The organism is Porphyrobacter sp. GA68, assembly GCF_022605525.1.
In the GTDB taxonomy this organism is placed as follows: domain Bacteria; phylum Pseudomonadota; class Alphaproteobacteria; order Sphingomonadales; family Sphingomonadaceae; genus Qipengyuania_B.
The window spans coordinates 333577-391247 of the sequence record NZ_JAKQYJ010000002.1 but is presented as its reverse complement, the minus strand read 5'-3'; the positions used below and the strand labels follow the sequence as shown (position 1 = coordinate 391247).

At 63.8% G+C, this 57671-nt stretch carries 48 protein-coding genes and 1 tRNA gene (2 of these 49 only partly in view); 27 read left to right on the top strand and 22 right to left on the bottom strand.

The features are described 5' to 3' along the window. Positions 1-1294 carry the 3' portion of a folylpolyglutamate synthase/dihydrofolate synthase family protein gene (locus LHJ54_RS09645; protein ID WP_228243677.1) on the top strand. 11 nt of this gene lie to the left of the window's left edge, so the window shows 1294 of its 1305 coding nt (coding positions 12-1305); the start codon falls outside the window, past its left edge; the stop codon is at positions 1292-1294. Here the strand turns inward: LHJ54_RS09645 and LHJ54_RS09640 are convergent. After that, a complete protein-coding gene (locus tag LHJ54_RS09640) occupies positions 1291-2640 on the bottom strand; it encodes an MFS transporter (protein ID WP_228243676.1) in 1350 nt (449 codons plus the stop codon). The genes LHJ54_RS09645 and LHJ54_RS09640 overlap by 4 nt on opposite strands. 75 nt (positions 2641-2715) lie before the next feature. Between LHJ54_RS09640 and LHJ54_RS09635 the strand changes: the two genes are divergently transcribed. The 3 genes from LHJ54_RS09635 to rsmD are packed head-to-tail and all read left to right on the top strand — an operon-like array spanning position 2716 to position 5201. Further along, entirely contained in the window at positions 2716-3873 is a 1158-nt protein-coding gene (locus LHJ54_RS09635) for an aromatic ring-hydroxylating dioxygenase subunit alpha (protein ID WP_228243675.1), read from the top strand. A gap of 18 nt (positions 3874-3891) precedes the next feature. Further along, positions 3892-4653 (top strand): pseudouridine synthase, encoded by a 762-nt coding sequence (locus LHJ54_RS09630; protein WP_228243674.1) that lies wholly within the window; start codon positions 3892-3894, stop codon positions 4651-4653. Further along, on the top strand, positions 4653-5201 hold the full coding sequence (gene rsmD, locus LHJ54_RS09625) for a 16S rRNA (guanine(966)-N(2))-methyltransferase RsmD (protein WP_228243673.1): 549 nt from the start codon (positions 4653-4655) through the stop codon (positions 5199-5201). The genes LHJ54_RS09630 and rsmD overlap by 1 nt, the downstream gene beginning before the upstream one ends. A gap of 44 nt (positions 5202-5245) precedes the next feature. Here rsmD and LHJ54_RS09620 read toward each other — a convergent pair whose 3' ends face one another. Further along, positions 5246-5962, bottom strand: a complete 717-nt coding sequence (locus tag LHJ54_RS09620; protein ID WP_228243672.1) for a hypothetical protein — start codon at positions 5960-5962, stop codon at positions 5246-5248. 121 nt (positions 5963-6083) lie between these two features. Here LHJ54_RS09620 and LHJ54_RS09615 point away from each other — a divergent pair, with 121 nt between their 5' ends. The 3 genes from LHJ54_RS09615 (at position 6084) to LHJ54_RS09605 (ending at position 10872) form a co-directional block, all read left to right on the top strand. Continuing rightward, complete coding sequence (locus tag LHJ54_RS09615; RefSeq protein ID WP_228243671.1) at positions 6084-8387, top strand: ATP-dependent helicase; 2304 nt, start codon at positions 6084-6086, stop codon at positions 8385-8387. A 113-nt stretch (positions 8388-8500) separates the two neighbouring features. Then, complete coding sequence (locus LHJ54_RS09610; RefSeq protein ID WP_228243670.1) at positions 8501-10066, top strand: winged helix-turn-helix domain-containing protein; 1566 nt, start codon at positions 8501-8503, stop codon at positions 10064-10066. Between the two features lie 191 nt (positions 10067-10257). Beyond that, positions 10258-10872 (top strand): PEPxxWA-CTERM sorting domain-containing protein, encoded by a 615-nt coding sequence (locus LHJ54_RS09605; RefSeq protein WP_228243669.1) that lies wholly within the window; start codon positions 10258-10260, stop codon positions 10870-10872. A gap of 50 nt (positions 10873-10922) precedes the next feature. On the opposite strand, the gene LHJ54_RS09600 is transcribed toward LHJ54_RS09605, so the two are convergent. From LHJ54_RS09600 to LHJ54_RS09590, 3 genes are all read right to left on the bottom strand, one after another. Beyond that, positions 10923-11765 (bottom strand): sterol desaturase family protein, encoded by an 843-nt coding sequence (locus tag LHJ54_RS09600; RefSeq protein WP_228243668.1) that lies wholly within the window; start codon positions 11763-11765, stop codon positions 10923-10925. A 56-nt stretch (positions 11766-11821) separates the two neighbouring features. Next, complete coding sequence (locus LHJ54_RS09595; RefSeq protein ID WP_228243667.1) at positions 11822-13156, bottom strand: DEAD/DEAH box helicase; 1335 nt, start codon at positions 13154-13156, stop codon at positions 11822-11824. A gap of 107 nt (positions 13157-13263) precedes the next feature. Then, positions 13264-13728, bottom strand: coding sequence for a hypothetical protein (locus LHJ54_RS09590; protein ID WP_228243665.1), 465 nt, complete (start codon positions 13726-13728; stop codon positions 13264-13266). A 130-nt stretch (positions 13729-13858) separates the two neighbouring features. On the opposite strand from LHJ54_RS09590, the gene LHJ54_RS09585 reads away from it, so the two are divergent. Both LHJ54_RS09585 and LHJ54_RS09580 read left to right on the top strand, forming a co-directional pair. Then, a complete protein-coding gene (locus LHJ54_RS09585) occupies positions 13859-15331 on the top strand; it encodes an FAD-binding oxidoreductase (RefSeq protein ID WP_228243664.1) in 1473 nt (490 codons plus the stop codon). 71 nt (positions 15332-15402) lie between these two features. After that, positions 15403-16182, top strand: a complete 780-nt coding sequence (locus tag LHJ54_RS09580) for a SapC family protein (protein ID WP_228243663.1) — start codon at positions 15403-15405, stop codon at positions 16180-16182. Positions 16183-16404: 222 nt separating this feature from the next. Here LHJ54_RS09580 and LHJ54_RS09575 read toward each other — a convergent pair whose 3' ends face one another. After that, positions 16405-17382, bottom strand: a complete 978-nt coding sequence (locus tag LHJ54_RS09575; RefSeq protein ID WP_228243662.1) for an N-formylglutamate amidohydrolase — start codon at positions 17380-17382, stop codon at positions 16405-16407. Positions 17383-17541: 159 nt separating this feature from the next. Between LHJ54_RS09575 and cpdR the strand changes: the two genes are divergently transcribed. The 4 genes from cpdR (at position 17542) to LHJ54_RS09555 (ending at position 21059) form a co-directional block, all read left to right on the top strand. Further along, on the top strand, positions 17542-17931 hold the full coding sequence (gene cpdR / locus LHJ54_RS09570) for a cell cycle two-component system response regulator CpdR (RefSeq protein WP_228243661.1): 390 nt from the start codon (positions 17542-17544) through the stop codon (positions 17929-17931). Between the two features lie 84 nt (positions 17932-18015). Further along, positions 18016-18090, top strand: a tRNA-Val gene (locus tag LHJ54_RS09565). A gap of 109 nt (positions 18091-18199) precedes the next feature. Next, the gene (locus LHJ54_RS09560) at positions 18200-19423 is read left to right on the top strand and encodes an NADP-dependent isocitrate dehydrogenase (RefSeq protein ID WP_228243660.1); all 1224 of its coding nucleotides are present in this window, start codon (positions 18200-18202) and stop codon (positions 19421-19423) included. A 4-nt stretch (positions 19424-19427) separates the two neighbouring features. Then, on the top strand, positions 19428-21059 hold the full coding sequence (locus LHJ54_RS09555; RefSeq protein WP_228243659.1) for a bifunctional GNAT family N-acetyltransferase/carbon-nitrogen hydrolase family protein: 1632 nt from the start codon (positions 19428-19430) through the stop codon (positions 21057-21059). A gap of 26 nt (positions 21060-21085) precedes the next feature. Here the strand turns inward: LHJ54_RS09555 and putP are convergent, their stop codons facing one another. Continuing rightward, positions 21086-22558 (bottom strand): sodium/proline symporter PutP, encoded by a 1473-nt coding sequence (gene putP / locus LHJ54_RS09550; protein WP_228243657.1) that lies wholly within the window; start codon positions 22556-22558, stop codon positions 21086-21088. An 83-nt stretch (positions 22559-22641) separates the two neighbouring features. Between putP and LHJ54_RS09545 the strand changes: the two genes are divergently transcribed. Together LHJ54_RS09545 and LHJ54_RS09540 are read left to right on the top strand one after the other, a co-directional pair. Then, complete coding sequence (locus LHJ54_RS09545; protein ID WP_228243656.1) at positions 22642-24402, top strand: cation:proton antiporter; 1761 nt, start codon at positions 22642-22644, stop codon at positions 24400-24402. Between the two features lie 62 nt (positions 24403-24464). Further along, positions 24465-24656, top strand: a complete 192-nt coding sequence (locus LHJ54_RS09540; RefSeq protein ID WP_228243655.1) for a hypothetical protein — start codon at positions 24465-24467, stop codon at positions 24654-24656. Positions 24657-24696: 40 nt separating this feature from the next. Here the strand turns inward: LHJ54_RS09540 and alaS are convergent, their stop codons facing one another. The 6 genes from alaS to dapA form a co-directional block, all read right to left on the bottom strand. Next, positions 24697-27372: an alanine--tRNA ligase gene (gene alaS, locus LHJ54_RS09535; protein ID WP_228243653.1), complete on the bottom strand. Its 2676-nt coding sequence runs from the start codon at positions 27370-27372 to the stop codon at positions 24697-24699. Between the two features lie 163 nt (positions 27373-27535). Next, a complete protein-coding gene (recA, locus tag LHJ54_RS09530; protein WP_228243652.1) occupies positions 27536-28606 on the bottom strand; it encodes a recombinase RecA in 1071 nt (356 codons plus the stop codon). A 139-nt stretch (positions 28607-28745) separates the two neighbouring features. Then, positions 28746-31223: a PAS domain-containing sensor histidine kinase gene (locus LHJ54_RS09525; RefSeq protein WP_228243651.1), complete on the bottom strand. Its 2478-nt coding sequence runs from the start codon at positions 31221-31223 to the stop codon at positions 28746-28748. Continuing rightward, positions 31216-31785 carry a DUF2062 domain-containing protein gene (locus LHJ54_RS09520; protein ID WP_228243650.1) on the bottom strand — a complete coding sequence of 190 codons (570 nt, stop codon included), beginning with the start codon at positions 31783-31785 and terminating at the stop codon, positions 31216-31218. The genes LHJ54_RS09525 and LHJ54_RS09520 overlap by 8 nt, the downstream gene beginning before the upstream one ends. Positions 31786-31857: 72 nt before the next feature. Beyond that, positions 31858-32340, bottom strand: coding sequence for an SsrA-binding protein SmpB (smpB, locus tag LHJ54_RS09515; RefSeq protein WP_228243649.1), 483 nt, complete (start codon positions 32338-32340; stop codon positions 31858-31860). A gap of 164 nt (positions 32341-32504) precedes the next feature. Further along, positions 32505-33392 carry a 4-hydroxy-tetrahydrodipicolinate synthase gene (gene dapA, locus LHJ54_RS09510; RefSeq protein WP_228243648.1) on the bottom strand — a complete coding sequence of 296 codons (888 nt, stop codon included), beginning with the start codon at positions 33390-33392 and terminating at the stop codon, positions 32505-32507. A 96-nt stretch (positions 33393-33488) separates the two neighbouring features. Here dapA and LHJ54_RS09505 point away from each other — a divergent pair, with 96 nt between their 5' ends. Next, entirely contained in the window at positions 33489-35489 is a 2001-nt protein-coding gene (locus tag LHJ54_RS09505) for a lytic transglycosylase domain-containing protein (RefSeq protein WP_228243647.1), read from the top strand. 560 nt (positions 35490-36049) lie between these two features. On the opposite strand, the gene LHJ54_RS09500 is transcribed toward LHJ54_RS09505, so the two are convergent. Further along, complete coding sequence (locus LHJ54_RS09500; RefSeq protein ID WP_228243646.1) at positions 36050-36724, bottom strand: outer membrane protein; 675 nt, start codon at positions 36722-36724, stop codon at positions 36050-36052. A gap of 228 nt (positions 36725-36952) precedes the next feature. Here LHJ54_RS09500 and rlmN point away from each other — a divergent pair, with 228 nt between their 5' ends. The 6 genes from rlmN to LHJ54_RS09470 all read left to right on the top strand — a co-directional run bounded on the left by rlmN (position 36953) and on the right by LHJ54_RS09470 (position 42712). Beyond that, positions 36953-38188, top strand: coding sequence for a 23S rRNA (adenine(2503)-C(2))-methyltransferase RlmN (gene rlmN / locus LHJ54_RS09495; RefSeq protein WP_228243645.1), 1236 nt, complete (start codon positions 36953-36955; stop codon positions 38186-38188). Between the two features lie 121 nt (positions 38189-38309). After that, a complete protein-coding gene (locus LHJ54_RS09490; RefSeq protein WP_228243644.1) occupies positions 38310-38711 on the top strand; it encodes a hypothetical protein in 402 nt (133 codons plus the stop codon). After that, positions 38712-39485 (top strand): SDR family oxidoreductase, encoded by a 774-nt coding sequence (locus LHJ54_RS09485; RefSeq protein ID WP_228243643.1) that lies wholly within the window; start codon positions 38712-38714, stop codon positions 39483-39485. Positions 39486-39527: 42 nt separating this feature from the next. Beyond that, the gene (locus tag LHJ54_RS09480; protein WP_228243642.1) at positions 39528-40772 is read left to right on the top strand and encodes a cyclopropane-fatty-acyl-phospholipid synthase family protein; all 1245 of its coding nucleotides are present in this window, start codon (positions 39528-39530) and stop codon (positions 40770-40772) included. Between the two features lie 66 nt (positions 40773-40838). Beyond that, the gene (locus tag LHJ54_RS09475; RefSeq protein WP_228243641.1) at positions 40839-42080 is read left to right on the top strand and encodes an argininosuccinate synthase; all 1242 of its coding nucleotides are present in this window, start codon (positions 40839-40841) and stop codon (positions 42078-42080) included. Between the two features lie 143 nt (positions 42081-42223). Continuing rightward, positions 42224-42712, top strand: coding sequence for a septal ring lytic transglycosylase RlpA family protein (locus LHJ54_RS09470; RefSeq protein ID WP_228243640.1), 489 nt, complete (start codon positions 42224-42226; stop codon positions 42710-42712). 21 nt (positions 42713-42733) lie between these two features. Here the strand turns inward: LHJ54_RS09470 and LHJ54_RS09465 are convergent, their stop codons facing one another. From LHJ54_RS09465 to uvrA, 3 genes are all read right to left on the bottom strand, one after another. Continuing rightward, complete coding sequence (locus tag LHJ54_RS09465) at positions 42734-43648, bottom strand: hypothetical protein (RefSeq protein ID WP_228243639.1); 915 nt, start codon at positions 43646-43648, stop codon at positions 42734-42736. A gap of 72 nt (positions 43649-43720) precedes the next feature. Further along, positions 43721-46108 (bottom strand): hypothetical protein, encoded by a 2388-nt coding sequence (locus LHJ54_RS09460; RefSeq protein WP_228243638.1) that lies wholly within the window; start codon positions 46106-46108, stop codon positions 43721-43723. Next, positions 46105-49086, bottom strand: a complete 2982-nt coding sequence (gene uvrA / locus LHJ54_RS09455; protein ID WP_228243637.1) for an excinuclease ABC subunit UvrA — start codon at positions 49084-49086, stop codon at positions 46105-46107. The genes LHJ54_RS09460 and uvrA overlap by 4 nt, the downstream gene beginning before the upstream one ends. A gap of 210 nt (positions 49087-49296) precedes the next feature. Between uvrA and LHJ54_RS09450 the strand changes: the two genes are divergently transcribed. The 5 genes from LHJ54_RS09450 to LHJ54_RS09430 all read left to right on the top strand — a co-directional run bounded on the left by LHJ54_RS09450 (position 49297) and on the right by LHJ54_RS09430 (position 54380). Further along, the gene (locus LHJ54_RS09450) at positions 49297-49893 is read left to right on the top strand and encodes a hypothetical protein (RefSeq protein WP_228243636.1); all 597 of its coding nucleotides are present in this window, start codon (positions 49297-49299) and stop codon (positions 49891-49893) included. A gap of 182 nt (positions 49894-50075) precedes the next feature. Beyond that, positions 50076-50642, top strand: coding sequence for an Hsp20/alpha crystallin family protein (locus LHJ54_RS09445; protein ID WP_228243635.1), 567 nt, complete (start codon positions 50076-50078; stop codon positions 50640-50642). A 122-nt stretch (positions 50643-50764) separates the two neighbouring features. Then, positions 50765-51439, top strand: coding sequence for an HdeD family acid-resistance protein (locus LHJ54_RS09440; protein ID WP_228243634.1), 675 nt, complete (start codon positions 50765-50767; stop codon positions 51437-51439). Positions 51440-51458: 19 nt separating this feature from the next. Continuing rightward, positions 51459-51995 carry an RNA 2',3'-cyclic phosphodiesterase gene (gene thpR, locus LHJ54_RS09435; protein ID WP_228243633.1) on the top strand — a complete coding sequence of 179 codons (537 nt, stop codon included), beginning with the start codon at positions 51459-51461 and terminating at the stop codon, positions 51993-51995. 129 nt (positions 51996-52124) lie between these two features. Continuing rightward, a complete protein-coding gene (locus tag LHJ54_RS09430; RefSeq protein ID WP_228243632.1) occupies positions 52125-54380 on the top strand; it encodes a M3 family metallopeptidase in 2256 nt (751 codons plus the stop codon). Positions 54381-54447: 67 nt separating this feature from the next. Here the strand turns inward: LHJ54_RS09430 and LHJ54_RS09425 are convergent, their stop codons facing one another. The 5 genes in view from LHJ54_RS09425 to LHJ54_RS09405 are tightly spaced (at most 33 nt apart) and all read right to left on the bottom strand, a layout consistent with a single transcriptional unit that may run on beyond the window. Beyond that, a complete protein-coding gene (locus LHJ54_RS09425; RefSeq protein WP_228243631.1) occupies positions 54448-54783 on the bottom strand; it encodes a GCN5-related N-acetyltransferase in 336 nt (111 codons plus the stop codon). Positions 54784-54816: 33 nt separating this feature from the next. Continuing rightward, positions 54817-55563, bottom strand: coding sequence for an ABC transporter ATP-binding protein (locus LHJ54_RS09420; RefSeq protein ID WP_228243630.1), 747 nt, complete (start codon positions 55561-55563; stop codon positions 54817-54819). After that, entirely contained in the window at positions 55560-56540 is a 981-nt protein-coding gene (locus LHJ54_RS09415) for an iron ABC transporter permease (protein WP_228243629.1), read from the bottom strand. The genes LHJ54_RS09420 and LHJ54_RS09415 overlap by 4 nt, the downstream gene beginning before the upstream one ends. Beyond that, entirely contained in the window at positions 56537-57370 is an 834-nt protein-coding gene (locus LHJ54_RS09410) for an ABC transporter substrate-binding protein (RefSeq protein WP_228243628.1), read from the bottom strand. Before LHJ54_RS09410 ends, LHJ54_RS09415 begins: the two co-directional genes overlap by 4 nt. Next, positions 57367-57671: the 3' portion of a TonB-dependent siderophore receptor gene (locus LHJ54_RS09405; protein WP_228243627.1), read on the bottom strand. The gene runs 1573 nt beyond the window's last position; the window shows 305 of its 1878 coding nt (coding positions 1574-1878); its start codon lies beyond the right edge, outside the window; the stop codon is at positions 57367-57369. Before LHJ54_RS09405 ends, LHJ54_RS09410 begins: the two co-directional genes overlap by 4 nt.

Below are 57671 nucleotides of genomic sequence, written 5' to 3'. Positions count from 1 at the left end.
CGGCCGCTCCGACAATCCGTTGGTGCAGCGGCAGCTGAACCGCCTCTCGCGGCTCAGCCTTCCGCAAGGCCGGCTGGGGCTGGAAACTGTAACAAGGCTGCTTGCCCGGCTGGGCGATCCGCAGGATCGGTTGCCGCCCGTTTTCCACGTCGCCGGGACCAACGGAAAAGGGTCCACCTGCGCGTTCCTGCGCGCGATGCTGGAGGCGGACGGCAAGCGGGTTCACGCCACGATTAGTCCGCATCTCGTCCGCTACAACGAACGGATCCGCCTGGCGGGCGAGCTGATCGGCGACGATCATCTTGCGTCGCTGCTGGAGGAGGTTTTGGATGCAGCGGCGGGACTGACGCCCAGCTTTTTTGAAGTGACGATAGCGGCCGCGTTCCTGGCGTTCACCCGCGAACCGGCGGATGCCTGCGTGGTGGAGGTGGGTCTTGGCGGTCGGCTGGATGCCACAAACGTCATCGGCAGACCGGCCGTTTGCGGTATCGCCGCATTGGGTCTGGATCACGAACGGTTTCTGCTGACACCCGAAGCGGGCACGCCGACCGATCCCATGGCCCGGATCGCGTTCGAGAAAGCCGGCATCGCCAAACCCGGTGTGCCGCTGGTGACGCTTTCTTACGGCGAGGCGGAGATGGACACCATCAGCGCAGTCGCAGCCCGGGTGGGTGCACGATGGCTGCCCCAAGGTCACGATTGGGACATGATCGGCCTGCCAGATTTTTGCGCCTACCGCGACGGCACTCATGGCGGCGGCGTTGATGTGCTGCACCTTCCGTTCCCGCGCCTTCCTGGCCCGCATCAAATCGACAATGCCGGTCTGGCGATGGCAATGCTGCGTCATCAGGATGCGGTCGAAATCTCAGTTGACGCGCTGGACACCGGATTGCTGACAGCCACCTGGCCTGCGCGGCTGCAGCGGCTACGCCCTGGACCGCTGGCCGGTGATCGCCAGGTGTGGCTGGACGGCGGGCACAATCTGTCCGCCGGAAAAGCTCTGGCGGCACACTTTGGCAATCGCCCCCTGCACCTCGTCATCGGCATGATCGAGGGCAAGGATCCCGCCGCGTTGACGGGTCCGCTCGGCGATGCGTTGGCCAGCATTGTTGCCGTGCCGGTGCCCGGTCATCCGTCTCATCCTGCGCATGCCTTCGGTCCGAACGCACGTCCGACGAGGGATGTTGCTTCAGCCCTCGCCATGCTGCCCGCTGACGGGTTGCCGGTGCTGATCGCCGGTTCGCTCTACCTGGCGGGCGAGGTGCTGCGCCTCAACGACGAGGTGCCGGGCTAGACCGGCGGATCGTCGCGCGCGTCGCCCGGCCCGACTTCGCCGGCCGTACCCATCGCGGCATCGACGAGACCCGTGCGCATCATCCACCAGAACAGGACAATGCCGGGCAATGCCAACAGCGTGGTCAGCAGATAGAAGTTTACATAGCCGAAACTCTCGATGAGACTCCCTGCCGTTGTTCCGGTCAGAACGCGGCCCACGATGCTCGCCCCGGCGCTGATCAGAGCATATTGCGCGGCAGTGAAGCGCAGATCGCACAACGCGGAAAAATACGCGACCACCACCACTCCGCCGTAACCGCTGGCGAAGTTTTCAAAACCGATCGCGGCTGCCATGCCGATGTTCGACTTGCCCGCCGCAGCCAGCAGCGCAAAGCTGAGGTTGGAAACGGCCATCAGAACCAGTGCGATCAGAACGGAACGTTTGAGGCCAAGTTTGGCATACAGGATTCCGCCGATAAACACGCCGATAATCAGCGCCCAGAACCCGACTCCGATATCGTAAATGGCGATTTCGTCATTGGTGTAGCCCAGATCGTCGAACAGCAGCCGGAAGGTGAGGTTCGCCAGCGTGTCGCCGATCTTGTGGACCAGGATGAATAACAGGACGAGCCAGGCGCCGTGGCGCTGAAAGAACTCGGCAAAAGGGCCGGTAATCGACCGCCAGGTGTCGCCCAGGCTCTGCTTGGTCGCGACGACCTTGCGCCGGGCCGGTTCCCCCAGGATGAGGGCCGTGAGCATCGCGGGCAGCGCGAACACGGCGCACGCCATGTATGCCACTTCCCAACCTGCCCGCGCTGCGACCACGAGCGCCAGTGCGCCCGCGCCAGCAGCCCCGATCCGCCAGCCATACTGGCTCATCCCCGAACCGGTGCCGAGTTGATAGGGTTTCAGTGTCTCGATTCGGTAGGCGTCTATGATGATGTCGAAAGTCGCACCCGCAAAGCCCAGCATCACCGCAGCAGTCGCAGTCCAGACAATGTCCTGCTGCGGCTGAACCAGCGCGAGGTTGAAGACCGCGGCAATCACCAGCACGCCCACAACAAGCATCCAGGAGACCCGCTGACCCAGCCGGCCGAGAACCGGAATGCGGACACCATCGACGATCCAGGCCCACAGGAACTTGAGGTTATAGACCAGGAAGGCCAGCGTGAAGGCGGTCACGGTGGACTTGTCGATGCCCTGTTGCGCCAGCCTGGTGGTCAACGTCGCAGCCAGCAGTGCAAACGGAAATCCCGACGAAACGCCGAGGAAGAAGGCTCCGAGGGACTCCTTCTCCAGATAGGGACGTATGGAGTCCCACAAGGTACGCCTTGGCACGGCGTCAGCCACCACAACTTCACTCATCCCCGACCCATCCCCTTTGAACTTCCCGTGCGATCTGCGACACTAGCGCCGGGAGCAGGAAATAGGAACGGCCAGATGAACGCCATCGATATCGCGGCCCGCCGCCAGCCAACAGCCGGGCAACTCGCCCTCGCCCGCCGGATTGCGCAGCCTCTGCCGCCGGAGGAGCGGTCGATCAGGCATGTGCCCGCCAGTGCCTATACCTGCCCGGCGCGGTACGCGGCGGAGAGGGCGGCAATCTTTGACCGGATGCCGCAGATCCTGTGTCCCTCCGCGCTGCTGCCATCCGCAGGCATGGCGGTGGCCCATGATGCCACCGGCCGGCCGTTGCTGGTGACACGCGACAAGAACGGCATCGCGCGGGTGTTTCTGAACGTCTGCCGTCATCGCGGAACAAGGCTGGTCGAGGGATCGGAGCCGCAATGCGCCGCGCGGCTGGTGTGCCCCTATCATGCGTGGACCTATGCGCTCAGCGGCGATCTGCTCGCCCTTCCCCGGCCCGACACCTTTCCCGAACTGGACAAGCAGGCCATGGGGCTGACCGAACTGCCCAGCATGGAGGCGGGCGGAGTAATCTGGTTCGCGCCGGAAGCGCCCGCCGACTTCAGCGATTGCGACGCTCTCGCCGCCGATCTTTTCGCCATGGGACTGGACACCCATGTGCTGTTCCGGCGGCGAATGCATCAGGTCAAGGCAAACTGGAAGCTGGTGATGGACGCCTTTCTGGAAAGCTACCATGTTACCCGCTTGCACGCCCAGACCATTGGCCGCTTCTTCAAGGACGGCGTGACGGCTGGCGACCTGATCGGGCCGCACCAGCGTTCGGCGGTGGGCCGCGCCGAGGAGATGGAGAGCATCGACCTTTGCGACATGACCGCGCTGCGCCGGGCGGTGACGTTCGCCTACCAGTTGCTGCCCGGTGCGCTCATCATCCCGTCCCCGGACTACTTCAACATCATGGTACTCTTCCCCCAGGCGCACGACCTCACCCTGGTCGAGGATTTCATGCTCATCCCGGAAGAGCCGCAGACGGACAAGGCAAGAGAGCATTGGGAGCGGAGTTGGCGCCTGCTGGACGAAGGAGTGTTCGCTGCCGAGGATTTCCGGGCAGCGGAACTGGGGCAGCAGGGACTGCAAAGCGGCGCGGTGTCGCAACTGACGCTCGGCACCCTCGAAACAGGCATAGCCCGTTATCATGAGGCGGTGGAGCACGCCTTGCGCCTGGGCGGCTGACCCCTTACCGCACGGCCCATGTCCGCTGAACCACGCCCGCAAGGGGATCGCATCGCCAAGTTGCTCGCCCGGGCCGGCGTCGCCAGCCGGCGCGAGGTCGAACGGATGATCGCGGAAGGGCGGGTGACGCTGAACGGGGCAAAGGTGACGACACCCGCTACCTTTCTCGAAACACTTGGCGGTGTGAATGTCGACGGAAAGCCCGTTGCCGCGCCTGACAAGGCAAGGCTTTTCCGGTTCCACAAGCCGGCGGGGCTGCTCACGGCGGAGCGGGATTTCAGCGGCCGGCCGACGATCTACACCGCTCTGCGCAATGCCCTGCCGCCGGGAACGCCGCGGGTGATGCCGGTCGGCCGCCTGGACCTGAACACCGAAGGTTTGCTGTTGCTGACGAATGACGGCGCGCTGAAGCGGGCGATGGAACTGCCGTCTTCTGCCGTGCCGCGCACATACCGCGCCCGCACGTTTGGCGATGTCAGCCAGGCCCAGCTGGAGGATCTGATCGAGGGGGTGACGATTGACGGGGTCCATTACGGCCCGATCAACGCCAATCTGGAGCGCCGGACAGGTCGCAACCAATGGGTCGAGCTGACTCTTACCGAAGGCAAGAACCGGGAGGTGCGGCGTGTGCTGGAACATTTCGGCCTGGAAGTGAGCCGCCTGATCCGCACCGCGTACGGGCCGTTTGTACTTGGCGATCTGGCGCGTGGGCAGGTGCGCGAGGTGGCGCGGGGCGAACTGTTCGACTTTCAGCGCAGCCTGCCCGCCAAGGCGCGCTGATGCGGGTTATCGCCGGCGAGTGGCGCGGACGGCGACTGGCGGCACCGCGGGGCGACATAACAAGGCCGACAGCCGACCGCGTTCGCGAAACGCTTTTCAACATGCTGGTGAGCCGGCTGGGCACCTTCGAGCAGCTGCGCGTGGCGGACCTGTTCGCAGGTTCGGGTGCCCTGGGGCTGGAAGCGTTGTCGCGCGGTGCCGCGCACTGCCTGTTCGTCGAGCAGGATCGCGGGGCTCTTGCAGTGCTGCGTCAGAACCTTGCGGCGCTGAACGCTGGCGAACGGGCCACCGTGCGCGCTGGATCCGTTCTGGATCTGGGGCCAGCACGCGAGGGTCTGGATTTGCTCCTTCTGGACCCGCCTTACGGTTCGGGAGCGGGTCAGGTTGCGTTGCACCGCCTCCTCCGCCTTCGCTGGATCGGCCCGGCCACTCTGGCAGTGCTGGAAACAGCTGCTGACGATACCGTCCAGATTCCCGGCTTCAGGACCGACGGCCAACGCATTGTTGGGAAGGCGCGGCTTACGTTTCTGCTGCCTGAAAAAGAATAGCGGGCCTTGCATGGCCCGCTATTCTCCTTTGCATATGTTAGTGCTTAGCGGCGCGGCGCGGTCGCGCGGTTCTCCGGGAAGGTATCCAACGGCCGGTTGACATTCGCACCGCGTCGACCCGCTTCCCACGGATTGATGCAGCTGTCGGTGCGGGTGCGGTCGCAGACCGGCACTTCGCCGGTGGTCGACGGACGATTGTCAGCGATCGGCTGCACTACCGTTGCGCTCTGGAACCGGATGTTTCCGGATGTGGCGGCACCGGTGGCAGAGTTGTTCATGGTCGTACCAGAAGCAGTGCTGCCAGTCATAGTGCTGCCGGTGGTCCTCCCAGTTGCGGTAGTGGTAGACGCCGGATTCGCCATGGTGTTGCCCATGGTTGTGCCGGCGTTACCGGCCGTGCCTTGCTGCATGGTTCCGGCGGCACCGGCATTGGCGGCGTTTACCTGTTCCATGATGCTCGTCCAGGCGGCGGCGCGCTGCGTGGCATCCATATTGTACATCCGCATCCGCTGATCATCGTCAAGCAGAAACCAGGCCTGACGCTGTTGTGCATTCAGGGTCATGAAATAGCGCTGCTGTTCCGCAGGCATCCGGTCGTATGTGGCACGGTCCTCCGCGCTGAGAGCATCGTACGCTCGCTGCTGTTCGGCGGTCATCGCGCTGCCGGGCTGGCTTGTCCCGCCTTGCATCTGGGCACTACCCGCAGCCGGGAGAGTGGCAAGAGCAAGCGTGGCAACCCCCGCAATCATCAGACTCTTCATTGGACTTCTCCTTGAAAGCAATGTCTCGCGGTCCTTACGGCCTGCCGCCGCTTCGGTTCCGAGACTGCGGCGAGATGCCCTTGCGCCTCCATGACCCGTTCTCTAGATGTTCGCGGCAACCATGCCTCAGTCCTCAACCTCCGACCGCGTTCCGGCCCATGTCGAGCCGCTTTACATGCGTCGTCTGAACCCGTCGCAGCGCGAAGCGGTGCTTACCACACAAGGACCGGTGCTGATGCTGGCAGGCGCAGGGACCGGCAAGACGGCGGCCCTGACCGCGCGGCTTGCGCACCTGATCGCCGCACGCTTGGCATGGCCGGGCGAAATCCTCTGCGTGACCTTCACCAACAAGGCCGCGCGGGAGATGCGCGAGAGGGTGAGCGAACACATGGGCCAATCAGTGGAAGGCATGCCATGGCTCGGCACGTTCCACTCCATCTGCGCAAAGATGCTGCGGCGGCATGCAGAACTGGTCGGACTGCAAAGCAACTTCACCATCCTTGATACGGATGATCAACTGCGCTTGCTCAAGCAGCTTATCATCGACAACGATCTGGATGAGAAGCGCTGGCCTGCCCGGCAGCTCGCCGGACTGATCGACAGGTGGAAAAACCGGGGCATGAACCCCGACGATCTCGATGCCGTGGAGAACGAAGCCTTTGCGAACGGCCGGGGTCAGCAGTTCTATTCCCTGTATCAGGAACGGCTGAAAGCGCTGAATGTCTGCGACTTCGGCGACCTTATCCTTCACATGGTCAACATCCTGCGCGGCAACCCTGACGTCCTTGAACAGTACCACCGCCGCTTCAAATACATCATGGTTGACGAATATCAGGACACCAACCAGGTGCAGTATGCCTGGCTGCGACTGCTGGCACAGGCGCGGCAGAACATCTGCGTGGTCGGCGACGACGATCAGTCCATCTATTCGTGGCGCGGGGCGGAAGTTGCCAACATCCTGCGGTTCGAGAAGGACTTTCCCGGCGCCACGGTCATCCGCCTCGAACAGAATTACCGCTCCACCCCGCAGATCCTCGCGGCCGCGTCCGGCCTGATTGGCGCGAACAGCGAACGGCTCGGCAAGACCCTGTGGACGGAATTGCCGGCCGGGGAAAAGCTACGCGTCATCAGTGTGTGGGACGCGCCCGAGGAAGCGCGCCGGGTCGGCGAGGAGATCGAACGGCTGGAACGCGGCGGCGCTTCGCTGGATCAGATTGCCATCTTGGTACGCGCGCAATATCAGACCCGCGAGTTCGAAGATCGCTTCATCCAGATCGGCCTGAACTACCGGATCATCGGCGGCTTCCGGTTCTACGAACGGGCGGAGATACGCGATGCCCTCGCCTACCTGCGCGTCATTGCCCAGCCAGCCGACGATCTGGCGTTCGAACGCATCTATAACCAGCCCAAGCGAGGCCTGGGCGCCAAGACGCTGGAAGCCATGCGCCGTCACGCGCGCCGCAGCGGAATGCCTCTGGCCGCCGCGGCCCTGCAGCTTGCCGACAGCGACGAGTTACCGACCCGCGCCGCCAATACACTGGGCGGCCTGCTGACCCAGTTCGTAAAATGGCGGGAGGATGCTGCGATCCTGTCTCCGGCCGACCTGCTGCGCAACGTCATCAGCGAAAGCGGCTACGAAGACATGCTCCAAAAGGAGCGGAATGCAGAGAGTGCCGGCCGGCTGGAGAACCTTACGGAACTCGCCCGCGCCTTGGAAGACTACGACACGCTCGGAAGCTTCCTGGAGCATGTCAGCCTGGTGATGGACAACGATGCGCGGGACGATGGGGAGAAGATCACCATCATGACCATGCACGCTGCCAAGGGGCTGGAATTCGATCACGTGTTCCTGCCCGGATGGGAAGACAGCGTGTTCCCTTCACAGCGGGCGCTGGATGAAGGCGGGGTTGCCAGTCTCGAGGAGGAGCGCCGCCTCGCCTATGTCGCAATCACGCGTGCCCGGAAGCGTTGCACCATCCTCAACGCAGCGAACCGGCGCATTTATGGCAGCTGGACCAGTTCCATCCCCAGCCGGTTCATCGATGATTTGCCCGGTGAGCATGTCGAGCAGGAAAGCACCATGACCGGCGGTGCATCACTGTGGCGGGCCAATTGGTCAGAACAGGAAGACCCATTCGCTCACGTGGCGCAGTCACGTCCAGACCGGAGCGCGGGCCGCGGGCCGGGATGGCAGCGGGCCATTGCCACTGGTTACGACGCCCGCCAGCTTGCCGTGCCGGAAAGTCGCCGCAGTGCCGCCAGCTTCGCTGCCAAGCCTCGCGGCGACATCGCCATCGGAGCGCGCGTGTTCCACGACAAGTTCGGTTACGGCGAAGTGATTGATCAGGAGGGCAACAAGCTGGAAATCGATTTCGAGACGAGCGGAACCAAGCGGGTCATAGACAGCTTCGTAAAGCTAGCCTGAGCCCACTCGGCGAGGTTCGCGGCAGAGTAGACGAGGGTCACGGCTGAGCGCCGATAACTGGATTTCCGCGACTTCTTGAGGTATCTTCCTGCGCAATCGGAGGAGATTGCGCGATGCATGGCACCGACCGGGTATCAACCAGCGCCGCCAATCTGGTCCGTCGCCCTGCCCTTGCCATTGCTGACATCCACGCCGATCCCGCCACCCGGTGCATAAGTGGACCAGGCGGCGCTATCACCGTTCCGCCACGCGTGATGCACCTCTTGCTTGTCCTGTTGGATGCTCAAGGTGCGGTTGTTACCCGTGACGAGTTGACGCAGGCGATCTGGAACGGGCGGTTCGTGGCGGAAGATTCCCTGAACGGTGCCGTCGCCGAACTGCGCCGAGCCCTGCACCGCGCCGGAGCGGAACGCATCAAGGTCGTCACGGTCCCGAAAAGCGGTTACCGGATCGCCTGCCCGGCTCCTGCCAAGCCGGGCGAAGACACGCACCTTCTGGCTGACCGGTCCCGGCGGGCTATCCCCCGCCGATGGTTCATGGCAGGAGGAGCTGCCGCGTTTGCGGGTTTGGCCACCATGTCCGCGTGGCGGGTGACGAGTACGCCATCGCATGCCGACCGTTTTGTCGGGCGGGGCTTGCTCGCACTGCGGCAAGGCTTGCCCGATCCGCAGCAGCAGGGAGTTGCCGATTTTCAGCGTGCGGTGAAGCTCGATCCAGATCACGCTCGGGCGTGGGGCCTCTTGGCACTGTCGCTGCGGGCGGCCGCCGAATACAGCCCGCCCGCACAGGTGGCCGGAAGGCGCGCCGAGGCTGAACTCGCGGCGCGGCGGGCTCTCGCAATCGATCGGCAGGAGCCGCACGCCATGACTGCGCTGGCGCTGCTGATGCCATCCTTTGGCAACTGGCTTCAACAGGAACGCCGTCTGCGCCAAGTGCTGGAGGTCGACCCTCAGAACCGTTTCGCCACCGCCGCCCTTGCCACACTGCTCATGTCAACCGGACAGGTGCGGGCGTGCCTCAAGCGCCTTGACTTTCTGGAGCGTCTGGACCCGCTATCTCCTGATCTTCAGTTCCGCCGCGTCTATACCCTGTGGAGCAGCGGGCGTCTTGCCGATGCCGATGCCACTGCCGACCGGGCGATGCAGTCATGGCCGAACCACCCTGCCGTATGGTTTGCACGGTTCTGGACCTTCGCGTTTACCGACCGCGCGGACAGGGCGCTGGTGATGTTGCACAGGTCGCCGGGCCGACCGCCTATGCCGGCCCAGGCCATGCACCTGCTGAATGTGTCGCTGGAGGCGTTATCCGACCCTGCCGGAGGGTCGAAGTCGCAGGCAGTGGCCGCGAACAAGAGGGCTGCGGCTGTCGGTCCTGGTCAGGCGATTACTGCCATCATGGTTCTCAGCGCTCTGGGTGAGGCGGCCGAAGCGTACGAAGTGGCCCGCGGGTTTCTGGTGCAGCGCGGGCCCGTGCTGGTGAACCAGCGGCACACCCACGCGCAACCCTCCGTCACCGATCAGCATCACCGCATGACCATGATGCTGTGGATCCCAGCAACGCAGAACCTGCGGTTGGAGCCGCGCTTTGGCGAGCTTTGCACGGACATGGGTCTCGTACGCTACTGGAAGGAGGCGGGCACCGGCCCTGATTTCAGAGGCGGTTCCCTCACCACAATATGATTGGCGAAGCGCCGCGAAGTCCTTTCTTTCACGACAAAGAAGCTGCACAAATCGTTGGAACGAGGTAATTTTCCGCGAATTCAGGAAAAATGCAGCTTATCTTCATGGGCTGCAGCCCGAGGAGCGCTCAACCTGCAACTCCGAAGTCGGCCCCGCCATGAAAGGGGCGATTCATGAAAAGGAGAAAGGATGTGAAACGCTCTCTCACTTCGCTGGCGGCATGCGCCATGCTCTTGACCGCGTCCGCCGCTCAGGCGGCGACGGTCGTGTTCCAAGGATCGCGCCAGAACGTCGATGCTCCTGGTCCAGCGGCGGCGCGATGCGGTTCGCGCGCCACCACCAATGTGGTCAACAACCCGCCGTCCGCGACGTCTTCAGGTATATCGAACCTGGGCAGTTTTACGCCTACATTGTCGCATTGTATCCAGCTGCCGCTGTCCGTAACCGGACCAAGCCTGTTCGACCTCGGCGAGTTCACCTTCGATTTTGGCGGAGGAGATACGCTGATCGGCACTTACAGCGGGGAATTGAATCTGCTGTCGCAGGGGCTGTTTTCCGTTTCTCAAAGCCATCTCGTGACCGGTGGTACAGGGTTCTTCGCCGGAGCTACAGGCAGCTTCGCAAGCTCCGGAACCCTTAGTTTCCTGGGCGGCCGACCGACCGTTTCTCAGGCGTTCCAGGGCACCCTCAACATTCCCGCGGTTCCGGAACCTTCTACCTGGGCGATGCTGGTGGCCGGCTTTGGCGCGATTGGCGCAGCGATGCGAGGCAGACGGCGGTTGCCGGCAACCGCCAAGTACGCGTGAGAGGATTTGCGCGGCGGCTCGAGTAATAGCGGACGCCGCGCTCCTCCCCGCTAGCCGCGCGCTTGAGGACAGGTGGGCGTAGCGGGGGCGGCGCGGTCTTCGCTGTTGCCGAGGCGATAGCGTCGCTCCCATGGCCGTGCGAGTTCGCCCAGGAAGCCTCTCGTCCCTTCGGCAATGCCGGTTTCGCAAGCGACGTGCGGGGTGGGATCGACGTAAGTGCCGAACAGCCGGTCCCACAACGTCACCGTGTTGCCAAAGTTCGCGCCCATCAGCGCTTCGTCCCGGATGTGATGCAGACGATGCGCGGCAGGCGAAATCAGCCACCGGCCGAAGATGCCCAGCGTCCACGGCACGTCCGCGTGGACAAAGAACCCCCAGAAGTTGCGCACCAGGGCTGCGGTGGCGATGGCCCAGGCGGGGAAGCCCATCACAAACAGCAGGCAGGCGTCGATGACTACGCTGAGCAGCTTGCTGACCGGGTGTTTTCTGAGGGTCGTCAGCCAGTGATAGTGGGTATCCGCATGATGAGTTGCGTGAAACCGCCACAGCAGCGGATGGTGTTCCATGCGGTGCCGCCAGTACACGACGAAATCTGCGACCAGAATGGTGAGCACCACCACGACCACAGGGTGCCAGCCGTTCCAGAAGGCAGTCACGGCCGCAGAGGCGGAAAGCGTTTTCTGCACGAACTCGCCGGGCCAGAAGAACAGCGGGGCGAGGATTATCCCGTTGAACAATGCCAGCGCGAGGTTGGTGGCGAATTCCGCTCGCACGCGCTGTATGGCTGCGACGAACGCGGCGCCTTTCGTCGCCAGGGCCAGCAGACCGAAGCCTACGCCCATCACGCTCAGCAGCAGAAGAGTTCCCTTGGCCGGCTCGACGAACACTTCCATCCGGGAAGCGATAGCGAGCAATCCTTACCCGCAGGTAAAACCCCGCCTATCCTCTACTACAGTGCCGACTGACTCAGGAATTGCGGGACTGGACCGAACCACTCGCCAGGAGAAGAACTGCTGTCGTCCGGAACGACCTTGGCGTCAGCCTTGCGTGTTGCAGAGGACGTCCGCTTCCGGGAAGATGCTGCCGCTTGTCGGGGCGCGCTGCTTGGCCGCTCCTGCGCAGGGGAGCGAACCTCGGCAGGAATGCTTACTCGCTCCGCCTTGCTTGGCTCCGGCAATTCATATTGCGGGATGTCGAGGCCGGTCAGCTTTTCGACATTGGCAATCGCCTCTGCGTCCTCTTTGGTCACGAAGGTAAAGGCCCTGCCCTTCGCTCCGGCGCGCCCGGTCCGCCCGATCCGGTGGACATAATCGTCCGGATGCCAAGGCGTGTCGAAGTTGAAGACATGGCTGACGCCCTTGATGTCCAGACCGCGTGCCGCAACGTCCGACGCGACCAGAATGTTGATGTCGCCCGCCTTGAAGCGATCGAGTTCGCGAATCCGGCTGGACTGATCCATGTCGCCATGGATTTCGCCCGTGGCGAACCCGTGACGGGCGAGGCTTTGACTGAGTTCGCGCACAGTCGTCTTGCGATTGGCAAAGATGATGGCCGTCTTGACATCGTCGTTGCGTAACAGCCAGCGCAGCCGTTCCCGCTTCTCCCGCGCGCCCACCTGAACCTTGTACTGAGTGATGTCCTTGTTGGTGGACGCCGCCCGGCTCACTTCAATCCGCTTCGGATTGTCGAGGAACTTCTGGCCCAGCTTTTCAATGGGCGGCGGCATGGTTGCAGAAAACAGCACGGTCTGCCGGTTCTTGGGCAGCTTTTCGCAGATGAACTCGATATCGGGTATGAAACCCATGTCGAGCATCCGGTCAGCTTCGTCGATGACCAGCATCTCGCATCCGGTCAATAGGATCTTGCCCCGCTCGAACAGGTCCATCAGTCGGCCAGGGGTGGCAATCAGCACGTCCACACCTTCGTCCAGCGCCTTTACCTGATCGCCCATCTGCACACCGCCAATAAGCAGCGTCATCTTCAGATCGTGATTGACCCCGTACTTCTCGAAGTTCTCGGCCACCTGCGCGGCGAGTTCGCGTGTCGGCTCGAGGATGAGAGATCGCGGCATCCTGGCGCGTCTGCGTCCGTGATGCAGGATGTCGATCATCGGCAACACGAAACTGGCGGTCTTGCCTGTGCCGGTCTGGGCTATGCCGATGATGTCTTTCATCATGAGCATGGCGGGAATGGCCTGCGCCTGGATCGGCGTAGGCTCTGAATAGCCCGCATCATTCACTGCCTTGAGCAGTTCAGGCGACAAGCCGAGATTGGCAAAGGTCATGGAGCGGGATATGGTTCCGGAACAACAGTGCGGCAATGGCGGCACCAGTGGGGTCGCGCTACGCCGGAACCTGCGACAAAGTCAAGCCGGGTGGAGATGGCTTCACCCTATGGAGCCGGTTCCGCCACCAGCCGGTTGATCCTGCCCACGGAACAGCGGACGCCCGACCGGGAATGCAGCACATCGCGCGCGGGACACAGCATGCCATCGCCGTTCTGTTCGACATAGAAGCCGGAATAGAACGCTTCCGTCTGACAGCTCTTGTCGAACCGCAAGGTCAGCAGCTGTCGGTTGCGCATGTACAGGCGCAGACGATCGCCACGCTCTGCCGCCACGCCGGCAATGGCACCGACCGGGATGCAGCCTTGCAGAGGCCGTTCCACGATGCGGAACGGAACGGACGGGTTGGCCCCCGCCAGCGAGGCTGGTCGTGCCGTTCCACTGCTTGGACCGATCCGAATGATCACCCTCTGTTCGATGCGAACCTGCTGCGATGCGCGCACTTCCGGCGCCGCAGGGTAAGTGGGCAGGAAAAGCAGGGTCGGGGCAAGAAGAAGCGCAAGGATGCTCATTGCTTGAAACTCGCCCTCCTTCTGGACCGCGCGCATTGCGGCCGGTGCGCCTGCCGGTCCATATACAGCTGCCTTGAACACCGGCTTAATCCGGTTTGGCTAAGCTGGGCTGCTACCCTATGTCTCAGGGATGATCATGTCACATTCGGGTCAGGCACGGCAATCGGGTCCTGGTGCGCTTCTGGAAAAGCTGACCGCTGCACTTGGCGCGAAATGGGTGACGTCGGACGTCGCGGGGATGGACGGGTGGCTGACTGACTGGCGAGGTCGCTATACCGGGCGGCCGCTGGCGATGGTGTCTCCCGCGAACACGATGGAGGTTGCTGCCGTGGTCGGCTTGTGTGCCGACAATGGCGTGCCGATCGTTACGCAGGGCGGCAACAGCGGCATGGTAGGCGGAGCAACGCCCGATGACAGCGGCACGCAGCTGCTGCTTTCCACCAGGCGATTGACTGATCTTGCCATCAAGCCCGAGGCGGCCACCGCAACGTGCGGAGCCGGCGTAATCCTCCAGAACCTGCACGAGGCGGCCGCAGGGCACGACCTGCGATTTCCGCTGACGTTGGGCGGGAAAGGGTCGGCGACGATCGGTGGCCTGGTCAGCACCAACGCAGGGGGCACGCAAGTGCTTCGCCATGGCACCATGCGGCGTCTGACACTCGGCCTCGAAGTCGTGCTGCCCGACCGGCGTGTGCTTGCCGCGGATCAAGGCCTGCACAAGGATAACCGAGGCTTCGATCTCAAACAGCTGTTTATTGGTTCCGAGGGGACGCTGGGCATCATCACACAGGTGCAGGTAAGGCTTGTTCCAGCCATTGCGGAACGCGTGGTAGTCTGGGCCGGCGTCCGCAGTCTTGCCGATGCCCGGAACCTGCTTCTGCTATGTCAGAGTACACTGAACGAAAGGTTGGAAGGGTTCGAGGTCCTGCCGCAGGCCTGCCTCGACAACGTACTGGACTTCCTCCCCGCCGCGCGGGCGCCTTTGCCAGCGCAGCATCCCTGGCACGCGCTGCTGGAATTCGCCGGCGGCGAGCGGACCGCCGACGGATTGCGAGCCCAGGTGGAACAGTGCCTGGCGCAGGCGCTTGCGCAAGGTCTCTGCCAGGATGCGGTAATCGCTGCCAGCGACGCGCAGGCCGATGCACTGTGGCTGCTGCGCGAATCCATCGCGCCTGCGGAAAAGGCGCGCGGCCCCGCCGTGCAACACGATATAGCCGTGCCCCCCGACGCGATGCCGGCCGTCGTTGAGCAGCTTGGACGGGAGGTTGTGGATCGTTTTCCGCTCCACGATGTGCGCGCCTTCGGTCATCTTGGCGACGGCAACATTCATTTCCATGTGGTGGCGCCTCGGGACGCCCCTGCCGACTGGGCCAAGGGGCTGGCGCGGGATATAAGCGCGTTTGTGTATGACCGTATCACGCAGTTCGGCGGCACAATCTCCGCCGAACACGGCATCGGACAGGACAAGCTGGCGACGCTGGCGCGCACGCATGATCCCGTCGCGCTTGATCTGATGAGAGCCGTCAAGCGCGCCTTGGATCCGGCCGGACTGCTCAATCCGGGCAAACTCGTCCCGCTTGCGCGTGACCATTCTGTTTCGTAAGGCGCGCGCGCAATCCATGGCGTCTCGCGCCGCTTCCGCAATCGCTTAGTCCTTTTTACCGGAGAGTTCTTATGGCCAGTGTGCCGCAACCAGCCCTGCCCCTGTTCTACAAGGATTTGATGCCGCTCAATTCCAACGATCATGCCACCTGGCGGGTGAAAGGGTCGGACACGGCGCAGTGGCTCGTCGGGCAACACGCCATTCCGCTCACCGTCGACGAGATGGTGCAGGCGCAGCGGCACTTCCCCGTCGTTTTCTCCTCGGGCGATAATCCTGTTCCGCTGGCTTTGATGGGTATGAACGAAGGCGTTAATGTTTTCGTCAACGAACAGGGCAAAGTCGAAGAACCGATTTATATTCCAGCCTACATCCGCCGCTATCCCTTCATCCTCGCCAAGCTGCGGCAGGACAGCGAGGATCTGTCGCTGTGCTTCGATCCGACTGCCGACAACATCGGCGACTTCGACGAGGGTGAAGAGCTGTTCACTGATGGCAACCCGTCGGAAGGAACGCAGCGGGTGCTTCAGTTCTGCGAGCAGTTCGAACAGGCCGGGCACCGGACGCGGTTGTTCATGGAAGAATTGCAGAAGCACAATCTCCTGATGGACGGAGAAGTTGCCATCACCCAACCGGATCAAGGTGACAAGCCATTCATCTACCGCGGTTTCCAGATGATCGATCAGGACAAGCTGCGCGAATTGCGGGGTGACCAGCTGCGTGCCTGGAATCAAAACGGCATGCTGCCGCTGGTGTTCGCTCAGATCTTCTCGCTCGATCTGATGCGCGTGATCTTCGCCAGGCAGGCGCAGCTTGGACTGGTGCCGCAGGCTAACATGGCGCAGCCCAACTGAATGTAGTTCAACTGATTTGAATTGCTGTCGCTCCATCCCGTGCCGGCGCGGAAAAAAAGGTTAACAAAATACCCGAGCGGCGCTTGAACGTCGATCGCACGACCTTACATAGAGATTACCGGGCAGCGCTTCCCCCCTCATTGCCTGCCCGGCTGGTGCGGCTAACGCCGCGCCTCCTCCCTGAACCTTGACCACCTCGTGCTTTCGGCACGGGGTGGTTTTTTATTCCGCCGCCTGCACTTGACTGCGGCCAAGCCATTCCACCTCCGCCGCCAAGGCGGAGATTACGGCCGCAAGTTCTCTTGCTACGGCGGAATGGCGCGCACCCAGGTTTGTCATCGATGCGTCGAGGTAAAGCGAGCGGCAGACCTCCAGTTGCAGGGCATGAATGTTCCGACGGGGCTGGCCGTGCCGGTCGAGAACATAGCCACCCGCATACGGCAGGTTGTGCGCGACCCGCCGGAACTTTTCCAGTTGCTGCAGGGCAAAGCTGGAGATCGCGGCTGCGCAGGAAGCCCCGAACCGATCGCCCAGCACGTAACCGGCGGGTGCCAGTTGACCGGATTGCTGTCCGAGCGGCGGCATGGAATGCAGATCAATCAGCAGCGCCGCGCCCCAGCCCGTGTGCATGTCGGCGAGCAGGCGCCCGAGCACGGAGTGATAGGGCGTATGGATCTGCGCGATCCGCATTGCGAGTTCCTCCGCGCTCAACCGCGTGGTCCAGATTTCGCCAGTCCGCGCCAACCTCCTCGGCACCAGTCCCAGCCCGCTTCGTGCCCGATGATTGCGGGCGGAATGAAGGGGCGCTTTCTTCCCCCGCTCAACCATTTCCCAATCCACGTCGTCCGGCGACCGGTTGAGATCGATCATGGCCCGCGGCGCTTCTGCGAGCAGCAGCGTGGCACCGGTGGCCTCAGCGACTTCCTGTGCAACGCTGTCAATCAGACGGTCTTCCAGCATCAACGCGTCGGTCGCCGGGCGCCGCATCTGCTGAAGGATGGCGGCGGGATACTGCCGGCCTGCGTGAGGCACGGAAATCAGTACGGGAACACTGGCGGTTACCGGCCGCAGCAGAGTGAACGCCGCTCCGCCATCTTGCGGAACAACGCCTCCCTGCTCGCAGACGAACCCGCGCAAGGCTCGCAGGGGCCGCTGTGCCGATGCAGCGAGGTCGGTATCGCGCGCCATCTTCGATGTCATGCATAAGCGCGCCACCTGGCTTGTCAAAGCAGATGCGGTGGCCGGAGAGGGGCCGTGCCTGCGCAGCGGACTGCCTCAACTGTGCACAGGATGCATGATTAGCTATTTGTTAGCCATGCCGGGAAGGGTTTGTTAATGGGTTCGCAATAGGAGCAGAGCATGTCCGCACCGACACCCTTCCGGATCCTCCTTGCCGAAGACGACGAGGCCATGCGCGCCTATCTGGAGCGAGCCCTGCAGAATGCCGGGTATGAAGTGGTCACGGTTGACCGCGGTACGGCAGCAGTCCCCCTGCTGGAAGAGTCCCGCTTCGATCTCCTCCTGTCCGACATCGTCATGCCGGAAATGGACGGCATCGAACTGGCGCAGCATTGCAACAAGATCAGCCCTACAACCAAGGTGATGTTCATCACCGGTTTCGCCGCGGTGACGCTCAAGGCAAGCCGGGAGCAGCCGCATGCCAAGGTTCTGTCGAAACCCTTCCATTTGCGGGATCTTGTGCTTGAAGTGCAACGTACTCTGGAAGGCGACGCGCGCCTCTGGCTTTAGGTTGCGCTTTATCTCTTGCGCCAGTCAAAACGCGCAAGTAAACGCACCCACCCGGCACTCAAGCCGCCGGTGACAGTTCGATGTGGGCGTATAGCTCAGTGGTAGAGCACTGTGTTGACATCGCAGGGGTCGGAAGTTCAATCCTTCCTACGCCCACCATCGAACCCCTGCCTTCCATCCGGTAACGCTGAGATCCCGCCGCACGCCTTGCCTGGCGGCGGTCAGATGCTATGGCCCGCCGCAACCCGTACCAGCAAGCAGGATGGCAATGAACAAGATCAAGGTGGCAAACCCCGTCGTCGAACTAGACGGCGATGAAATGACCCGCATTATCTGGCAGTGGATCCGTGAACGGCTTATCCTGCCCTATCTCGACATCGACTTGAAGTACTACGACCTGTCGATCGAGAAGCGTGACGAAACCGAAGATCGCATCACGGTTGAAGCAGCCAATGCCATCAAGAAACATGGTGTCGGGGTAAAATGCGCCACCATCACCCCCGACGAAGCCCGGGTGGAGGAGTTCGGCCTCAGCAAGATGTGGAAGTCTCCCAACGGGACGATCCGCAACATCCTGGGAGGCGTGGTTTTCAGGGAACCGATCGTCATCGACAATGTGCCGCGTCTGGTTCCGGGCTGGACCGATCCCATCGTGGTCGGTCGCCATGCGTTCGGGGACCAGTACCGCGCTACCGACACCCTGATCCCCGGCCCCGGCAAGCTGCGGCTCGTCTTCGAAGGAGAGGATGGCGAGAACATCGACCTCGACGTCTTTGATTTCCCCAGCCCCGGCGTTGCCATGGCAATGTACAATCTGGACGACTCCATTCGTGACTTCGCGCGTGCCAGCTTCAACTACGGGTACAATCTTGGCTGGCCGGTGTATCTCTCCACCAAGAATACCATCCTCAAGGCCTATGACGGTCGTTTCAAGGATCTCTTCCAGGAGGTATTCGACACCGAAGGCTTCGCCGAAAAGTTCGCCGAGAAGAAAATCCACTTCGAACACCGGCTGATCGACGACATGGTTGCAAGCGCCCTTAAGTGGAGCGGCAAGTTTGTGTGGGCGTGCAAGAACTACGACGGCGACGTGCAGTCCGACATCGTTGCGCAGGGCTTCGGCTCGCTCGGCCTGATGACATCCGTTCTGATGAGCCCGGATGGCAAGACGGTTGAAGCGGAGGCCGCTCATGGCACGGTAACGCGCCACTATCGGCAACATCAGGAGGGCAAGGCAACCTCCACCAATCCTATCGCCAGCATTTTCGCCTGGACCCGCGGGCTGATGTACCGTGGACGGTTCGACGGAACCCCTGACGTTGTCCGGTTCGCCGAAACGCTTGAACGGGTCTGCATCCGGTCGGTGGAGCAAGGCAAGATGACCAAGGATCTGGCTCTGCTCATCGGCCCGGACCAGAACTGGCTGACCACGGAACAGTTCTTCGAAGTCATCGTGGAAGGGCTTGAGGCGGAGATGCAGGGCTGGGGCTGATCTTGTGACCGAAACCCGCAGCAAGGCCCGGTTGGAAGTCCGGCAGGCCCGCGCCAAGGATGCACGGGAGATTGCCGGATTGATCCTCCGGGCCTACCCCGACCTGCCTGCCTATACGCTGGGGCAAATCCGCGGACAGCTAAATAACTTTCCCGAAGGCTGTTTTATCGCCAAGCTGGACGGCCAGGTTGTGGGTTACTGCGCGTCCATGCGCCTGTCCAAACGGGTGGCATTCTCGGACGCCAGCTGGGACGAGGTCACCGGCAGCGGGTTTGGCAGCAGGCACAACCCTAAGGGCGAGTGGCTTTACGGCTACGAGATGTGTGTCGATCCGCAGGTGCGCGGGACCCGCATTGGCCGCCGGCTGTACGAGGAGCGACGGGCGCTCGCAGAACGGCTCGATCTTGACGGCATCGTGTTTGGCGGACGAATGCCGGGCCTGCGCAAGAACTGGCGCAAGGTCGGAGGACCGGACGAGTACCTCGACATGGTTCTTAACAGCAAGCTGCACGATCCGGTGCTGCGCTTTCAGCTGGCCAACGGCTTCGAGCCGGAGGGGATCATCGCCGGCTATCTTCCGGAAGACCGCGAATCCAGAACCTTTGCCGTGCGTATGGTATGGCGCAACCCCTATGTCGAAAGCGATCAGCCGAAAAAGCACCGCGTTCCGCGCGATGTGGAGAGCGTCCGCATAGCCACCTGTCAGTTGCAGGCCCGCGCCGTCAGCGGGTTCGACGAATTTATGCGGCACATCGAATATTTCGTAGATGTCGCAAGCGATTACCAGGCGGACTTCATAGTCTTTCCGGAAATGTTCACGCTGATGCTCCTGTCAGCCGAGGAAAAGGAGCTTTCTCCGCTGGAGGCGATCGAGACGCTGTCCCGCTACACCCCGCGCATCCGGGCAAAGCTGTCGGAAATGGCGTTGTCTTACAACATCAACATCATCGGCGGATCTCACCCGACCCGAATGGATGACGGTGACATTCATAACGTCGCGTATGTGTGCCTGCGCGACGGATCGATCCACTCGCAAGAGAAGATCCATCCCACGCCCAACGAAGCGTACTGGTGGAACATCAAAGGCGGCGATTCCATCGACGCCATCCAGACGGACTGCGGTCCGATCGGAGTTCTCATCTGCTACGACAGCGAGTTCCCCGAACTCGCCCGGCGCCTGGTGGATGAGGGCGCGCGGATCATATTCGTTCCGTTCTGCACCGACAGCCGGCAAGGTTACATGCGCGTACGTTATTGCGCGCAGGCCCGCTGCATCGAGAACCAGTGCTTTACCGTCATGAGCGGCAATGTCGGGAACCTGCCCAACGTCGCCAACATGGACATCCAGTACGCCCAAAGCTGCATTCTGACGCCGTGCGACTTTCCATTCGCCCGGGACGGCATTGCAGCAGAAGCAAGCGAGAACGTCGAAACGCTGACCATCAGCGACGTGAACCTTGCCGACCTCGCATGGGCGCGAGCCGAGGGAACGGTCCAGAACCTCGCCGACCGGCGGTTCGACCTTTATCGCATCCGCTGGGACAAGCGGGTGGGCCAGGTGCCGGAGCGCATCGGCGAGGAACGCGACAGCCCTGCGTCGCGCCCTGCCGGACCTCACACGCCCGGCGGCGGATAGGATCTGCCGATACGCACCGGCGCAGGTCAGGCTTGGCTGACGGGTCGGCTCCGGCCCGTGGCGAGGCTGACCAGCACGACCGCAGCGGCGGACGCGGCGAACCCGGGAATAATCTCATAGACGCCTGCGCCTCCAAGGAAGCTGGCGTTCCAACCCAGCGCGATCCATCCGCCGACGACGGCGGCGCCGGTCACAAGCCCGGCCAAAGCGCCTGCACCAGTGGTGCCCCGCCAAGTAAGCGCCAAGAGGATCATGGGGCCGAACGCAGCGCCGAAGCCCGCCCAGGCGTTCGCCACCAGCCCAAGAACCTGGCTGTCCGGATCGCCGGCGACGAGTATCGCCGCCAGCGCAACCAGCAGCACGCCGCCGCGGCTGACCATCACCAACTCCCGCTCCGACGCCCCCCGACGCAGGAACAGGCGGTAGAAATCCTCTGTGAGAGAACTCGAGGATACCAGCAGCTGTGAGCTAACCGTGCTCATGATTGCGGCGAGAAGCGCCGCCAGCAGGAACCCGGTGACGAACGGATGGAAAAGCGTATCGGCCAGGAAAATGAAGATTGTTTCCGGGTCAGCGAGCGTCAGACCGTTTCGTTCCACATAGGCCCGCCCCGTCAGCCCCACGCCTATGGCGCCCGCAAGGCAGACCGCCATCCAGCTCATCCCGATCCAGCGAGCGGTAGCCACATCACGCAGCGACCGTATGGCCATGAACCGGACGATTATGTGCGGCTGTCCGAAATATCCCAACCCCCAGCTGACCGCCGACAGCCACCCGATCAGCGTCAGCCCCTCGGTGAAACTGAGGAAACTCGGCCCAAGCTCGACCACCGATGCACCACTCCGCCCACCTTCACCGAACATGACCACCAGGGGCATCAGCACCAGCGCCAGCAGCATGATCATGCCCTGAACAAAGTCGGTGAGACTGACAGCCAGGAACCCGCCGATCATCGTGTAAGCGACCACCACCGTGGCCGTGATCACGATGCCGGCCATGTAGGGCGACACCGCCCATCCGGCGAACAGGCCGGCGAAGCTGGTCGCAAACAGCTTGCCCCCGCCGACAAGGCCGGCAGCGGTATAGACGGTGAAGAACAGCACGATTACCAGAGCGCTCACCAGTCGCAGCGCCAGCGCCTTTTCGGGAAACCGGTTGGCGAGAAATTGCGGGATGGTAAGCGCATCCCCAAGTTCCTGGGTCTGCGTTCGCAGGCGGGGTGCAACGACGATCCAGTTGATCAGTGCGCCGACGAACAGGCCGATGCCGATCCACGCCTCTACCAGCCCGGCCGCGTACAGTGCCCCGGGCAGGCCCAGCAGCAGCCATCCGCTCATGTCCGATGCGCCCGCCGACAGGGCAGCCACTGCCGGCGGCAGGTTGCGACCGGCCAGCAGATACCCCGCGCTGTCTGCCGTGCCGCGGCGCTGCGCGAAGACGCCGATGGCAATCATCAGCGCGAAGTAGAGGCCAAGCGTTATCACGGTTCCCGTCTGCATGCGCTGAGGTCATAGCCTACTACCCCTGCATGTCACGCGCGCCGGGTGACTTTTGCTCACCCCGCCTCTACCCCTCGACGGCTATGGCTGACGGACTCACCGATACTCCCCTCCTGTCAGAAGCCCTCGTCATCCTTGGGGCAGCGGGAATTGTAATCCCGCTGTTCAACCGGTTCCGCATCTCGCCGGTAATCGGCTTCATTCTGATCGGCGTGGCGGTGGGGCCATTCGGCCTGGGCAAGCTGGTTAGCGAACAGCCGTGGCTGTCCCACATCACCATCAGCGATCGCGAGGCGCTCGAGCCATTCGCGGAACTCGGTATCATTCTTCTGCTGTTTGCCATCGGGCTGGAGCTGTCTTTCAGAAGGTTGTGGCAGATGCGGCGGCTCGTCTTCGGTCTGGGGGCGCTGGAACTGATCATCATCGGCTCCGCCCTGGCGGTTTTCCTGGCGATGCTGGGACAGTACTGGACCGGAGCGCTCGCGCTGGGACTGGCGCTTGCGCTTTCGTCCACAGCCATCGTCCTGCCAATTTCCGGAACTTCGAGCCCGGTTGGCCGGGCAGCCTTGTCGATGCTTCTGTTCGAGGATCTGGCGATCGTCCCCATTATCTTCATGCTCGGCGCGTTGGCCCCGAATGCGCAGGCCGCAGGATGGGGCGGGTTGCTGGACACTCTGTGGCAGGGTGCACTCGTTGTCGTGGCCCTGCTCGTTGTGGGTCGATTGGCGCTGCCTCGCCTCTTCGCGCAGGCCGCGCGCACCAAGAGTCCGGAGCTGTTCCTGGCCGCCAGCCTGCTGGTCGTCATCGGAGCCAGCCTGGCAACGGGTGCGGTAGGACTGTCTCCGATCGTGGGGGCGCTCCTGGCGGGGGTGCTGATCGCGGAAACCGAGTATCAGGGCGAAGTCGAGACAATCACGGAGCCATTCAAGGGTCTGGCGCTCGGCATCTTCCTCATCACTGTCGGTATGGCCATAGATCTCGCGGTTGTCTGGGACTATGCAGGCGCGATTTTCTTGGCCGTGATCGTCGTGCTGACCTTCAAGGCGCTTGTCACCGGCCTGCTACTCCGCGCGATGGGCGCCCGCCGGTCCACCGCGGCGGAGACGGGCATCCTGATGGCAAGCCCGTCCGAAACCACGCTGATCGTGCTTTCCGCCGCCAGCGCCGCACTGCTCATTCAGCCGGGAACTGCGCAATTCTGGCAGATAGTCACCGCCATTGGTCTCACGGTCACTCCCCTGCTGGCGAAGCTGGGGCGACTGGTTGGCCGGCAAGTCGATCCGATGTTGCCTGCTCCGGTCCCGACGGACACCCGACCTCCGGTCATCATCATCGGCATGGGCCGTGTCGGCCAACTCGTTGCGCAGATGCTGACCAGACACGGTCAGCCCTACGTCGCCATCGAGTCCGACAGCGATGTCGCGGCAGCGGCGAAGGGCGCGGGGTTCAGCGTGATGTTCGGAAATGCCGCCCGCCGCGGAGCGCTAGGCAAGCTGGGCGTGGAAAATGCGCCAGCTGTGATCCTGACAATGGACGAACCTGTTCTCGCGCAGCAACTGACCGCCAAGCTGCGCCGCGCCCATCCCGCACTCACGATCATCGCACGTGCCCGCGACGCGGCCCACGCTGCGCAACTGTATCGCAGCGGAGCGAGTCATGCCGTGCCCGAGACTCTGGAAAGCTCGTTGCAACTGTCAGAGGCGATACTCGTCGATCTCGGCTTCCCGATGGGCCCGGTCATCGCCTCGATCCATGAAAAGCGGGATGAGCTGCGCAAGATGATCCAGCAAGAGGGGGACCTTCCCTTTCCTCCCCTGCTCAAGAGCAGAGGGGTCGCCAAGTGAAGACGCAGCAGTAACGCGCAACAAAAGTGGCTCCCACTGGTTTAACCGGAAAGGAGAGCATCATGGCCGACAACAACGATCCGACCAAGCCGACCTCGAACGAGGAGAAGTTTAAGCCGCAGAACGTGAGCGACACTCTTGCTGGCGGAGGCCCGCCATCGCGCGCTCCGGATCGGCCAGCTGACACCAAGGGCATCGACGTGCAAAAGGGAAGCCACGGAGACAATGGCCGTCGATCAAGAGGGCCGCGCTGAATCGGACCCGGCGTCGCCGGAGGGCGGCGCCGGTCACCATTCAGGCACTAACGGCCTCACCCAGAATGTCGCGGATACGCTGAATCGCCTTCGCTGCGTCAGAGCCGGAAGGACCGCCCCCCTGCGCCAGGTCTGATCGCCCACCTCCCCCTGTGCCACCCAGCATGGCGACGCCTTCCCGGACCAGCGTGACAGCGTCAAACTGCCCCACCAGATCATCCGTGACCGCCGCTCCCAGAGTGGCACGGCCGTCGTTCACAGCCACGATTACCGCTACGCCGGAGCCAAGGCGCTGCTTCTCCTGATCGAGCAGAGGGCGCAGTTCCTTGGGGTTGAGACCGTCGTAAATACGGCCGGCAAACCGAACGCCGCCAACCGTCTCGTCAGCAGGTACATCTCCTTTGCTACTCCCTTCAGAGTTGTCCTGCATTGCCAAAATCCGCCGCGCGGCCGCCAGCTCGCGTTCAAGCCTGCGCTTCTCCTCCATCAGAGCCGAAACCCTGGACGCAACCTCCTCCGGCGTCGTGCGCAAAGTGCCCGCAACTTCCTTGAGCGTCTCTTCCTTGCCCACCAGCCACTTGCGCGCGCTGTCGCCGGTCAGCGCCTCGATCCGGCGCACACCCGACGCCACCGCGCTTTCGGAAACGATGCGCAGCAGGGCGATATCGCCCGTGGCGTTTACATGGGTGCCGCCGCATAGTTCGACGGAAAAGTTGCGGCCGCCCTCCCCTACTCCACCCATCGACAGAACGCGCACCTCGTCGCCGTATTTCTCGCCGAACAACGCCAAAGCGCCTGCTTCCACCGCGTCGCTGGGCGACATTACCCGGGTGGTCACCGTATGATTGGCGCGTATTTCCCGGTTTACCTTGGCCTCTACCGCCGCCAGATCGTCTGGCGTAAGCGGCTTGGGATGCGAAAAGTCGAAACGCAGCCGGTCTTCTGCCACCAGCGAACCTTTCTGCGTCACATGCTCCCCCAGCCTCAGGCGCAGCGCGGCGTGCAGCAGATGGGTTGCTGAATGGTTTGCCTTCACACGCTCGCGCCGATCGGCGTCGACCTCAAGATGCACGACATCACCAACTCGCAGTGTACCTTCTTCGACGCGACCATGATGTGCGTGAAGTTTCCCCAGCGGTTTGGCTGTATCTGTGACGGTCATGTGCATGCCGCCATCCGTTCGGATGCTGCCGCTATCGCCAACCTGCCCTCCGCTTTCGGCGTAGAAAGGCGTCTGGTTCACGATCAGCCGGATTTCATCGCCCACCGAAGCTTCGTCAACTTCCTTGGCGTTCCTGACGATCGCCTGTACCCGCGCTTCGCCTGAGGTCGCGGCGTAGCCGATGAACTCTGTGGCCCCCTCCCGCTCGGCGATGTCGAACCAGACTTCCTGCGCGGCGGTTTCGCCTGAGCCCTTCCATGCCGCGCGCGCCGCAGCCTTCTGCTGCGCCATGGCGGCATCAAAGCCACTTCGATCGACACCGAGGCCCCGCGCACGCAGAGCATCCTCTGTCAGATCATAGGGGAATCCGAACGTGTCGTAGAGACGGAACGCCGTTTCGCCGCTCAGTTCATCCCCTGGCCTCAGCCGCGCGACTTCTTCGTCCAGCAGGCGCAAACCCTTGTCGAGCGTGCGGCGGAACTGGATCTCCTCGCGCTCCAGCACTTCGGTGATCAGCGGCTGCCCGCGCGTCAGCTCGGGAAAGGCCTGCCCCATCTCGGCGACCAGGCTGGGGACCAGTCGATGCATCAGCGGCTCGGCTGCGCCGAGCAGATGGGCGTGACGCATTGCGCGCCGCATGATGCGGCGCAGCACGTATCCGCGACCTTCGTTTGCGGGCATGACCCCGTCCGCCAGCAGGAAACTGGCCGACCGCAGGTGATCAGCGATGACCCGGTGACTTGCCCTCGCGTCGCCTTCGGCCTTGCGGCCCGTGAGACTTTCCGACGCAGCAATCAGGGATCGAAACAAATCGATGTCGTAATTGTCGTGCACCCCCTGCATGACGGCGGCGATACGTTCGAGGCCCATGCCGGTGTCGATGGACGGGGCGGGCAAGGCGGAGCGTGATCCATCCGCCAACTGGTCGAACTGCATGAAAACCAGGTTCCAGATCTCGACGAACCTGTCCCCGTCCTCCTCCGGACTGCCCGGCGGGCCGCCAGCGATGTGATCTCCGTGATCGTAAAAGATCTCAGAGCAGGGTCCGCATGGCCCCGTGTCGCCCATGGACCAGAAGTTATCGGTCGAAGCGATGCGGATGATGCGGTGGTCAGGCAGGCCCGCAATCTTGCGCCAGAGGCCGTGAGCCTCGTCGTCGGTATGATAGACCGTGACGGTGAGCCGGTCAGCCGGAAGTTGCCACTCCTTCGTCAAAAGTGTCCAGGCGTGCAGGACCGCCTGCTCTTTGAAGTAGTCGCCGAAGCTGAAATTGCCCAGCATCTCGAAAAAGGTGTGGTGCCTCGCGGTATAGCCGACGTTGTCGAGATCGTTGTGCTTGCCCCCCGCCCGAACGCACTTCTGGCTGCTGGTGGCGCGCGGGGCCGGCGCGGTCTCCCGTCCGGTAAAGACGTTCTTGAAGGGGACCATCCCGGCGTTCACGAACATGAGCGTCGGGTCGCTGAACGGCACCAGCGGTGCAGAAGCCACCTCGAGATGATCCGCCTTGGCGAAATAGTCTAGAAAGGAGCGGCGGATATCGTTGGTGGAAGTCATCGGCTCGAATTAGGCGTTGAGCCGGCAGGCGGCAAGGCAGTTCAGGAAAGCCAAGGGCCGCCATGAAGCAACCGGGCACGCCAACGGAGCAGAGTCACGTTGTGATCTGCCCCGCTGCACTTGCCAAGGACAAGTTTTGCTGTGTCAGAACGGAAGGCGGCGTCTACTCGGCGCCGTCATCCGCGTCAGAGCCAATCATCATTTCCTCTGCAACTTCTTCCTGCTTGCCCCGCACGGCCTGTTCGATCCGGTCGGCCATTTCGGGATTGTCTTTCAGGAATTGTTTGGCGTTTTCCCGGCCCTGACCGATGCGAGTGCTGTCATAGCTGAACCAGGAGCCGGACTTCTCGACGATGCCTGCCTTGACGCCAAGGTCGAGGATCTCTCCCAGCTTGGAAATGCCCTCTCCGTACATGATATCAAACTCGACCTGCTTGAACGGAGGCGCAACCTTGTTCTTCACCACCTTCACACGGGTCGTGTTGCCGACGATGTCGTCGCGATCCTTGATCTGGCCCGTCCGCCGGATGTCCAGGCGCACCGAGGCATAGAATTTCAGCGCGTTGCCGCCAGTTGTCGTCTCGGGATTGCCGTACATCACACCGATCTTCATCCGCACCTGATTGATGAAGATCACCATGGTCTTGGACCGGCTGATGGACCCGGTCAGCTTGCGCAACGCCTGACTCATCAGGCGGGCCTGCAAGCCGACATGGCTGTCCCCCATCTCGCCTTCGATCTCCGCCCGCGGGACCAGCGCCGCAACTGAGTCGACCACCAATACATCAATCGCATTCGAACGCACCAGCGTGTCGGTAATCTCCAGCGCCTGTTCGCCGGTGTCGGGTTGGGAGACGATTAGCTCGTCGATGTCCACACCAAGCTTCTTGGCATAGGCCGGGTCGAGCGCATGCTCCGCATCGACAAAGGCAGCCGTCCCGCCCAGCTTCTGCGCCTCTGCGATAGCGTGCAGCGCAAGCGTCGTTTTGCCGGAGCTTTCCGGACCATAGATTTCAATGATCCGGCCACGCGGCAGACCGCCAATCCCAAGAGCGATGTCGAGGCCGAGCGAACCGGTCGAAACCGCCTCGATCTGCATTGCCTCGCGGCTGCCCAGCTTCATCGCCGAACCTTTGCCGAACGCGCGGTCAATCTGCGCGAGAGCCGCGTCCAGTGCCTTCTGCCGGTCCAAATTCCCGTCCTTACCGTCTACCACTTTCAAGTTCGCCGCCATGACATGGCCTCCATCGATTGAACAGCGGTAAACGTCGCCGCTGTCATGGATAGCTAGATAGAGGGTTCAAAGCGGTAGAACAAGAGGTGAACGTGGTAAAAATCCTACCTTCCAACATGCTTACAAACTTGTTGAGATATCACGCGTTTTCGCGCTCTTCTGCCGCAAGTACCTCCGCCACCTTGTCATTGATCTGCTGCACCGAAAAAGGCTTGGGTATGAAGTGCATGTCCTTGATGTCGATGTCCCGGCGCAGCTGCTCCTCGGCATAGCCGGACATGAAGAGAATGGGGATGTTCGGCTTGGTCTTGCGGATGGCGCGCGCCATCGCCGGCCCATCCATTCCCGGCATCACCACGTCTGTCAGAACCAGATCGAAGTCGCCGCCATTGGCGATGGCGGCAAGTCCCTCCTCGCCATCGCTGCACGCCGTTACCAGATAGCCTGCCCGCGCCAGCGCCCGTTCGGCAACCGCACGCACCATGTCCTCGTCCTCGACCAGCAAGAGCCGGGCACCGCCTGACCACGCCGTCGCACCGCGCGACTTCACGCGCTGCACCGCAGCCTGCGCCGTTTCAGGTCCGTCGTAAACGGGCAGATAGATGGTGAAGCAGGCACCCACCGGCTTGCCGTCGGGAGCAGGAATGTTGTCGCAGAAGATCCATCCGTTCGACTGCTTCACAATGCCATAGACGGTGGAAAGCCCCAGCCCGGTGCCCTTGCCCTGCTCCTTGGTGGTAAAGAACGGCTCAAAAATCTTGTTCAGCAGATGCGGCGGTATGCCCCCGCCGGTATCGCACACGATCAGCGCGGTATAGTCGTGCACCGGCATCGCATCCACGTTCATCCGCTGAACATCAGCCGCTCTGATCCGCCGGGTCGAAAGCGTCAGCTTGCCCGATCCGTCGCCGCGCGCCTGCATGGCATCCCGGGCGTTGACCGCCAGGTTGACGATCACCTGTTCGAGCTGCTGCGGATCCGCCCGCACGGCGCCGAGATTGCGATCGTGGCTGACGCTGAATTCGATGCGGTCGCCCATCAACCGGGTCAGCAGCTGGCTTACTTCGCTGACCACGTCGGGAAGCTGCAGCACCACAGGCCGGAGCGTCTGCTGGCGGGAGAATGCCAGCAGCTGCCGCGTCAGGGAAGCCGCCCGATTTGAGTTCGCCTTGATCTGCTGAATGTCGTCATAGTCGCTGTCGCCCGGCACATGGCGCAACTGCATCAGATCGCAGTAACCGATTATCGCCGTGAGCACGTTGTTGAAGTCATGGGCGACGCCGCCCGCCAGCTGGCCAACCGCCTGCATCTTGGTTGCCTGCGCGACCTGGCGGCGAAGGCGCTTCTCTTCTGTCGAGTCGCTCAGCGACAGCAGCACGGCGGCTTCGCCAATACCCCGCACCCCCGCAAGGCCGACAGATACGGGTTCATCAGGCTCACTGGCAAACCTGACTGGAATATCGCCGCTGGCCGCTGGCCCCTTGGCGTGCCGGCGCACTGCGTCGGCGAGTGGTCCCTTGTCCTCGGCAATGACAAGGTCGGACGGGTATTGCGGCAGCCGCTTGCCACCCAGCCCCGTGGCCCTCAGGAAAGCCTTGTTGGCGAACAGGAACCGTCCATCATTGTCGGTGGTCGCAATGCCGAGCGACAATGCCGACAGCAGAGTTTCGAGCTGAGGCATCGCACTCTGGCTAGAGCTGTCGAAACCGCCTCCTACGCTGACGCTGCTGTCTATCAGAAGCATCAGAGAAGGCGCTTTGTCCGCGTCGCTCGTATGCCGCGCCTCCGGTGCATCAAGCGGGATGTGGACCAGCGTCTGCGGAGTGCCTTCCTGACCCTCGGCCGCGAAGAACAGCCGATCCTCCTCGTCCACCCGCAGAAGATTAACGAATTCCTGACCGGAGGTCGGCTGCTTTGCATTCCCCAGCGCGCGTTCAGAGAGGCCCGGCGTGCCGGCAAGCACCAGACCATCGGGGCCGACCAGCGCCAGTTCGATACCGGCGCGCGACAGGACGGCACCAAACGGGCCGGATACCTCGGCTGCCACTCCATCACCCAAGCGCCGAGGCACCACTTCAGCGAAGCGCCAGACAAGGTAGTTCTCGCCCCTCCCCACGCGTTCCACGCTGATGTCCCAGAAGCGCTCTCCGTCATCGTCGGCTATTCTTGGCGCGGCGCACTTGCCATCGCGCCATGCGGTGCGCGCCAGGGTCAGCAGATGGCTCTGCGCCTCCGCGCTGACGGGGATGTTCGGGGGCGAGTTCTGCTCTCCGAACCAGTCGATGTAGCGCCGGTTCGCACAGGTCAGCCGATTTGCCCTGTCGGTCACGGCCACAGCCTGAGACGGGTGCTCGATTGCGGCCACGGTAACAGACCAGTCGGGCAGCGCAGGGAGGGTAGAGTCGGTCTCCTCTGCCCGGCGAGCGATAATTAATCCGAGTATCACCACCACGAGCAATGCGCTGCCGTAAGCCGATGCTGTCAGCGTATCCTCTCCGACCAGCCAGACCAGCGCCACGCTGCAGACCACCGCAAGCGCCAGACCCGCAAGGAGCGGCAATGGTGGAAGCAGACCGGGCCGCGGAGCTTGGCTAGTATCTAGACGGTCGTCAGGCATCGCCCTGCTCGCGCAGACGACGATCCAGCTCCATCTCCAGCCTCTGCAGCTGCCGATGGCGACGGCGAAGCACCATCCGCTGCCAGACGACGCCCGCTATGAGGTAGCCAATGGTGGAGGCGACAACGGCCAGTGTGAGGAAGCCGAAAGCGACAACACCCGCGGTTTCCAGCAACCAGGCTGACCAACCTTCGGTAGCAACAACCGCCGCCTGATTGTGGCGCAGGATGAACTCGCCAATGAATTTCGCAATACCGATCCAAAAGGCGAGCGTGAAAGGATTGGTGATGAAGGTCGCCAGGGCGGCAAGCGGTACGTTGGCGCGGGTGGGCAGCGCGAGGAATGCGGCAAGAAAGATCTGACCGACGGGTACAATGAAGGCGCAAAATAGCCCAAGCGCTATACCGCGCGGCACCGAACGACGGGTGAAGCGCCACAGTTCCGGGCTCAGGAACCTGTGGGCTATGGGTGCAAGCCAACGGTTCTGCGCCATCTCCTCACGCTTGGGCATCGTCGGTTTGGCCCAGGCGGGCAACCGGTCGGCCAATCTACGTTTTCGCATCACACCGCCCGCCCTAGCGGCGCCAACTGATCATGGCGTGAACCACGCGCCCGGTAAGTCACTCCCACGCCGTTATCCCCGTTCGCGCATGATGCGTGCCTTGTCGCGCTGCCACTCGCGATCCTTGACGTATTCCCGCTTGTCTTGCGCCTGCCGCCCTTTGGCCAGCGCCAATTCAACCTTCGCCCGACCTTGGCGATTGAAGTAGATCGACAATGGCACCAGCGTCATGCCCTTCCGCTCAGTCGCGCCGAGCAGCCGGGCTATCTCCCGCTCGTGCAGCAGCAGCTTGCGCGGGCGGCGCGGTTCGTGATTGAAGCGGTTGCCGTGGCTGAATTCGGGGATGTTGGCGTTGACGAGATAGACCTCACCATCGTGCACCTCGGCATAGCTTTCGGCTATAGATGCTTCGCCTGCGCGCAGCGCCTTCACCTCTGTTCCCTGGAGCGCGATGCCGGCCTCGTACTTGTCCTCGATGGAATAGTCGAACCGCGCGCGCCGGTTCTCGGCCACGGTCTTGAGCTTGTCGAACGGAGAAGGTTTAGGCCGCGCCATGACGAGCGCATTTAAGAGCTAGCGCCGCCAAAGCCAATGCCGCTCAGCGGCCGGTCACGCATCGTCACTCTTTTTTGGAAGGCGCGCCTGCGCCAACTGCATAGCCCGCAATGTCGGATGCGGCTAAAAAGCCATCGATTTAGCCGGAGGCGTGAAGCCAGATCTTAACGCGAGATCAATCCGGCATGCTGCAGTGCCGCGTCTACGGCTCGCATTGCGTGTTCGCTGGCGCGGCACAGGGGCAGCCGAACCTCATCGGTCAGCCACTCATGAACCCGCGTCAACGCATATTTGACTGGCGCCGGGCTGGCATCTTCGAACATGGCGTAATGCAGCGGGTAGAGGCGGTCGTTCAATTCCCGCGCACGCACGAGGTCGTTCTCCGCACAAGCATTCTGGAACTCGGCACAAAGGCCAGGTGCGACATTGGCGGTGACGGAAATGCATCCGACGCCTCCGGCTGCGTTGAACGGCAGTGCCAGTTCGTCGTCACCGGACAGCTGGCAAAACTGTTTCGAGATCCCCATGCGGTGATCCGTGACGCGGGACAGATCCCCGCTGGCATCCTTGATGCCGACGATCTGATCCGGAAAACGCCTGGCCAGTTCGCACACCGTTTCAGGTTCGATGTCGGTCACGGTGCGGCCGGGCACATTGTACAGGATGATGGGCAAGTCGCAGTTGTCGGCCAGAAAGCTGAAGTGAGCGAGCAGTCCGGCCTGGCTGGGCCGATTATAATACGGCGCGACGCACAACGCGGCCGCCGCTCCCGCTTTCTTGGAAAAGTTCATATGCAGCAGGGCGTTTCGTGTATCGTTCGAACCGCAGCCCGCGATAACCGGAACACGCCCGGCCGCCTGTTCGATGCACAGTTCGATGACCCGGTGATGCTCGGCGTTGGAAAGCGTCGAAGCCTCTCCCGTCGTGCCACACGGGACAAGCGCACTACTGCCCTGATCGATTTGCCAATCCACCAGCCTCCGGAACGCCGGCTCGTCCAGGGATCCGTTCCTGAACGGCGTCACCAAGGCCGGAATTGAGCCTGAGAACATTGACGTTTTCCTTGCTGAGCGTTTGACCGACTAAAAGTTAATGTTTATCTTTCAAGCCGGATTTATTCAGGGCGTGATAAGGAGCAAGGGGTCAGAATGTCCAGCATGGATAATCGCAAACCGATGCAGCGCTTTCGCTATAGCACCCTTCTCGCCGCGACCATGCTGGCTGGCTCTCCGACAATTGCGGCCGAGCAGCCTACCTCGTCGCCACTTGCCGCCACAGCGGAAGAGTGGGACCGGGCGCGGGCCAATCTGATTGCGCAGGCACCTGGACCGATGCGCGGCGCCATTGCTCGCTGGGAGCAGCTGATCGCTGCCGAAAACCTGAACTTCGACGACTACGCAGGCTTCATGATGGCCTACCCCGGCTTTCCGCAGGAGAGCCGGTTGCAGGCTCGCGCGGAAACGGCGTTGGGAAGGCAGGCGGTGGCACCAAGCACACTGGCGGCTTTCTTTGACCGTAACCCTCCGCTCAGCAACACCGCCCACGGGCGCTATGCACTGGCCTTGGCGCAGCTCGGCAGGCCCGAAGCGGCCGCGGCGGCGCGCACCGCCTGGCTCGGCGGACGGCTTGACGCACAGACCGAGGCGGCGCTGCTCAACCTCCATGGTTCGAGGTTCACACCAGCCGACCATGTCCAGCGCATGGATGTATTGCTGTGGCAGGGCGATGCGGCCGGAGCGCGTCGGCAGCTCGCCCTTGTGCCGGCCGAGGCGCAACCGGCGATGGTCGCGCGGCTTACGATGCTGGAAGGACGCGACGCGGGGGTGAGTGGCGGTGGCGCGCAAGCCGCTGCTGCTCGCGATCCCGGCTACATCTATAATCTGGCAAGGTATTACCGCACCAGCGGGCAGACGGCTGCTGCGGCACAGCTTCTGGCCAACCGCGCGAACTTCGCACGACCCGCTCACGACCCGGAAGCCTTCATTGGCGAGGCTCTGCGCATTGCGCGCAGCGCGGATGCAGGTTCGGCAATTCGGATTGCCGGAAATGTCGACGATCTCTTTGCGCCAGGAACGGATATCAGCCTCGCATCCTTCCGGTTGCGCGACGATTACACTTCGCTGATGTGGCTTGGCGGGACACAGGCCTTGTGGAACATGGGCGATGGCGCCTCAGCCGCGCCGCTCTTCGCGCGCTACGGTTCGGCCGCTCAGACGCCGCAAACCCGGTCAAAAGGGTTTTACTGGGCAGGCCGTGCCGCCAGTCGCGCAGGGCAGCGCGATCAGGCGAGGCAGTATTACGAATTGGCCGCCACCTATCCCGACCGCTTTTACGGCATGCTTGCGCTGCGCGAGCTTGGTCAGGGCTTGCCGGCGTTATCACAATCCGCCACCGGCCAACCAACGGCGCAGCAGCGAGCAATCTTTCGTGACAAGCCTTTGACGAAAGCCGTTGCAGAGGTTGCCCGTGACGCTCCTTGGAGCACCGGCATCCAGTTCTATCGCGCCATCGCGGCGCAGGCTGAAACGGTGGAGGACCACCTGCTTGTGGCCGAGCTTGCGCGGGAAATCGGGCGGCGCGATCTGGCCGTCATTCTGGCGGACTCGGCCGCCTCGAAGGGGCTGGAACAGTTCACGGCACAAGGTTTTCCGAAGCTTGAAACTCCGGCCGGCACCAACTGGACCATTGTTCACGCGATCACCCGGCAGGAGAGCCAGTTTGCCGATAACGCCATCAGCCATGCCGGCGCGCGCGGCCTGATGCAGCTGATGCCCGGCACCGCCCGTGAGCAGGCAGGGAAGCTCGGCATGACCTATCTGTCCGCAGATCTCATCAACTCGGCAGACTATAACATCCGGCTGGGAAGCGGTTATTTCTCCAGGATGCTGGACTACTACGGTGGCTCTTATCCTTTGGCAGTGGCCGCATACAATGCGGGTCCCGGAAACGTGAACAAGTGGCTGCGTGCAAACGGCGACCCGCGCACCGGCGGCGTCGACTGGGTCGACTGGATCGAGCGGATCCCGTTTTCCGAAACCAGAAACTATGTCCATCGCGTGCTGGAAAACGCGGCAGTGTATGAACACCTCTATCCTGATCGGGCAAAGAGCAGTGGCCGCCCGCGCATGGCTGGCGACTTCCTGCGCTAACGACGCGGGATGAGACTGCGGCGTGGATTTGCGGGCCTATGCGCCGCGGCTGCCCTGTGCGCGGGATCGGCAGGCGCCAAGCAGAGTCTTGGCATCTTCGATGGATGGGGTGCGTTTCGTGATCCTGCTGCCGGGCAATGCTATGCGATAGCCATGGCAGAGGCAGACCCTCGCGCTCGTGAACGGCAGCCTTATATGACTGTGACGCCAACTGCTTCATCGCACGGCGAGGGGCAATTGCACTGGAGTTTGGGTCGAACCGCTGCAGCCTCTTCCGCCATAAGAGCGCAAATTGGCCAGCGGTACTTCCGCCTTGTAGCCGGCGGTCACAATGCTTGGGTTCTGGACGTCCGCGACGAAGCGGCAATGCGCGCCGCGATGCGTAACACAAACCGGCTAACGGTGCTTTACCGCGATCGGGAAGGTCGCGCGTTCTCCGACAGGTATAATCTCAGCGGCGCACCGACAGCCATGGACGCTGCGTCTCTCGCTTGCAGTAACAAATCATAACATCGGCGGCGCGGCCGAAGCCCCGCCGCCGCTGCTATCTGCCTCTTTCGTTAGAAGCGGACCCCAAGGCCCAGCACGACCTGGTGGCGGTCCAGATCGATGTCGAACCGGTCGCTGGTCGCCTGATTGGCGAAGTTCAATTCCGCACGCGAGTAGTTCGAGTACCGGTACTCGATCTTCGCGAAGCTCTGCGGGCTCATGGCGTATTCGATACCCGCCCCCAGCCGGTAGCCATCGGTCTTCAGATTGGTGGCGAGTGCGAAATCGCCGCTGTCCACACGCACGTCATAGCGGGCGTTGGTGTAACCACCCTTCGCATAGACCAGCAGATCAGGCTGAGCGAGGAAGCCAACACGAGCGCCAAGGTACAGGTCGCGTCCGGCATCCACATTGCCGAGACCGGCGTTCTCAAGCCGACCGTCCTGTACATCGGTGTCGGCCGTAGACCCGGTCAATTCAGCTTCGGCACCGACAACCACGCCACCCAGCGCGAAGTCATAGCCGATCGCTCCGCCATAAACGACGCCTTCAAAGGACTGATCGTTGTCCGAGTTGAAATCGTCATCAATGCTGCTCCCAGCCTTGTTGATGTCGTAACCGACGATCGCCTCAACCCGGGGACCGGTGAAAGTGGGGTTGACGACCTGCGCGCTGGCCGGTGCGGCGAGAGCGAGGAAGGCGACCGAACCAGCCAGGCTGGCGGCGAGGTAATTGAAGGTCTTCATAAATACTCCATGTCTTTGCTTACGGACGATCATCCGCATGACCTCTCCAACCTCTCTGGCAGGTGAACAGTTTCATTAACCTCACACTACAAGATTATTGCGTCATTTTTGCTACATATTGCGCGATCTGATTGCCGCAATGGTCGAGGGCTAAGTTCGGCGGGAACGCAAAGGTCTGCGATCGACAAGCTGGCAAATTGCAAGATTTTGCCTATATGCGGCCGCTCAATGTCTGACACTGCCCTCATGTCGCCCCCCGGTCTTGTTGATCCGGTACCAGTTGCCCGCGTGGTCACACCGCGCGCGGACGCGCGTGTCGATCTGACGGGCCTTGCCCGTCCCGCAGTGCAGGAACTGCTCGAGCAGGCCGGTTTGGACCCGCGGCAGGCGAAGCTACGGTCCCGGCAGATATTCCACTGGATCTATCATCGCGGCGTGACTGACTTCGCGCAGATGACTGACATAGCCAAGACGATGCGCCCATGGCTGACGGACCGTTTCGTGATCGGCCGGCCGGACGTGGTGGAGGCGCAGCATTCGGTCGATGGCACCCGCAAGTGGCTCTTGCGGACGGCAGACGGGCACGACTTCGAGATGGTCTTTATCCCCGATGCCGACCGGGGCACGCTGTGCGTGTCGAGCCAGGTGGGCTGCACCCTGAATTGTCGGTTTTGTCACACCGGTACCATGCGCTTGGTCCGCAACCTCACGCCAGGCGAAATCGTAGGCCAGGTCATGCTGGCGCGCGATGCTCTGGGTGAATGGCCTCGCGGCAGCATGGCGGGACTGGAAGATGTGGAGGATGCCGGGCACTACACGTCGGACGGGCGCCTGCTCACGAACATCGTGATGATGGGCATGGGCGAACCACTTTATAACTTCGAGAATGTTCGCGACGCCCTTCGCGTGGTTATGGATGGAGATGGCTTGGCGCTGTCAAAGCGGCGGATCACCCTGTCGACCAGCGGGGTCGTACCCATGATGCAGCGCTGCGGTGAAGAGATCGGCGTAAACCTCGCGGTGTCGCTGCACGCGGTGACCAAGGAGATACGCGACGAGATTGTTCCGCTGAACCGCAAGTACGGCATTGAGGAACTGCTCGCTGCCTGCGCCGCCTATCCCGGCGCCTCCAACGCGCGGCGGATTACCTTCGAGTACGTCATGCTCCGCGACAAGAATGACAGCGACGCCGATGCGCGTGAACTGGTCCGGCTGTTGAAGGCTTACGACCTTCCAGCGAAGGTGAACCTGATCCCGTTCAATCCGTGGCCGGGTGCGCCATACGAATGCTCTACCCCCGACCGGGTCCGGCGGTTTTCCGAAATCGTCTTCGCCGCTGGCATCAGCGCGCCGGTCCGCACGCCGCGCGGGCGGGATATTGATGCTGCCTGCGGGCAGTTGAGGACGGCGGCCGAGAAAAAGAGCCGGGCGGAGCGCGACCGGGAGATCGAGAGCGCGGCATGAACACTGGCGACGCGCCAGATGAGCCCTCGGGGCGGGCATACTTCCCCAGACCATCTTCTTGGCCTGTGCCTGCCCGCGTGATACTTGATCCAGATGTTCTCTTCGTCGGCTAGGCAGTGACATGCAGGACCAGGCAGCATCCGCATACGATGGCCTGCACTATACCTATTGCCGCCCTTTTCGGATTGCCGGCCATTCTTGCGAGGGGCTGGTCCGGTCGGGTATTGCCGACAACCGGAGCGAACTGCTGATTAAAGAAGTGGCGGTGGCAATGGGCCAGACGCCCGAAACTCGGGTCGAGGGCATACGCAACCGCAACCTCGCTGCCATCCCGCCCGATCGACGACGGCTGAAGGTCGAAGCGGGCTACGTTGACTGGATCAACATCGGCATCGCCACCCATCGCGACGGCAAACTCGTGCACCAAAGCCGCCCCGGACGGCGCATTGCAATGCCTGAGCGCGCGGCAAGCATGACGGACCTGACAACAGCAGCGCTGGTGGGCAAGGCGGAAGCTTCCTGAATGACGCGTCCTGCGGTTCTCGTGACAGGTGGCGCCAAGCGGGTCGGCGCCGCCATTGCCGAGGGCTTCGCCAAGGCTGGCTGGCACGTGGTAATTCATTACCATCGCTCGGCCAGGGAAGCGACAGACCTGGCTGCTGGACTGCCGTCGGCAGAGACGGTGCAGTGCGAACTGAGCGACCCCGGCGCGGTCGAGGAAATGGTGGCTGTCCTCAGTGCAAGGCTGCTTGACTGGCGCTGCTGCGTCGCCAATGCCGCTCTGTTCCTGCCTGATGACGCCGCCGCCCTGGACGAAGATCTGTTCGACCGGCTGCTGACGGTGAATGCCAGGGCTTCTGCTCGCCTCATCCAGCTTTACCTGGCGCATGCCTATGCAGCGCAGGGTCGGCGGGCGATCGCGATCACCGATCAGAAGCTGTTCAACCCCAACCCCGACTTCTTTTCCTATACGCTGACCAAGGCTGCGCTGGCCGGAGCGGTACCTCTGCTCGCGATGGGTGCGGCGCGCGAAGCGGACCGGGTATATGCCCTTGCCCCCGGCGCGATCCTGCCCAGTCACGACCAGAACGCTGCCGAAGCCGAGGTCTCCCACCGTCTGAACCTGCTGCAACGCAGGACGAGCGCCGGTGAAATCGCCGATGGCTGCGTCTTTCTCGCGCAAGGCTTGCTGGCGAGCGGCGAAACCCTGCTCGTCGACAGCGGACAGCATCTGCTCAGGCAGGCGCGCGATGTCATCTACCTCGCGCGGGACGAACCCGGCGCGCGGCCCGCCTGACCAGGGTGGCGCACGTGGCGGGGGTTCGATAAACAATCCTGTATGAGCACTACACTTCTGGAACGCTTCCTGCGGCACGCAATCAGCCACGGAACCCTGGAGGTCCATCATGCGGCCGGCAGCACAAGCCGCTTTGGCACGCCTGCCGCCGGCTATCCCGACGTCGTAATCCGCCTCATCGACCCCGCTGCTGCCCGCGCCATCATCCTTGATCCGCGTATAGGCGCGGCAGAGGCGTTCATGGATGGCAGGCTTGTTATCGAGCAGGGGGACATCATGCAGCTGGTCCAGCTCCTGCGCATGAACCAGCCATGGGAACGGGGTGTCGGGCTGCGGCCCCCCGCCCTGCCCCGACGTCTGCGCAACCGCGCCGCCTTCGCCATGGAGCAGGTCAACCAGCAACTCAGCGCCCGGCGTAATGTCGCGCATCATTACGATATCGGCAACGATCTGTACCGCCTCATGCTGGATCCGGAGCATATGCAGTATAGCTGTGCCTACTGGCCAAGCACGGACATGACACTGGGGCAGGCGCAGGAGGCAAAGCTGGCCCATATCGCCAGCAAGCTGCGCCTGAGGCCGGATGACATGGTGCTGGACATCGGCTGCGGCTGGGGCGGCATGGCAATCTATCTGGCCAAGCGGTTCGGCGTTCATGTCCACGGCATTACCCTGTCCAAGGAACAGCTTCAGTTGGCCAAGCGGCGCGCGGAGGAAGCCGGGGTCGCCAACCGCATCATCTTTGAACTCATCGATTACCGGGACTTGCCGCAACGCGACTTCCGCTATGACCGGATAGTGTCTGTCGGCATGTTCGAGCATGTCGGGCGCGCCCAGTTCGAAACGTTCTTCCGGACCTGCGCCAGCCTGCTCACGGATGACGGCGTCATGCTGCTGCACACCATCGGTCGCATGGGCAGCCCCGGCACCACCGACGCGTTCACCCGCAAATACATCTTCCCCGGCGGCTATATCCCCGCACTTTCGGAGACTGTCGCCGCGAGTGAAAAGACCCGGCTGATCGCGTCGGATGTTGAAACCTGGCGGCTTCATTACGCCCGCACGCTGCGTGCCTGGTACACCAATTGCGAAGCCAACCGCGAGGCCATAATCGCCATGTTCGACGAACGGTTCTTCCGCATGTGGACCTTCTACCTCGCCGGTGCCACAGCCGCATTCGAAAGCGGTGCGATGTGCAACTACCAGATCCAGTACATTCGCCAGCGTGATGCCCTCCCGCTGACGCGCGACTACATGGTGGAAGCAGAGCGGCGACCGAAGTCGTAACCGCTGAATTGCGATGTAGGAAAGCCGCTGTTACGGAGCCGGTCCTTGTTCCAGACGGAGTAAACGATGCCCGGCCAGCAGCGCCCTGATCCCCGCAAGGTCGTCCTTGCCTATTCCGGCGGCCTCGACACGTCGGTCATTGCCAAATGGCTGACGGTGGAACGCGGGCTGGAGGTCGTGACCTTCACCGCCGATCTCGGGCAGGGCGAAGAGATCGAGCCTGCCCGCGCCAAAGCCCGCACGATGGGCATCCCCGACCACCACATCTTCATCGAAGACCTGCGGGAAGAGTTCGTCCGCGACTTCGTGTTCCCCATGATGCGGGCCAACGCGCGCTACGAAGGCGACTACCTGCTCGGCACGTCCATCGCCCGCCCGCTCATTTCCAAGCGGCTGGTGGAGATCGCCCGCGACGTCGGTGCCGACGCCATCGCCCATGGCGCGACGGGCAAGGGCAACGACCAGGTCCGCTTCGAGTTGTCCGCCTACGCGCTGGCACCCGACATCCGCATCATCGCCCCGTGGCGCGAATGGGATCTGACCAGCCGCTCCGCGCTCATCGACTGGGCCGAGAAGCATCAGATTGCGGTGCCGAAAGACAAGCGCGGGGAAAGCCCGTTCTCGACCGACGCGAACCTTCTGCACACTTCTTCCGAGGGCAAGGTGCTGGAAGATCCGTGGGATGAAGTACCGCCCTACGTCTATTCCCGCACCGTCGATCCGCAGGACGCTCCGAATGCGCCCGAACACATCACCCTGTCCTTCGAACGTGGCGACGGAGTGGCTCTCAACGGCGAGACGATGTCGCCTGCCACCCTGCTCACAGCACTGAACGAGCTGGGCCGCCGGCATGGCATCGGCCGGCTGGACCTAGTCGAGAACCGTTTCGTCGGCATGAAGAGCCGCGGCATGTACGAAACCCCCGGTGGCACCATCTACGCCGCCGCCCACCGCGGCATCGAACAGCTCACCCTCGACCGCGGCGCCGCGCACCTCAAGGACGAGCTGATGCCGCGCTATGCCGAACTCATCTACAACGGGCTGTGGTTCTCTCCCGAGCGCGAGATGCTGCAGGCCGCGATCGACCATTCGCAGGCCAAGGTCACGGGCGACGTGCGCCTCAGCCTGTTCAAGGGACTCGCGTCCGTCACCGGCCGCCGGTCACCCCATTCCCTGTATTCCGAGCGGCATGTGACGTTCGAGGACGACGCCGGCGCGTACGACCAGAAGGACGCCGAAGGGTTCATCAAGCTCAACGCCCTGCGCCTGCGCCTGCTGGCCAGACGCGACCGGCCGGACGCGCTTTAACTCGCCTGTCATTCGCTGGTTCCACAGTTTTGCACTCAACTCGTCGATGAACTGTGGCGCGAATGGGGCAGGCGGACCCGCCTCTTAACGACTCCCACGCCCCCCTTCCGTAGAGAGGCTGCACACGGAACGGGAGGTTCTCCATGACCAAACGCACTCTGCGCCTCTGCGCGCTCGCCACTATTCTCGCCACCAGCGCCACCGCCGGTTGGTCCGCCAGCACGCCCGACAATGGCGTTCCCGCCGGCGAGCTGACCGCCCCCTCCGCGACCCCGCTCGCCGCGCCCGCGGCCCCGGCCGAGGAAGCACCGGCCGAGGAAGCGCCGGCCGAGGAAGCCACCCTGATCGGCACCGGCACCGCATCCTTTTACGCCAGCGAGTTCCACGGCCGCCGCACCGCCAGCGGAGCGCGCTTCGACATGAACGCCATGACCGCCGCGCACCGGACCCTGCCCTTCGGCACCCGCCTGCGCGTCACCAACGAACGCAACGGCCGCTCCGTCGTGGTCACCGTCAACGACCGTGGCCCCTTCCACAAGAGCCGCGTGCTGGACGTCAGCCGCGCCGCCGCCGAACGGCTCAACATGGTGGGCGCCGGGTCCGCCCGCGTCCGCCTCGAACGGGTCGGCTGATCAGGCCCGGGCGCCCGCTGCCTAGCCGCCGGGAGGCAAAGCCTCCCCCTCCGCTTTCATCTCCGCCGCTTCCAATTCATCCAGCCGGTCGTCCAGCTCTTCCCAGCTGGTGAGCAGCCACCATTCCGGCACCCCGGCCTCGAACGCGCGGAACTGCACCACCACCGCGTCGAGATCGTCGCTCAGCTCTTCGGGCAGCGGCGCGCGGCGCGGGCGGGCCGCCTCCATCGCTTCCCAGCGCTGCGCCACCGTCATCTTCTCCCATTCGTCATCCTCGTCGCCCACCGCATCCTCAGGTTCCGGCGGAGACATGGACCGGGTGTTACACCGTCCAGAGGAAGTTGCGCGCCCGTCCGGCGCGGGCGCGGCGAGCGGCCCGGTCGCGGCCGGGGGCGCAGGCGGCGGCAGTTCCTCGCCCCGTTCCAGCGCCGCCACCACCGCGTCGAAATCCTCCGCCAGCGCGGCCGTGTCGGCATCCTCCACCAGCCGGTCGAGCCGCGCCAGATGGGCGAGCAGCAGGCGCGTGTCGTAACGGCGGCGGGTGCCCACGACCTCGCCCCGGAACCACACCTCCTCCTCCACCCCGTCGAGCGCGCGGCAAGCGAGCACCTCCTCGGCCTGCGTCCGCGCGACCAGCAGCGCGGCATCCCACGCGCGCCGGAACCGCGCGCAGGCGCGCCGCTGGCGATAGGCGGTCTGATGGCTGATCCCGGCCGCCCTGGCGGCCGACCGCGCCGACCCGCACTCCGCCAGCCGCGACAGGAACGCGGCCTGGCGCGCGGCGGTGAACTGATGCTGCGCGGCGCGGGTGTCGTCGGCGGGCAGGTCGTCGATGAAGGTGGCGAGCGGCGGGGCGGACAGGGTGGAAGTCGAACCCACCGGCTCGCGCGTGTCAGGCGCGGCGCCGGGCGAAAGGATGGCGGTGTGGAGGGTCATGCGCGGTTCTCCATGGGAGCAGGGGAACCGGGGAGCATGGCACGGGCGGGGGTGTGTAGGACAGGGGGCAGGTCAGCGAGGCAGGAAGCCCAATTCGTACACCATCGGGCGCAGCTTTTCACTGAGCGCGGCGTAGGCAGCCTTGAAAGGCGCGAAGTCGGTCAGTTCGGTATCGCTGTAGGCTTCCAGCGCGCGTCGCACCTGATACCACCCTGCATCGGCGCGGTTCAGCTTGTATTCCTGCCGGATCCTGTTCGGAAAGCTGGTGGCGTGGAAGCGCTGGAACAGCTTGCGACCTTCGTCGAGCACGGCCTGCGCCTCGCGTGAAATTTCCATGTCCGCCATGTAGCGCACCATGAAATCGCTTTCGAATCGCGCCTTCGCACCCACCTCGGCCTCGGTGTAGGGGATGAAGTGGTTGGTCAGGCTCCAGTCGCGATCATTCCAGCGCAGCCCGTCCGCGCCTGCGGTGAGATTCTTTCCGGCAAACAGCATCCAGACGAGGCAATCGGACTTGAACTCGTCGGAAAGTGCCTTCGTGGGTTGCAAGAACTGGTCGTTGTGGTTTTGCCAAGTGTGCGGAATGATCATTCGAACGGTGAAAATGATCGCCGCTTTCCATAGGTTTTCTGGTGTGATGAAATAGCCCCCTGCGTGTCCGATTGAGTGGACGGATGAAAAAATGGCGGTCATCGTCCCTGAGTTTTGCAGGTCAGTCCCGTTGCAGAAAAAGTGTGCGATAGCTCCGTCTGACCAATTGCGATTTCGGATGCCGGTCGTCTTTGTCAGTGGCGTGATTGCGTTTGTCAGCGGCACCGCTTCGACCCGGTTTTTTCGCGAACGGGGCAGCCATTCGGTCAACAAGCGGTCGTTAGGAAAGTCGAAGAAGCTCTTTTCGCCTATGATATCTCCAGCCTTGTCTAGTGCGATGGTCTGAATGACCTCGGCAGGTTCATGCTGCGCCAAGTCCCAGATCAGGAAGCCAACCGGAAAGTTGCCCTTCAGGTTGTCGAACGCCTTGCTGTGGACAATGTACCCATCGAGATACTTGGCTTCCCACTGTTTGCGAAACCGCTCGAAGTTGGGGGCATTGACGTATTTGAGAGTGCTGAACATCGCCAGCTTGGCTTCAGGTAACTCGATCAAAATTCGGTGCAGGAACTGCACGAACAACTCCCGAGCCGAATAGCCCAGATTGCTCATGCTGTGGCTGATTCGGGTAGTAGCGATACCCGTTTTCCCAGCGTTACCGATTGAGTTACCGGCCTCACCATAAGGCGGATTAATCAGCACCAGTATCGGCTTCGCACCCCTCTTCCCCTCGCGCGCATCGGCAATCGCCTGCCTGAGCGCCATCGGCACCTTGCCCGACAAATCGTAGTCGATCTCACCGAAATCGGTCACATCGTCGTTGAGATAGTCGTATTGGAAAATCTCCGCCCCGGCGAAGGCCGGGTTGCTGCGCATGATCGTCACGTCCTCCTGATCCAGCGTGGACATGAAGACATTGCGCAGGTTGGAATGCTTGGCCTCCAGATTGCCGACGCCCGCACACATGTCCCAGACGATGTATTTCTGCTGCCAGTCCGTCCCCAGCGTCGCGGCAAGCTGGTCATAGGCTTTGTCGACGATGTGGAGCGGGGTGTAGAAGGCGCCCTTGAACTTCTGGTCGTCCATCGGCAGCAGGCTGTCGCGCCGTTCGAGCAGATAGTGCCGGTGCTTCTGTTCGGGCGGGCGGTGATAGATGTTCCAGAAATTGCGGTAGCCGCGCTCGCTGGCCAGTTCGTATTGATCGGCCCCCATGATGAACACCGGCTTGTCGCCGCTGAACAGCAGGCGGGCGGGCAGGTTGCGCATCGCCTCGTTGCGGCCATCGTGCATGATGTCGGCAAAGAACAGGACGGCGTAATCCGCCTCGCGCTTCACACCCAGTTCCACGCCGACCATCGCCACCCACTTGTCGAACACCTGCCGCAGATTATCCGGCGTGATAGGGGTGCGGATGATCCGGCCTTCGCGCACGGCATCCTTGGCGGCCTTGATGAACTCGGCCTCGTATCCGTCGATATGGTAGAGCACGAAATGCGTTTCGATGGTGGGGGCGATCTGCGCCGCCAGCGCCTTGTCCGCGGCTGAACCGGATTTGGGCCACACAATGCTCTTGTCGTCCAGCAGCGGCATGGCGTGCTCGGTCGCCATCAGCGCCGCCTTTTCGCGGTCGATCACGCACAGGAAGCCGGGGATCGCCTCGCCGCGTTTGCGCGCGGCACGCACATAGGTCAGCAATTGGGCGAACATCAACAACGGCGGCGTGGGGGATTCCTTCGCCTCAAACCAGATTTCGGGTGTCTGGATATCGACCAGCCCCTTGAACACGCCCTTAAGACCCAGCGCCTTGATGTAGGCATCCTTGACGTCTTCTTCGGTGCGGGCGCGATGCAGATCTTCGCGCAAGCTCATTCCGCCGCCTCCGTTTCGACGCGCGCCCGCGCCAGCAGCGGCTTCAGATAGAACCCCGTGTGCGACCGCTCCACGCGCACGACATCCTCCGGCGTCCCCTCCGCCACGATCTCCCCGCCGCGCACCCCGCCGTCCGGGCCCAGGTCCACAATCCAGTCGGCCGTCTTGATGACGTCGAGATTGTGTTCGATCACGATCACGCTGTTCCCCTGATCCACCAGGCGATGCAGCACTTCCAGCAGCTTGCGCACATCCTCGAAGTGCAGGCCCGTCGTCGGCTCGTCGAGGATATACAGCGTCTGTCCGGTGGACCGGCGGGCGAGTTCCTTGGCGAGCTTCACCCGCTGCGCCTCGCCGCCGGACAGGGTGGTCGCCTGCTGCCCCACCTTGACGTAGCCGAGGCCGACTTCGTTCAGCATCGCCATGCGGTCGCGGATCGGGGGCACGGCCTTGAAGAACTCCACCGCGTCCTCCACCGTCATGTCCAGCACGTCGGCGATGCTCATCCCCTTGAACCGCACCTCCAGCGTTTCGCGGTTGTAGCGCTTGCCGCCGCATTCCTCGCAGGTGACATAGACGTCGGGGAGGAAGTGCATCTCGATCTTGATGAGGCCGTCGCCCTGGCACGCCTCGCACCGGCCGCCCTTGACGTTGAAGGAGAAGCGGCCCGGCTTGTACCCGCGCGCGAGGCTTTCGGGGAGGCCGGCGAACCAGTCGCGGATGTTGGTGAAGGCGCCGGTGTAGGTGGCGGGGTTCGACCGCGGGGTGCGGCCGATGGGCGACTGGTCGATCTCGATCACCTTGTCGCAGTGTTCGAGGCCGGTAACCTTGTCGTGCGCCCCGGCAATAATCCGCGCGCCGTTCAGCTGGCGGGCGGCGACGGCGTAGAGCGTGTCGATGGTGAAGGACGACTTGCCCGACCCTGACACGCCCGTGACGCAGGTGAAGGTGCCGAGCGGGATGGAGGCGGTGACATTGCGCAGGTTGTTGGCCCGCGCCCCGTGTACGGTCAGTTTCCGGCCATTGCCCTTGCGGCGGGTGGCGGGCACCTCGATCCGCATGGCCCCGGTGAGGTATTGCGCGGTCAGCGACTTCTTCGACTTCAGGATCTGGCGCAGCGTCCCTTGCGCCACCACCTCGCCCCCGCGCACGCCCGCACCCGGGCCAAGATCAACGATGTGGTCGGCGGCGCGGATGGCGTCCTCGTCATGTTCGACGACGATCACCGTGTTGCCCAGGTCGCGCAGCCGTTTCAGCGTTTCCAGCAGGCGGTCGTTGTCCTTCTGGTGCAGGCCGATCGACGGTTCGTCGAGGACGTAGAGCACGCCCGACAGCCCGCTGCCGATCTGGCTGGCGAGACGGATGCGCTGGCTTTCACCGCCTGACAGCGTGCCGCTGGTCCGGTCGAGGTTGAGGTAGTCGAGCCCCACATTGTCGAGGAAGCCCAGCCGCTCGTTGATCTCCTTGAGGATGGCGCGGGCGATCTGCCGCTGCGTCTCGCCCAGCTGCTCCTCCAGGGCGAGGAACCAGGCCTTCGCCGCCGCGACGCTCATCCGGACGGGAGTGGCGATGTCGGTGCCGGCGACCTTTACCGCCAGCGCCTTGTCGTTCAGCCGCTTGCCGCCGCAAGTCTCGCACGGTTGCGCGGTCTGGTATTTCGCCAGCTCCTCGCGCATCCAGGCGCTTTCGGTCTGCAGCATCCGGCGGTTGAGGTTGCCGATGACGCCCTCGAACGCTTTCCTGACGGTGTATTCCTTGCGCCCGTCCTTGAAGGTCAGCGGGACCGCCTTGCCCCCGGTGCCGTGCAGCACGATGTGCCGCTGTTCCGGGGTCAGCGCGTCCCACGGCGTGTCGAGAGAAAAGGCGAACTCCTTGGCCAGCGAGGCGAGCACCTGCATGTAATAGGGCGACGGCGGGTTGGATTTCGCCCACGGCACCACCGCGCCCTTCTTCAAGGACAGATGTTCGTTCGGCACCACCAGCTGCGGGTCGAACAGCATCTTCTCGCCGATCCCGTCGCAGGTGGGACAGGCGCCCTGCGGCGCGTTGAAGGAAAACAGGCGCGGCTCGACCTCCTCGATGGTGAAGCCGCTCACGGGACAGGCGAAGCGTTCGGAAAACACGATGCGGTTGGGCGGCAGCCCCGCGCCCTTCATCGCCCCGCCTTTTTCGGCCGCCGCCTCCACGGCATCAGCGTCCGGGCCGATGCCGGCGGGGCGCACGTCCATGCGGCCGGCCAGCGCTTCGGCCACGGTGGTGTCGGCCAGATCAACGTAGGCGAGACCCTCGGCCAGCTTCAACGCCTGTTCGAAACTGTCCGCCAGCCGCGTTTCGATCCCGGCCTTCACCGCCAGCCGGTCGACCACCACTTCGATGTCGTGCTTGAACTTCTTGTCGAGAACGGGTGCTTCCTCGATCGGGTACATCTCGCCATCGATGCGCACGCGGGTGAACCCGGCCTTCTGCCATTCGGCCAACTCGCGCCGGTATTCGCCCTTGCGTCCCCGGACCGCCGGCGCGAGCAGGTAGATGCGCGTCCCTTCGGGCAGGGCCATGACCCGGTCGACCATGTTGCTGACGGTCTGCGCCTCTATGGGCAGGCCGGTTGCAGGGGAATAGGGGGTGCCGACCCGCGCCCACAACAGCCGCATGTAGTCATAAATCTCGGTCACGGTCGCCACGGTCGAACGCGGATTGCGGCTGGTCGTCTTCTGCTCGATGGAGATGGCGGGCGACAGGCCGTCGATGTGTTCCACATCGGGCTTCTGCATCATCTCGAGGAACTGCCGTGCATAGGCGCTCAGCGACTCGACATACCGCCGCTGCCCCTCGGCATAGATGGTGTCGAACGCCAGGCTTGACTTGCCGCTACCCGACAGGCCCGTGATCACGATCAGCGCGTCTCGCGGAAGATCGATGTCGATGCCCTTGAGATTGTGCTCGCGCGCGCCGCGCACGGAAATTGTGGTTAATGCCATTTGAGGGCGTGTTCCTGTAATGTTCGGGCGTGTCAAGGCACGCGGCGCGCTGCGGCGCCGCCGCAGATGTAGGTCACCGCGGCTGCTCCGCAACTCGGCCGCGTGCCCGCTGGTGCGCAATGCGGCAGTTTGTGCTATTGCCGCCGGGTGGCTGCGACCCTGTCTGCCGCGCAGGCGCAACGGTCGTCGCCCGAACAGGGGAGAGGACATATGAGAACCCATGCATTCACCGTCGCCGCGCTTTTCGCGGCAGGCATGCTCACCAACGCCTGCGGATCGCCCACACCCGCGGATGCGGCGCGGAATGACGCAGCCGCACCGCAGCCCGTCGCCCTCGCCGCCGCAACGGCTGACCCTGCCGCCGCACCGGCCGTCATGCCGGTGGAGAGCGCGGTGGGCGCAGCGCCTTCCCCTGCGCCGGTCGCCGCCGGTACGACGCCCGCCACGGCCGCTTCGCCCGGCGGCGAGGCAATCGACAGCCTGCCTTTGCGCCGCGGATATTATGTTGCAAGCGACACGCCCTGCGCCCAGGCATCCAACGCCACGCTGATGCTCGTCTCGCGTGAAGGCGTGTCCGCCTCGCGTTCCTCATGCGAGCTGCTTCGCATAACGCGCCGTGGCGCTCGCCAGTTCGAGGTGCGGGAACGGTGCGACGGCGAAAACAGGATCACAAGCTACGACATCCCGGCGAACGACCGCTTTACCAGCACGTCAGAGGACGGGTGGAGCAACAGCGCCCGCTTCTGCCCGCAGGCAAGCCTGCCTGAGCCGTGGCGAGATAACGACATCTCGGACATCGTGAACTGAACACGGCGCGGCGCGGGTGAGCCGCATATTCGGGAAATGAGGTTCAAATACAATGGCTTGGCCTGAGGAACCGGACTGCGTATAGCGCATTTCATCGGCATGGCGGTGGCCGGTTCCAAGCGTTCGCACGCAAAGGAACGATGCGCCACTGTAAACGGTGTAAACAAAGGAGAGCTGACGCCATGCCTTATACCTACATCACCCCCTATCGCCGCGGTGGTGGGTCGCTGCTCGACCTGCACAAGCAGATGAACCAGATGTTTGACGACCTGCTGGGCCAGCAGGGCGGCAAGAAGGACAAGGACAAAAGCGAAAAGACCATGCTGACCAGCTGGCCTTCGCTGGAAATCGAGCAGGACGACAAGCAGATCACCATCCACGCCGAATTGCCCGGCATGTCGCGCGACGACGTGGAAATCAGCATGGACGACGGAATGCTGACCGTGTCTGGCGAACGGAAGCAGCGCAAGACATCGGAAAACGGTTACAGCGAGTTTTCCTATGGCCGGTTCGAACGGCAGATCTCCATCCCTTCGTCGGTGAACCTCGAAGCCGCCGAGGCGGAGTTCAACAACGGGCTGCTGACCATCACCCTGCCCAAGGTCGAGGAACAGGCCAAAGGCCGCCGGATCGAGATCCGCGATTCAGGCGCACAGGGCCGCAATCAGGCCGAGCAGCTGATCGACGGCGATGCCGATGGCAAGAAAGGCAAGGCAGGCAAGAACGACAAGGACCGGCAGGACAGCTGATCCTGCCTGACTGATCCTGCCTGACAGGTCCGGAGGCGGGGCGCGCCTGCCGCCTCCGGTTCCAACGGTATCGCACCCGCACCGGCTTGTCAGGCGCGGCCAACGTTAAAGGAGCCACCCCCTTGGATACCGGACCCGCCCGACCCACCGCCGCCACTTCTCCGGTCGGCCGGATGCTTTCGTTTGCAGATGACATGCCGAGCCGCAACTGGGGGTGGTTTGCGCTGCGCGGAGTGCTGATGTTGCTGTTGGGAGCGTTTGCCGTGCTGCTGCCCGCGCCAGCCCTGTTCACCTTTGCGCTTGTGTTTGCCGCCTTCAGCTTCGTCGACGGGCTGTTTGCGCTTGTCAGCGGTTACCGCCGCGCCCGCGCCGATCAACCCCGCTGGCTGCCGCTGGCGCTGTCCGGCCTGTTCGGGGTGCTGATAGGGATCATCTTTGTCGCCTTCCCCCTGATCGGTACGATTGCCTACGCGCTGACCTTCATCGCGCTGATCATCGGCTGGGCGGCAGTGCAGGGGGTGCTGCAGATCGTCAGCGCGTGGCGCCTGCGGCGCAGCATCAACAACGAATGGACGCTGATCGCGCTCGGCGCGCTGTCGGTCCTGCTGGCGCTGGCACTGGTCTGGCTGTTGTTCCAGAATCCGGCGATCACCCTCCTGTCGGTGGCGTGGGTAATCGGGTTCTGGGCCATCGTCAGCGGCGTGCTGATGCTGATGCTGGCGTTCCGGTTGAAGCGCCATTGCGCGGAGACGGACGCCAGCGGCGGGGTGACGGACGGAGAGGCATCCGCGGCTTGAGCGGACAAGAGCTGCTCCGGTGCCGCGCCTGTTCGTAGCCCTGCGCCCGCCCGCCCCGGTGCGCGCGGAGCTGATGAATCTGATGGGCGGGGTGGAGAACGCCCGCTGGCAGGACGAGACGCAGTTGCACCTGACGCTTCGCTTCATCGGAGAGGTGCCGCCCCTTCAGGCGCAGGAGATCGCGGCAGAGTTGGGGCGTGTCGCGATGCAGCCGTTCTCGCTGGGCCTGCGCGGAGTCGGCCATTTCGAACGCAAGGGTGCGGCGCACACGCTGTGGGCCGGGGTCGCCGACTCGCCAGCGCTGGGCGTGCTGCACGGACGGGTCGAGCGCGCCTGCCGCCGCACCGGTCACCCAGTCGAAACCCGCAGGTTCGCGCCGCACGTGACGCTCGCCCGCCTCAACCGCTCCGCCGGCTCGATCGCCGGCTGGCTGGCAGCACACGGCGACTTTGCCAGTATCCCTTGGCCCGTCGATCACATGATCCTCTATGAAAGCCAGCTCACGGCCAGCGGGGCGTGCTACGATCCGGTGGTCCGCTATCCGCTGCGCGGCTGAGCAGGAACCGCAGCGCCCGGCCGTGGCAGAACAGAGCCAGCTTGCATTCAGACGCATTCTGGCATCTAAGCGCGGAAAATCGATCCTTGCGCCTGGCCGCATGCCAGTCCGCGTTTCCTTGGAGAAAACATGCGCTTCAACCGTTCCCTCGCCCTGCCCGCCCTGCTTGCAGGCACCGCCCTTACCGGATGCACCACCATGAATGATGCCGCGCTCTCCGACAGCTCCACCGCGCCTCGCGCCGCTGCCGATACGCGGTCGGCGGAAGAAACGGTCGGCGCCACCGGCTATTTCGCGCAGGCGAGCGAACTGCCGTTCCTCGCGCCCGACTTCACCCGGGTGAGCGACGGCGATTACCTCCCCGCGTTCGAGACAGCGATGCGCGCCCACAATGTCGAGATCGCCCGGATCCGCGACAATCCCGCAGCGCCGACTTTCCAGAACACCATTGTCGCGCTGGAAACCAGCGGCCGGATGCTGACCCGGGTGGCGACCATGTTCTATGCCCTGACCGGCGCCAACACCAATGATACGCTGGACGCCGTTGACGCGCAGGTCGGCCCCCGGCTGGCCGCGCACAGCGACGCGATCAACCTCGATCCCGTACTGTTCCAGCGGGTGAAGGCGGTTTACGACAACCGCGCCGCCATGACCATGAGCAAGGAAGACGCCCGGCTGCTGGAGCGCACCTACGAAAACATGGTCCACGCCGGCGCCCTGCTGACGGACGCGCAGAAGGAGCAGGTCAAGGCGATCAATTCCGAACTGTCCACCGCCACCACCGAGTTTTCGCAGAAGGTGCGGCAGGCCACCGTCGACGGCGCCATTGTCGTGGATGACGTCGCGCAGCTCGCCGGGCTGAGCCAGACGGAAATCGCCTCCGCGCGCAAGGCGGCAGAGGAACGCGGCCTGCAGGGCCGGTACCTCATCGCGCTGCAGAACACCACGCAGCAGCCGCTGCTCCCCACGCTGGAGAACCGGGCGCTGCGCGAGCGCCTGTTCCGGGCCAGCGTCAACCGCGCCGATCAAGGCGGCGAGAACGACACGCGCACCCTGCTCGCCCGCATCGCGACGCTGCGCGCGCAGAAGGCCGCGCTGTTCGGGGAACCGGACTGGGCTAGCTATGTCATGTACGACCGCATGGCGCAGGAACCGCGCACCGCGCTCGACTTCATGGGACAGATGGTTCCCGCGCTCGCCGGGACGCAGCGGCGCGAGGCGGCTTTGCTGAACCAGAAGATCCGCGAAGAAGGCGGCAATTTCACGGTGCAGCCATGGGATTGGTACCGCTACGCCGAAATGGTGCGGCAGGAACGCTACGATCTCGACGAGAATGCGGTGAAGCCCTATTTCGAACTGACCCGCGTGCTGGAAGATGGCGCGTTCTATGCCGCCAATCAGCTGTACGGCATCTCTTTCCAGAAGCGTACGGACCTGCCGGTCTATCACCCCGATGTCACGGTTTACACGGTGCTCGACCGGGACGGCAGCGAAATGGGGCTGTTCTACTTCGACCCGTTCCAGCGGCCTTCCAAGCGCGGCGGCGCGTGGATGGGCAATTTCGTCGACCAGAGCCACCTCTATGGCACCAAGCCGGTCGTGTACAACGTGCTGAACGTGCCCAAGGCGCCGGAAGGCGAACCGCAGCTGATCAGCTTCGACAATGTGAACACGCTGTTCCACGAGCTGGGTCACGCGCTGCACGGCCTGTTCGCGGACCAGCAGTACGCATCCCTGTCCGGCACGGCGACCGCGCGCGACTTCGTCGAATACCCCAGCCAGGTGAACGAGATGTGGGCGACCGATCCCCGGATCCTCGCCAACTATGCCCGGCATTATCAGACCGGGCAGCCGATCCCTGCCGACCTCATCACCAAGATCGAGGAAGCGGCGAAGTTCAACCAGGGGTACGACTTTGGCGAAGTGGTTGCCGCGGCGCTGCTGGACATGAAATGGCACGCCCTGACCCCTGAACAGGCGGCCGCCATCGACACACCCGAAGAAGTGGACGCCTTCGAGCGCCGCTCGCTCCAGGAGCTCGGGCTCGAGATCGACCTGGTGCCGCCGCGTTACCGGTCAAACTATTTCAACCACATCTTCTCCGATCCGGCCGGGTACAGCGCGGGGTACTATTCCTACCTGTGGACCGAGATGCTGGACCGGGACAGCCGCAAGTGGTTCCGCGACAACGGCGGCCTGACGCGCGCGAACGGCGACCATTACCGGGCCACCGTGCTCAGCCGCGGGGGGACCGAGGATTACTTCCAGATGTTCCAGAACTTCGCCGGCCGCCAGCCCGATGTGCGACCAATGCTGGAAGCCCGCGGGCTTGTGGACGATCCCGCACAGGGGCAGCCAGCAACGACGGCGACCGGGCGGCGGTAATCCTGGCGATCCGCGCTTGATCCGCGACGGGGTGGTTTGGCTTAAACCACCCCAAACCGGCATCGGCTCACGCCTTTTTCCGCCATGCCAGCGAGCGGCGGTTCATCTCGGCAAGGTCCGCCTCCCCCCGCACCACCCGTTCGCCCAAGGCAAGTGCCGCAAGCAGCTGCGCGTCCGTGGCATTCCGGTATGCCGGCGCAGGTATGACGTCCCGCCAAACCCCGCCCACTGCGTTGTCGAGCAGGATGCGCTGGAAACAATGGTCGAACCGCACCGGCCAGCCGCGTTCGGCGGCCAGTTGAGGCATCTTCTCGCGGGTCAGGAAAAACCAGCGGGCGACAATTTCCTCGCGCTGAGAACAGGCCATGTGCCGGGGTAACAAGCCGTCCGCCTGGTTGTCCATGCCCTCACGTAACCTGTGCGCGGCCTGGTCGCATCAACTCGAACCGCCCCGCCCCATCGTCACGAGGGCACGCGCGCCAGTGTCGCCAATCCATTGCGCATCAACGTTCCACACCCGTTTGATTACCGCCGCGTCCAGCGCGTGATCGGGCGAGCCATCCGCCGCCACCGCTCCCTGGGTTAGCACCAGCACCCGGTCGGCATGGTTCATCGCCGCCGCCAGGTCGTGCAGGACCAGCACCACACCTGTTCCCGCAGCAGCCGACGTGCGGAAGTGGCGCAGCATGGCCGCCTGATGGGCAAGGTCCAGCGCGGCCAGCGGCTCGTCCGCGAGGATCCAGCGCGGTTCCCCCGCCAGCACCCGTGCCAGCAGCACCCGCGCCCGCTCGCCCCCGGACAGGGTCAGCACCCGCCGCTGCGCAACGTGCTGTAGGTCCATGGCCGCCAGCGCGGCGTCGACTGGCGGCGATGAGCGGTCGCCGTGCGGCATCCGGCCCAGCGCAACAAGGCTGCGCACCGGAACGTCCCAGGCGACCTCCGCGCTTTGCGGCAGAAAGCCGATCCGCCGGGCCCGCTCCCTCGCCCGCATCTGTGCCAGCGGCGCGCCATCCAGCCGAACCGTCCCGCTGGCCGGTGACAGCAACCCGGCAAGGGCATGCAGCAGGCTCGACTTGCCCGCGCCGTTGGGGCCGCAGATGGCGGTGATGTGACCGGGCATGAAGGCGGCGCTGACACGCTGCAACCTCCCTGTCAGCATAAGCGCCTCCGCCGTCAGCGTCATGCCCACCCCCGTCGCAGCCGCAGCAACAGCCACAGGAAGAACGGCGCTCCGACAAGGCTGAGGGCGATACCCAGCCTGAGTTCGACGACCAGTGGCAGCACGCGCACCACGCTGTCCGCGACCAGCACCAGCAGCGCGCCCGCCAGCGCGCTCGGCAGCAGCAGTTGCGAAGGCCGCTCGTCCGTCAGCGGGCGCACGAGGTGAGGGACGACCAGTCCGACGAAGCCGATGATCCCGGCCACCGCCACGCCCGCCCCAACGGTCAGCCCGACGCCGGCCACCAGCAGCCACAGCAGCCGGCGCGGATCGACGCCGAGCGAACGCGCCACCTCCCCTCCCAGCGTCAATCCATCCAATGCGTCCCGCGCCTGCCACAACAGTGCGCCGCCCAGCGCCACGAGCGGCGCGGCAAGCCATACCTCGCGCCAACCGCGATCGGTCAGCGCGCCGTTCAGCCACAGCACGATCTCGCTCATCACGAAGGCGTTGGGTGCAAGGCTGATGGCCAGCGCGGTCAGGGCGCCCGCCAGGCTGGAGATCATCAGCCCGGCGAGGGTGAACAGCGCGATGCCCCGGCCCAGCCCCGGCGGCGTCCTCCCCGCAATGAGCGCAAGCACCGCCATCGCCCCGCCCGCGCCGGCGAGCGCGAACAGCGGAACGGCCCAGGTGCCTGCGGCGAACCCCGCCTCCCGGCCCAGCCACAGCGCCGCCACCGCGCCCAGCGCGGCGCTCGGCGCGATGCCGAACAGGCCGGGATCGGCCAGCGGATTGCGCAGATAGCCCTGCATCGCCGCCCCCGCCATGCCCAGCCCTGCGCCGATGATGATCGCCAGCAAGGCGCGCGGCAGGCGCAATTCGGTCAGGATGAGCGCGGTGTTGGGGACCTCCGCCGGGTTCAGCCACACCCGTCCTGCCAGCAGCGACAGGGGCAGCGCCAGAGCCAGCAGCGCGGCGAAGATCGCTGTCGCACGGCTCACCGCTGGGCCTCCATCGTCCGTCTGAGCGCCGCCAGCCGCTGCGCCGCGCGCACCACCGTGGGGCCGCCGCAATACAGCAGCGCCGGATCAAGCTTCGTGCGGGTCATGCCTGGCAGTGCGTCCAGCACGGGATGCACCTGACCCGGATCGTGGCCCGCCACCAGCAGCAGTTCCGGCGGATCTGCGACCACCGCTTCCAGCGGCAGGTAATCCGCCTGCCTGTAACCACGCGCGGCGGCGCCATTGGCGAAGCCCGTACGCTCCAGCAGTTCGGCCACCAGCGTCCCGCGCCCCGGAACGATGCCGCCGGGCTGCCACAGCACCGTGTCGACCGGCTGTGCGCCCGCCGGCGGCGCGGCATCAGCCACCGCCAGGCGCATCCGCCCGACCAGCCGCTCGCCAGCCGCCGGGCTGCCGATCAGCGCGGCGATCCGCCGAACCTGCGCTTTACTCTCGGCCAGTGTGCCCGCGATCCCGAACAGCTCCACCCGGACGCCGAGCCGATCGAGCGCGTCACGGGTAGCCGGGTCGAGAAAGCTGCTCGCCAGCACAAGGTCCGGCCCCAGCGCCAGCACTTCCTCGACCGTGCCGCCGGTCACGGCATATCGCCGGGCAAGCTCCTGCGGCAGCGAACTCGACGCGGGATCACCGCTCCAGTGCGACAGCGCGAGCACCTGGCGCGGGTCCGCCACCTCCACCAGCACGGCATCGACGCATGGGTTCAGGCTGACCACAGTTGGCCTGCCTGCCTGCTCGTGCGTCCGCCCCACCGGTCCGTTCCAGCCGCAACCCGCCAGCAGCAACCCGGCAAGGAGTAGCGAAAATCTCACCGCCGCAGCCTTACTCCGGCAAAGACACCGCGGCCCGGTTGAGCATAGCCGAGCACAGTCTGGTATTCCGCACCGAACAGGTTCTCCACCCGACCGAACAGCTCCAGCCGCTCGCCTACAGGTATGCTGGCGCGCAGGTCCGCAACCGCGTGCCCGTCGATCGGGCGCAGGTTTGCCCGGTCATCGAAACTGTCGCCGACGAGCCGGACATCGGCTCCGAGGCCGATACCTGCCACCGGCGTTTGCCAGTCGGCATAGACAGTGCCCGCGTGGCGCGGCCGCCGAGGCAGCTCGTTACCAA

Coding starts and splice junctions, on each gene's coding strand:
- LHJ54_RS09640 (WP_228243676.1), bottom strand. CDS start 2,640: ATGAGTGAAGTTGTGGTGGCTGACGCCGTGCCAAGGCGTACCTTGTGG.
- LHJ54_RS09635 (WP_228243675.1), top strand. CDS start 2,716: ATGAACGCCATCGATATCGCGGCCCGCCGCCAGCCAACAGCCGGGCAA.
- LHJ54_RS09630 (WP_228243674.1), top strand. CDS start 3,892: ATGTCCGCTGAACCACGCCCGCAAGGGGATCGCATCGCCAAGTTGCTC.
- rsmD (WP_228243673.1), top strand. CDS start 4,653: ATGCGGGTTATCGCCGGCGAGTGGCGCGGACGGCGACTGGCGGCACCG.
- LHJ54_RS09620 (WP_228243672.1), bottom strand. CDS start 5,962: ATGAAGAGTCTGATGATTGCGGGGGTTGCCACGCTTGCTCTTGCCACT.
- LHJ54_RS09615 (WP_228243671.1), top strand. CDS start 6,084: ATGCCTCAGTCCTCAACCTCCGACCGCGTTCCGGCCCATGTCGAGCCG.
- LHJ54_RS09610 (WP_228243670.1), top strand. CDS start 8,501: ATGCATGGCACCGACCGGGTATCAACCAGCGCCGCCAATCTGGTCCGT.
- LHJ54_RS09600 (WP_228243668.1), bottom strand. CDS start 11,765: ATGGAAGTGTTCGTCGAGCCGGCCAAGGGAACTCTTCTGCTGCTGAGC.
- LHJ54_RS09595 (WP_228243667.1), bottom strand. CDS start 13,156: ATGACCTTTGCCAATCTCGGCTTGTCGCCTGAACTGCTCAAGGCAGTG.
- LHJ54_RS09590 (WP_228243665.1), bottom strand. CDS start 13,728: ATGAGCATCCTTGCGCTTCTTCTTGCCCCGACCCTGCTTTTCCTGCCC.
- LHJ54_RS09585 (WP_228243664.1), top strand. CDS start 13,859: ATGATCATGTCACATTCGGGTCAGGCACGGCAATCGGGTCCTGGTGCG.
- LHJ54_RS09580 (WP_228243663.1), top strand. CDS start 15,403: ATGGCCAGTGTGCCGCAACCAGCCCTGCCCCTGTTCTACAAGGATTTG.
- LHJ54_RS09575 (WP_228243662.1), bottom strand. CDS start 17,382: ATGACATCGAAGATGGCGCGCGATACCGACCTCGCTGCATCGGCACAG.
- cpdR (WP_228243661.1), top strand. CDS start 17,542: ATGTCCGCACCGACACCCTTCCGGATCCTCCTTGCCGAAGACGACGAG.
- LHJ54_RS09560 (WP_228243660.1), top strand. CDS start 18,200: ATGAACAAGATCAAGGTGGCAAACCCCGTCGTCGAACTAGACGGCGAT.
- putP (WP_228243657.1), bottom strand. CDS start 22,558: ATGCAGACGGGAACCGTGATAACGCTTGGCCTCTACTTCGCGCTGATG.
- LHJ54_RS09545 (WP_228243656.1), top strand. CDS start 22,642: ATGGCTGACGGACTCACCGATACTCCCCTCCTGTCAGAAGCCCTCGTC.
- LHJ54_RS09540 (WP_228243655.1), top strand. CDS start 24,465: ATGGCCGACAACAACGATCCGACCAAGCCGACCTCGAACGAGGAGAAG.
- alaS (WP_228243653.1), bottom strand. CDS start 27,372: ATGACTTCCACCAACGATATCCGCCGCTCCTTTCTAGACTATTTCGCC.
- recA (WP_228243652.1), bottom strand. CDS start 28,606: ATGGCGGCGAACTTGAAAGTGGTAGACGGTAAGGACGGGAATTTGGAC.
- LHJ54_RS09525 (WP_228243651.1), bottom strand. CDS start 31,223: ATGCCTGACGACCGTCTAGATACTAGCCAAGCTCCGCGGCCCGGTCTG.
- LHJ54_RS09520 (WP_228243650.1), bottom strand. CDS start 31,785: ATGCGAAAACGTAGATTGGCCGACCGGTTGCCCGCCTGGGCCAAACCG.
- smpB (WP_228243649.1), bottom strand. CDS start 32,340: ATGGCGCGGCCTAAACCTTCTCCGTTCGACAAGCTCAAGACCGTGGCC.
- dapA (WP_228243648.1), bottom strand. CDS start 33,392: ATGTTCTCAGGCTCAATTCCGGCCTTGGTGACGCCGTTCAGGAACGGA.
- LHJ54_RS09505 (WP_228243647.1), top strand. CDS start 33,489: ATGTCCAGCATGGATAATCGCAAACCGATGCAGCGCTTTCGCTATAGC.
- LHJ54_RS09500 (WP_228243646.1), bottom strand. CDS start 36,724: ATGAAGACCTTCAATTACCTCGCCGCCAGCCTGGCTGGTTCGGTCGCC.
- rlmN (WP_228243645.1), top strand. CDS start 36,953: ATGTCTGACACTGCCCTCATGTCGCCCCCCGGTCTTGTTGATCCGGTA.
- LHJ54_RS09490 (WP_228243644.1), top strand. CDS start 38,310: ATGCAGGACCAGGCAGCATCCGCATACGATGGCCTGCACTATACCTAT.
- LHJ54_RS09485 (WP_228243643.1), top strand. CDS start 38,712: ATGACGCGTCCTGCGGTTCTCGTGACAGGTGGCGCCAAGCGGGTCGGC.
- LHJ54_RS09480 (WP_228243642.1), top strand. CDS start 39,528: ATGAGCACTACACTTCTGGAACGCTTCCTGCGGCACGCAATCAGCCAC.
- LHJ54_RS09475 (WP_228243641.1), top strand. CDS start 40,839: ATGCCCGGCCAGCAGCGCCCTGATCCCCGCAAGGTCGTCCTTGCCTAT.
- LHJ54_RS09470 (WP_228243640.1), top strand. CDS start 42,224: ATGACCAAACGCACTCTGCGCCTCTGCGCGCTCGCCACTATTCTCGCC.
- LHJ54_RS09465 (WP_228243639.1), bottom strand. CDS start 43,648: ATGACCCTCCACACCGCCATCCTTTCGCCCGGCGCCGCGCCTGACACG.
- LHJ54_RS09460 (WP_228243638.1), bottom strand. CDS start 46,108: ATGAGCTTGCGCGAAGATCTGCATCGCGCCCGCACCGAAGAAGACGTC.
- uvrA (WP_228243637.1), bottom strand. CDS start 49,086: ATGGCATTAACCACAATTTCCGTGCGCGGCGCGCGCGAGCACAATCTC.
- LHJ54_RS09450 (WP_228243636.1), top strand. CDS start 49,297: ATGAGAACCCATGCATTCACCGTCGCCGCGCTTTTCGCGGCAGGCATG.
- LHJ54_RS09445 (WP_228243635.1), top strand. CDS start 50,076: ATGCCTTATACCTACATCACCCCCTATCGCCGCGGTGGTGGGTCGCTG.
- LHJ54_RS09430 (WP_228243632.1), top strand. CDS start 52,125: ATGCGCTTCAACCGTTCCCTCGCCCTGCCCGCCCTGCTTGCAGGCACC.
- LHJ54_RS09425 (WP_228243631.1), bottom strand. CDS start 54,783: ATGGACAACCAGGCGGACGGCTTGTTACCCCGGCACATGGCCTGTTCT.
- LHJ54_RS09420 (WP_228243630.1), bottom strand. CDS start 55,563: ATGACGCTGACGGCGGAGGCGCTTATGCTGACAGGGAGGTTGCAGCGT.